Origin of the sequence: Corynebacterium tuberculostearicum, from assembly GCF_016894265.1 — a bacterium.
Classification (GTDB): domain Bacteria; phylum Actinomycetota; class Actinomycetes; order Mycobacteriales; family Mycobacteriaceae; genus Corynebacterium; species Corynebacterium tuberculostearicum_D.
Genome location: NZ_CP069791.1, coordinates 503272 through 559402, shown reverse-complemented (window position 1 = coordinate 559402; position 56131 = coordinate 503272). Strand labels below are relative to the sequence as shown.

Here is a 56131-nt window from a genome sequence, read left to right as displayed (position 1 = left end):
GATTGTCGATGGCGTGATCTTCACCCAGCCCAAGGAAGGCGAGTTTAAGGCCTACTCCCAAACGTGCCCTCACCAGGGCAATCCAATCACCGAGATCGATGGCATGACGGCAACCTGCACGGCACACAACACCTCCTACAATCTCAGCGATGGAAGCGTAATCTCCGGCCCGGGGCGCGATCCATTGGAGGAATACGAAGTTAAACAAGACGGCTCTAACGTCACCACGGCCTAGAATGCATTTCCCGTGTGGTTTCACGTGAAACTACACGGGTTGTGATTTCTTGGCCCGAGTATCTGCAGCATGTGAAGACGAATCGGGTTTAAACTCTTAACATGCTGCAGCGTTTGAAGAAGCCCGACCCGCTTATTGTCCTCATTATCCTGGCGGTCATCATTGCGATAATCGCACCAGCCCGCGGGAACTTTGCCGACATATTCGGCCAATTAACAAACGCAGCCATCGCGCTACTCTTCTTTTTGTATGGCGCGAGGCTTTCCACTCAAGAAGCCCTCAACGGACTAAAACACTGGCGGCTACACCTCACAATTCTCGCTTTTACCTTTGTGGTTTACCCGCTAATAGGCATAGCACTGCGGTCGCTCACCGCTGTCATATCGAATGACATGTACTTAGGAATCCTATTCCTCACGCTGGTTCCATCCACGGTGCAGTCTTCGGTTGCCTTCACCTCAATCGCGAAAGGAAACGTGCCGGGCGCAATCGTATCGGCTTCTGCCTCAAACTTGGTGGGAGTAATCATCACTCCATTGCTCGTCATGTTCCTCATGGGAACTGGGGGAGGAGTTCACATCGATACGCCAGTATTCGGCGAAATTGCACTTCTATTGTTGGCGCCATTTGTTCTAGGTCAGCTTACTCGGCGCTGGGTAGGCAAGGTTGCACAAAGCAAGGCCACTAAGGTCGTGGACCGCGGCTCAATCGCGATGGTGGTATATTCCGCTTTTTCTAAGGGTGTGGTGGACGGAATTTGGTCCTCTATTTCCCTGTGGGATCTGGCTTTCCTAGTTGTGTTCGCTGCTGCCTTCGTCGCCTTCATGCTGTGGCTCACCAGAACGGTAAGCCAAAAGATGGGATTCAATCGCGCCGACACCATTGCAATCGAGTTCTGTGGCTCGAAAAAGTCTTTAGCCACGGGACTGCCAATGGCGTCGGTAATCTTCGCTTCTGGCGGCGCATCCCTTGGCCTACTAATCCTCCCGTTGATGATTTATCACCAGGTTCAGCTAATGATGTGCTCGTGGCTAGCGGCCCGTTACGCGCAGTGTCCTAGCACGTAGCTACACTTAAATGCCATGACGAATTACCTATACGTACGAACCGAACTGAACGTGCCTGACGTGGGCTCAGCGATCCACATGGCGGAAATGGAAGAGCGCGATGCAAGCAGCTGCTGCATGGTGCGCATGATTGCACTGGATCCCTCGGATGCCATCGTCGGGGTAGCAACACCGAATAGTTCCACGGGAAACGTAGATCAGCCGCAAGAGGTTGTCCCGCACCCGGATACCTATGATGATTTTCCGGACATTAGCGCGCAGTACGTGGACCAGTCTCGGTTCGACGCCCTGTGGTCCGAAGCCACCGCCAAGTTCGGCCTATAAGAGTTGCAAGGGCTAAAAGACTACGTTGACGAGGAGCATATAGAAGGCGGTTCCTCCGAAAATGGACAGCGCTGAGTCCCGCTTCCACAGATGCAGCAGGAAAGTGACCACCACTCCGAGGAGAGCCGCCCAGATGCCACCGGGGGCGCTGGACTGCCCGTGGACGGTATAGACGACCAAGATGGTCATCACACCCACAGGCATCATCATGCCGAGCACGGAAAAGAACTGACTATCCTTCATCCATTTCACAAAGGAGAAAGGAAGTTGGCGTAGTACAACGGTAACGAGGCCGACGGGAACTAGGACGGCCGCGATGGAAGCAAGGGTGACTCCAGCGGGCATTAGTACTCCTCACGGAATCTCTTAACGTCGCCTCGTCTACGCAAGGTAAAAGCCGCATCGACGCGTGGGGATAGATACCGGATAATCAGCAGGATGAAGTAGGCGCTCAGGGCCACCATGAGGAGTTGACCTGGGGCGAAGGCGGCCGCGAGGATCCCCACCATCGCCGCGCTTAGTGGTAAAGAGAAGTCCTGGTTATTGCGGAAGGAATCCATCGCCAGCACGACGAAGAGCGCCACTAGGGCGAATTCCATGCCCTGCACGGTAGAGGGAATCACCTGGCCGGCGAGAGCACCGACAATGCCACCGCCTACCCACAGAGCCTGACAAAAAATTTGGATGGTGAGGATCCGAGTCCCTGTGGGACGGTCATCGGTGGGGAGGGAGGAGACGATGGCATAGGTTTCGTCGGTAAGCGCATAGGTGGAATAAGCTCTGCCCAGGCGCGAGTGAAGGCGGTGGCGAGGAAAAGTGAGACCATAGAAAATATGCCGGAAGTTCACCATGAACCCGGTGACCAGGGAAGCCAAGGCTGTGGCGCCGCCGGTGACCATGGAAATGGCCAGGAACTCCATCGAGCCGGCGTAGATGACGATGGAGAAAATAGGCGTCCACCACAAACTGAAGCCGGATTGGACCATGAGCAGGCCGAAGGCTAGGCCGAGGGGAATGAGGCCGATGGCGGCGGCCCAGGTATCCCGCAAACCTTGTGAAATATCCTCACGCATGCGGGCTAGTTTAGCCCACTGCCTGCAGCGCGATAGGAATTAATTGTCTTCCACGTTGACGGGGTAGGTGGAGTACAGCGGCAATGGCATGGGCTGGCGCTTCATCACATCGGACCAGAGGTCGGCCGGACCCGGCGTAATAACGTCTTGGGCCAGGGCAGGGGAGACGAACCATTCGCCGGCCTCGATTTCCTCTTCTAGCTGGCCCGGGCCCCACTCGGCGTAGCCGGCAAACATGCGCATACCCGAGACCAAGGGCTCTATCTCTTCCGGCTCCGCGCGCAGATCCACATGCGCGAGGCGCGGGGCGAGGCGGGTGAGTCGGTCGTGCTTGTCCGGATCGACGCCCTGGTTGGTCTGCGCGAGTCCTACGACGGATTGCTGATTGAGCGGGCCGCCGATGTACAGCGCCTGCGGCTTGGCCACAACGGGAAGCCATTCCGGCAGCACATTGAAAATCGCCACCTCGGAGCGCTTGGTCAGATCCACGCCGAAGGTCATCATGTCATTGTGCTCAATGACGAGAATGACGGAACGGGCGAATTCCGGCGAAAGCATACCCGGAGCGGCGATGAGCAGCTGGCCGGGGGCGGGGTCATTGCGCTCGAGGGCGTTGAATAATCTATCGGCAAACATCACTGTTTAGAATCCCACCACTCGCGCAACTTCGCAATCGCTTCCTCGCGCTCGAGGGGACCATGCTCGAGGCGCAGCTCCTTGAGATAGGACCACGCCTGGCCCACCTCAGGGCCGGGCTGGAGGCCTAAGATCTCCATGATCTCGTTGCCGTCGAGGTCTGGACGCACGCGGGCCAGGTCCTCCTTGCGGCCGATCTCTTCGATACGCTCCTCGAGCTGATCGTAGGTGCGCTGGAGGCGGCGGGCCTTCTTGGCATTGCGGGTGGTGCAATCGGCGCGCACCAGCTTGTGCAGGCGAGGGAGAAGATCGCCGGCGTCGGTGACATAGCGGCGCACGGCGGAATCAGTCCATTGATTTTCCCCAAACCCGTGGAAGCGCATGTGTAGGTACACCAACTGGCCGATGGACTCCGTAGTGGCCTTGGGATACTTCAACTTGCGCAGGCGCTTACGGGCGAGTTTGGCGCCCACCACCTCGTGGTGGTGGAAGGAGACCTTGCCATCGGTGTTATCAAAGGTATCCGGCTTGCCAATATCGTGGAGCAGCGCCGCCCAGCGCAGGACAAGATCAGGACCATCCTCCTCTTGATCCATGGCCTGGCTCAGCACCTTGAGCGAGTGCGCATAGACGTCTTTGTGCTGCGCGTGTTCGTCCGCGGTCATGCGTAGCGCGGGGATCTCCGGGAAGATATAGTCCGCGATTCCCGTAGATACCAGTAGATCAATGCCATCCCACGGGGCCGTGCCGCAGATGAGCTTATCTAGCTCCACCTGCACGCGCTCCACGGTGATGCGCTGGATCTCGCCGGCCATATCCCGCATGGCATCTACCACGCGATCGGCCACGCGAAACTCCAGCTGGGAGGCAAAACGGGCCGCACGTAGCATGCGCAGCGGGTCATCGTGGAAGGAGATCTCCGGCTTATCCGGGGTATCGAGCACCCGGTCAGCTATGTCTTGGAGGCCATGGAGGGGATCGTGGAACTTAAAGGAGGCGTCGGCAAGCAGCTCAATGGCCATCGCATTGGCCTTGAAGTCGCGCCGGACAAGATCGCCTTCCAAGGTGTCACCGTAAACCACCTCAGGATTGCGGGACTGGCCGTCATAAGAATCGGAGCGGAAGGTGGTGATCTCAATCTGCTGGCCCTTGTAGGCCGCGGAGACGGTACCGAAGTCTATGCCGGTATCCCACACGGTTTCGGCCCACTCATCGAGAATCTCCTTGACCACCTCGGGGCGAGCCGGAGTAGTAAAGTCCAGGTCATTTCCCAAGCGGCCCAAAAGCGCATCGCGCACAGAGCCGCCCACGAGGTAGAGCGAGTAGCCGCGCGCGGCAAATTTCTCCACCAGTCCGCCCAGCAGGTTGCTGAGGGAGGAGACGGTGGATTCCGCGCGGGCAAGAACGCCGATTAGCTGAGTGTCCTGAAAATTCACGGGTGAGAGTCTACTACGATTGGCAGGGATGACTAACCAAGAACAGGGCCCCTCCAAGGGAGGCGGCCGCAACCGCAACCGGTCCCGGCGCAGGCGGCGCCGCCGGCCGGATAATCGCGCGCGCCGCACCACCCAGCAGCGCAAGCCCTACCGCGGTGGCAATGGCCAATCCACGGCCATGGAAACCCGCGATGAAACCTCCGCGGGTGGCCTCGTTGTCTCCGGCTTGGCGGAGTGCGTCGATGCCAATGGCAACGTCGACCTTTCCCGGCTCTATGTGGCGCTCATCGGCCGCCTCGACCGCCGCGGGCGCCTGCTGTGGTCCATGCCCAAGGGCCACGTGGAAAATGGCGAGGCCAAGGAGGTCACCGCTGAACGCGAGGTATGGGAAGAAACCGGCATTTCTGGTGAGGTTTTTGCGGACCTCGGCATGATTGATTACTGGTTCGTCTCTGATGGGGTGCGCATCCATAAGACCGTGCACCACCACCTGCTGCGTTTTGTAGACGGCATTATGAACGATGAGGATCCTGAGGTCACTGAGGTCTCGTGGATCCCCGTCTCCGAACTCATCGAGCACTTGGCCTACGCCGATGAGCGCAAGCTAGCGCGCATCGCGCATGATCTCCTTCCCGATCTCGCACGAAAGGAAGCCGCGGCGGGGAAAGTGACGCCACGGTAATGCGCCAGCGCCTGAAGTCTTGGGCCGCCGTGGGCGGCTGCATGGCGGTAGCGGGGTGGGGCTTGTGCATGCCGCTACCAGAAGCCGCCGCGCAGATGGACGCGGCCGCCGAAAAGCAGCAGGATATCCAGGCATGGTTGGGTGCGCGCGGGCCGGAGCGGGCCAACCTTGATCTCCTTGCGGCCGAGCCCTTTACCGTGGGCAAAGACCTCAAACTGACCTTCCGGCTGCACAATCCTACCGATGAAACCATGGAGGATCTCCAGCTCACGAGCCGCCGCGGCGATGCCGTGGAGGATACCGCGCAGGCCCGCACGCAGTTGGCCACCGGCGAATTCCCGTATTACGGTCCCAGCACTACCACCGCGCCCCTGCAGCCGGGCGAATCCCGGGAGGTCACCTTCCAGGTTCCTACCTCCCTGCACGGCGAGCAGACCCTGGCCATCGAAGAGCCTGGCTCCTATCCGCTGCTGTTTACCCTCACCGGCACCGTAGGCGGCGAGGCGGTCAGCTTTGCGGAGGAACGCCTTGTTGGCCAGATAAAGAGGAAGGAGCAGGCGCTTGGCGATGCCCCCTCGGATCCCACACCCCACGATCTCACCGTGATCTATCCCATCAGCGCCGATATTGACTCGGTACCAGGCGGCGCTGGGGGAGAGGACCTTATCCTCTCCTCTGATGAGCTGGCCGGTGAGCTGGCGGAGGGTGGCCGGCTCGATCGATTGGTCAGCACGTATGCCAGCCACGATCTGCGCGGGGCAGGCTGCGTAGCCATCGATCCCGCCCTCTTGGATACGGTCAACCGCATGGCGGAGGGCTATAAGGTAGGTTCGGCCCGCCCACCTCAAGCCGAACGCCCTAAGCGCCTGCGCGATTCGTGGTTCACCAACGAGGACGATGTGCACCTCGAACCCGGCACTGGCAAAGAGGATGCTGCCCGCTGGCTCAAGCGCCTGCGCGAGCTCGATTGCTTTATGTCTATGCCGTGGGCGAACGCCAATGCTTCCTCCGTGGCCAAAGCGAATAATCCCTTCCTTACCTACGAGGGGCTACAACGCGGCAATCACACCATCGAGCGAATCCTCGGTGCCAAGCCGGCCACCACCGTGCTCGCGGTCGGCTCCGGCTATGTGGATCAGCAGCTGCCCCTGCCCGCGTTGGTGGCGGATAATACTTCGTGGCCCGGCCGCGCCGTGACTTTCGACGCCTCCCTGGGCGCCCTCCTCGCCCAAACCGGCTCCAAGCCACAGACGGTGGGCTATTCCAACCCGGAGCTGCGCTACGATTACTCGCTCGATTCCGATCTTTCTCGTGCCATCACCGGCGGCGCCGCATTGAGCTTGGCCGCCAGCGATGACACCGTGGCGCGCTTGCCCAATTACTTGGATCCCAGCGCGGCCGAGTACGCACTCGACTCTGCCGAGGCACTCATCGCTTCCGGTAAGTCCCATCCGCGCACCGTCGGCAGCCTAAAGCAGGAGACCGCAGAGCCTGGTTCACTGCCCGGCAGCCCCTTTAGCGATCCCGCCGCCTTCGCCGAATCCGATATCGTCCGCGTGGAGCAGCAGGCCCGCTATACCGATGAGCTGATGAATATCATGGTCGATGATCCAGATATCGCGCTCACTCGCTATGAATTCGTCCTGCCTTTGCGCCGGGATCTGCTCGCCGCCCTCTCGCTGACCAACCGCGATAGCTTGGGAAGCAATGCAGAGGCACGGCGCCGGTTCACTCACACGATGGATGTGCATTCCGATACGCTGCGGGACCTGCGTTCTTCTGTGGCTCTTATCCCACCGGGCAATGTCTATACCCGCGTATCCGAGTCATCGCCGCTGCTCATCGTGGCAGAAAATGGCCTGCCACTACCGGTGGAGGCCAAGCTGCAATACGATGCCCCCGATGGCGCGCGCCTCAACACGCCCAAGAGCGTCCGTATTCCGGCCAAGGGCTCTATTACTGTATCCATGACCGCCGATATGCCTAAGGACGTCGATCGCACGGACATTGGCTTGTGGCTTGCTACCCCAGAAAAGCAAACCATCTCTGAGCCCATCAATATCGCTGTGCAAACGCGTGCCGGTATCGTAATCGTGTATGGCGTCGGCCTAGCCGGCGCCCTTGCGCTGGTCTTAGCCACGCTCTTCCGGCTAGGCCGCCATCGGCGCAAAGAATCACAAAGGCTTAAAAAGTAAGTTGAAGTTGTATCCTCTATGACTGATAAGACTGGCCGCGAGGCCGAACACGTGGAGAAGTCACCTGCGGGTGTAGTTGACCCGAAGGATGCCGCCGTGCCGGCAGAGCACCCCGCCCCAGCGGGTGCCCGCGGCCGCATCGTCCAGGCCTCTCCTCCCGCTCCGGTACCAGAAAAGCGCCCCACCCCAGCGGTGAAGGACACCACCGTTCCTCCTGAGGAGGATAAGTCCGCGCTCACTGGACGCAACGCGGACAATGAATCATCCAATCAGGATGTCATTCGCGCAACGGGCACGATGGCCATCGCGACGCTACTATCCCGCATCACTGGCTTCTTGCGCCAGATGCTCATCGGCGCCACGCTCGGCGCCACGGTGGGAACTGCGTTTAGTAGCGCCAACCAGATCCCCAACCTCGTCACCGAGATCGTTTTGGGTGCAGTGCTGACCTCTCTGGTTGTGCCCGTCCTCGTGCGCGCCGAAAAGGAAGACACGGACCGCGGCGAGACCTTTGTCCGGCGGCTATTTACCCTGGCCTTTTCCATCCTGGGCATAGTCACCATCGCCTCCGTGGTCCTCGCACCCTTCTTAACCAGGATGATGCTGCCGGAAGATTCCAAGGCCAATGCCGTGCAGGCAACTTCCTTGGCCTTCTTGCTGCTGCCGCAGATTCTTTTCTACGGCCTCTTCGCCCTTTTCCAGGCCGTCCTCAATACCAAGAATGTCTTTGGTCCGGGCGCCTGGGCACCGGTGATCAATAACTTCATCTCCATTGGCGTGCTGCTGGCTTATCGCTTCCTGCCCGGCCAACTAGACCCGCATGAGCCCACGCCGGTGGCCGATCCCCACGTCATGCTCTTGGGCTTGGGCACCACCACAGCGGTGATGGTGCAGTGCCTCATCCTATTGCCGTATCTCAAGAAGGCCGGCATTAATCTGCGCCCCAAATGGGGCCTGGATGCGCGCATCAAGCAATTCGGCGGCATGGCTTTGGCCATTATTACTTATGTGGCCATCTCCCAGCTGGGCTACGTGGTCACCTCCCGCGTGGCCGCCTATGCGGATGCCGGCGCACCGCTGGTCTATCAGAATGCCTGGCTCATGCTGCAGGTGCCTTATGGCGTTATCGGCGTGACGCTCCTGACGGCAATTATGCCTCGCCTGTCCCGCAACGCCGCCGACGGCGATGTAGATGCCGTGGTCCGCGATCTCACCCTGGGCTCCAAGCTGACTTTCATCGCGCTTATCCCCATCGTCATCTTCATGACCGGCTTCGGCGTTCCTATCGCCCGCGCCCTCTTCCAATACGGTGCCTACGGCGCCGAGAGCGCCGAGCAGCTCGGCCTGACCATCAGCTTCTCCGCTTTCACGCTTATCCCGTATGCCTTGGTGCTGCTGCACCTGCGCGTGTTCTATGCCCGCGAGGAAGCCTGGACGCCTACCTTCATCATCGCCGGCATCACGCTGACCAAGATCGTCCTCACGCTCTTGGCACCATTGATGACATCCAACCCGGACCGCGTGGTGATTCTGCTCGGTACGGCCAATGGCTTTGGCTTCGTCTCCGGCGCGGTCATTGGCGGCTTCCTGCTCAAGCGCAAGCTCGGCAGCCTCGGCGGCAAGGCCGTCACGCAGACCGTGCTGTGGGCTTCCGGTGCCGGCCTAGTGGGCTTGGTCGTCTCCTGGGTGCTGTACTGGGGCGTGAATTTCCTCCTCCCGGAGAATCTGCCGTCCATCGTCTCGCTGATCAAGGTCGCGGTGCTCGGCGTCATCTTCCTCATCGCCACCGGCCTGGTGCTGTCCAAATCCTCCTTGCCGGAGGTGCAGAACTTGGCCCGCGCCCTGCAGCGCATCCCGGGCATGTCCCGCTTCATCAAGGTCGATTCCTCGAAGGCCATCGAGCTGGAGGAGCCCGACGTGCCGGAAATCCGGCCGGTATTTACCCAGGACGCCTTCAATGCCACCCTGGTGCCGCCGCCGATGTCCGCCGGAATCGTCCGCGGACCACGCCTCGTGCCGGGTGCCCCGGTATCGGATGGTCGCTTCCGCCTGCTCCAAGATCACGGTGCGGTCACTGGTGCGCAGTTCTGGCAGGCACGCGAACAGTCCACCGGCCGACTGGTCGCCTTGACGTTCGTCGATACCAATAGCCTGGCGCCAATTGCGCCGGCGACGCCGGGAGTTGCAGCCCGTCGCTCCGCAGAGATTTCGCGCAATACCCGCCGCCTTGCCGAGCTGGAGCTCGATACCGTGGCGGATAATATCCAAGTTCTGTCTTATCGCACTGGCTGCCTGGTAGTGGCGGATTGGTTTGAGGGCACCTCCCTTAAGCAGGTGGCTGAGGCCGATAACCTCGATCCCCATTCCGTGGCTCGTGCTACTGCACCGCTATTTGCTGACGCCGCCGCTGCCCACGATGCCGGCCTCATCCTCGGCGTGGAGCACCGCGATCGTTTCCGCGTTTCTACCGATGGCGTGGTCAAGGTTGCCTTCCCCGCCGTGCTGGATGGCACCTCCGCCGCTACCGACCGCGAGGCTCTAAGCTCCGCCCTGGAACTGCTCGTAGAGTCCACGGAGCCTTCGCCGAAGAAGCTGCGCGATATTTCTGAGGACGCCAACCTTCCCGCGGACGAGGCCGCCCAGCGCGTCGAAGATGCGCACTACGCGCTCGATAGTGCCGACGAAGACAGCCGCGAGGAAAAGATGGAGGAGCTACAAGAGGCACAGGCGCTCACCTTGGCCGGCATCGCCCAGCGCCTGCGCGACTTCGCTCCGGAAGAGCCAGAAGAAGCACCTGAAGCCCTGCCGGTGAAGGCACAGGTAGAACCGGATCAAGAGGATGACCCGGCGCAAGAACCCGGCTTTGGCGGCCGCGGTTATTCCGGTTCCGGCGTCATCATCATCGGCATCTTCGCCACGATCTTCGTCGTAGCAATGGCCGCGCTCACCACCTGGATCATGTCCTTGCTCAGCAATGTGGAGGCATCCAACCCGGTCAGCGAGACCATCCACGGCAGCACGGATATTCCGGATACCCCGCCGGTGCGTCTCCAGCCTTCCTCTGCGGTTACCGTCCCTGATAACAAGGACTATGCAGCGCTTATCGACGGCAAAACGGCCACCACTTGGTCCACCGAAAAGGAGGACACCGGCGTCCTCGTCACCTTGGATACGCCAACGCACCTTGCGGTCCTGCCGGTGGTGCAGTCCAACTCCACTGGGGCGAAGTACGCCGTCTATGGCGTAAATCAGGACAGCTTCAATCCGGAGAACCCACAAGCTGGCTCCCTGCACCAACTGGCCAGGGGCAAGTTCGAAAGCGGCAAGGAAGATATCGAGCTGGAGGAAACGACCGAGCAATTCGACGGCCTCCTCCTCATGATCACCGAGCTGCCCAAGTCCAATAAGGCAACCATCGCAGACATTGGTCTCGTCGGGCAGCCCTAGGCACAGCCCACACGGCCGAATCGAGGACACGCCCCTCGATTCGGCCTTCTTTCTTAAGATTTTCCGCATTCACACCTCTTTGAACTGCACGTTCAAAAATCATTTACTTCACGTGTTGACTATTTAGAAGTGGTACTTACACTGTGGGGCGTAACGCACACAACAGCCTTAGGAGTATTCATGGTGCTGTTGCAAAGTTGGGGCAGTAGAAAGACCGGCGTGAAATAATCAGAGCCATGGGCATCTTCTCCGGTCGTCATTTCCCCCGTGACATCATCCTGTGGGCGGTGCGGTGGTACTGCCGCTACGGGGTGAGCTACCGCGATTTGGAGGAAATGATGACCGAGCGGGGTGCGCCAGTCGATCACACCACGATCTACCGCTGGGTGCAGAAATACGCCCCTGAGCTGGATAAGCACACTCGCTGGTACCGGCAGGTACCCGACTGGCAGGCCCGGTCCTGGCGGGTGGATGAGACCTATATCCGGGTCGGCGGCACGTGGTGCTATCTCTACCGGGCTATTACCGCCGGTGGGCAGACCTTAGACTTCTACCTCTCACCAAAACGGAATGTGGCTGCGGCCAAGCGTTTCCTGGCCAAGACGCTGCGATCGAATACGACAGCCGGGTCCCCGCGGGTCATCAACACCGACAAGGCACCAGCTCTGGCCAAGGCAATATCCGAGCTGAAGGCGGAGGGAATCTGCCCTCAGACGGTGGAGCACCGGCAGGTGAAATACCTGAACAACGTTCTCGAGGGAGATCATGGCCGACTTAAAAGAATCCTGGGACCGAAGGGGGCGTTCAAAAACCGAATTTCCGCCTACCGGACGTTGAAAGGGATGGAAGCGATGCATTCATTACGGAAAGGTCAGGGCACGATGTTTGCTTATGGGCACCCCAATCCGGACGCGGTGATCGTCAACCGGGTCTTCGAGACGGCCTGAGAACGCCGGCACGCAGCGGCCATCAGGAAATGAGAAACTGGGTCGTCTCGGCTCTCCGCCCAACTTTGCAACAGCACCCTCCACGGCACGGAAGACCTCCGTGCCCGCGGCGTCCAGGATTACAGCGGTGCTTACCTGGTTTATCCGGTAGGCGGTGATGAGCCGCGTATCGGTATCAGAGGCAAAGGCCAGGGATGACGCCCCATTTCCGGCCAGGAATTCCCTGATTTCATCGGCCGTCTCGTAGGACGCGATGTCCACCGCGACATAGTTCACGGCAGCAGGAGAGCTTCGCTGGACCTTGGCAAGCACCCGGGCTCCCGGCTCGAAGGTCAAGCCCCATGGTGATGCCGTGGCCCGGCGAGTGAGCGAGGTCAGGCCGGTTGGCGGCGGCTTTCGGTGGGAATGATCTGGGGTAGGAACCGGACGTAGAGGATCGTGCTCTGATTCTTATCCTCTCCGAGACAGATAACACTTGTAAAAGTTGATTACACCCTATTGTTACGCCGCTTTGGAGCAGAATGTTTCCTGTAAATAGGGCCGTTCCTAGCATTGTTTTACACGCGTCTAGTGGGGTCTAGGCCTTATGTTTACAGAAAGTGGTGAGTGTGGTGTTATCGTCTGACGGTTTCCATAGGTTGCATCCCTCAGTGTGGTGTGACGCTTGCTGATGGTCACTGACATCTTGCGCCACTTGAAGAGTGTGAGACGGCAAAAACTAATCCAACAGGTTCAGAGTGAGGCTCCAATAGAGAGTGTCTGATGGTTTGTGTGTGGGTTCCCAACCTGCATGAGGAGATGGACCAGAATGACTACTGTGGCACGACGAGATCCGGCCGATAAGGCCAAGATTGATGCGATTGAAAAGAAGCTGCTTGCTAACCCTGAAATCGCGAAACTGATTGACGACCTAGGCACGTCCACAACGGATGCCAATGACCTGGTTCGCGGCATGCTGCAAGCCTCGATTACTAGGGGTTTGAATGCCGAGATGGATGCCCACCTCGGCTACGAGTCTGGTGATAGGAGCGGCAAAGCTGCAGCTGGGACAGACAATCACCGCAACGGGTCGTACACAAAGACCGTGGATTCTAACTACGGGCCGGTCACCGTGGATATCCCCAGAGACAGGACTGGGACGTTTATCCCAACTATGGTCCCTAAAGGCTCGAGACGTTTAACTGATGTCGATGACATGATTGTCAGCTTGTACGCCGGTGGGATGACAATCAGGGATATCCAGCATCATATGGCAACGGCGATGCGTGTTGACGTTTCCCATGAGACGATTTCTGCGGTTACTGACGCCGTCTTGGATGAAGTCATGGTCTGGCAAAACCGCCAGCTAGACGAGTTCTACCCGGTCATTTTCCTGGACGCGCTGCGCATTAAAGTCCGCGACGGTGGCCGAGTAGTCAACAAGTCCGCGTACATGGCAATCGGCGTGGATCTCGACGGTATCAAGCACATTTTAGGATTGTGGATCGCCAAAGAAGAAGGCGCTTCATTTTGGGCGCAAGTATGCGCCAATCTTTCTAACCGTGGTGTCAAGGACGTCTTTATCGTCTGCTGTGACGGGCTGAAAGGCCTACCAGAAGCAGTTGAGGCAACCTGGCCGAACTCTATGGTGCAAACCTGTATCGTGCACCTGATTCGCGCAGCGAACCGGTGGGTAGCCTATGGGGATCGCCGGGGTGTATCGGCCGCGTTGAAAAAGATTTACACCGCCACGGACGAGTCCACAGCTAAGGCGGCCTTAGACGAATTTGAAGCCTCTGAATTGGGAGAAAAGTATCCACGCTCAGTCAAGGTCTGGCGAGGTGCATGGCAGCGTTTCGTACCGTTTTTGCAGTTCCCACCAGCAGCCAGAAAGGTTATCTATACGACGAACTCCATTGAATCATTCAACAATGAACTGCGTAAAGCTACCCGTAACAGGGTGCAGTTCACCAACGATGAATCAGCGCTGAAGACGCTGTGGCTGATGATCTGCAACATTGAAGACAAACGCGCTGCCAAGAGGGCGAAGCAGGGCAAACGAGTCTCAGCGACAGCCGGCAGACTCATGGAAGGAGCCAGAGTTTCCGGCTGGAAACAAGCCATTAACCAAATGGCCGTGGCCTACCCCGACCGCTTCGACAAATACCTATAAACCTAGCCCCACACACAAACAACTTGACACGCTCCTCCAATACCCGCTGGGTAATTTGCTGCTAAAAGGCAGCGGAACTTAGAACCCCAACCCCGCACCTTACGTGACGGCGGTAACTATAGTTCGTAGACATGACCGCACCACAAACTAAGACGCAGCACGAGTTGCTCCAAGAACGCGCAGCGACGGTGGACCTGCGCGCTTATCACCTCCACCTTGACCTCTCGGAGGTACTCGATAGCCCCACCTACCGCGTGACTACCCGCCTCGAACTCAACAGCAGTGAGCCCGAGCTTTTCCTGGATTACCTAGGCGAATCCGTCGCGGAGGTCAAGGTCAATGGCACCCCGCAGGAGGTGGACTTTGATGGCAGCATCATCCGGCTGCACGGCCTGCCGGTAGGGGAGGAGCTCGCCATCGAAGTCACCGGCCACTCGCGCTATTCGCGCACCGGCCAGGGTCTGCATCGGATGCACGATCAGGCCGATGACGCGACCTACCTGTATTCACACCTCGAGCCTTCTGATGCCCGCCGCATCTTCCCCTGCCTAGAGCAGCCGGATCTCAAGGCCGTCTTCCACGTGCGCATGACCGCACCGAAAAAGTGGCAGATCCTTTCCAACCAACCGGAAGTCGAACGTCACGAGGAGGGGGGGCTCGCCACCGTTACCTTCGCGCCGACCCCGCCGCTGTCGACGTACCTGACTTCTTTTGCGGCAGGCCCTTACCAGTACCAAGAGCGCACCTGGACCGCCCCGGATGGCAGCCACTCGGCACAGCTGCGCGCCTTTGCGCGCGCGTCCATGTTTGAGCACCTGGACGAGGAAATCCTAGAACTTACCGCCCAAGGCATGGACTTTTTCCATCAGAACTTTGGCTATCCCTATCCGTGGGGCAAGTACGATTCCATCTTTGTACCCGAATACAACCTCGGCGCGATGGAAAATCCCGGCCTGGTGACGTTTACGGAGAACTACATCTTCCGCTCCCGCGCTACCCGCGCGCAGCACGCCGGCCGTGCAAACACCATCCTGCACGAGATGTCCCATATGTGGTTCGGTGATCTGGTCACTCCGCAGTGGTGGGATGACCTGTGGCTCAAAGAGTCCTTCGCGGAATTTATGGGCGCGGATTCTTCCGTCCACGGCACCGACTACACCGAGGCCTGGGCAAACTTTGCCGGCGCCCGCAAGAACTGGGCCTACCTGCAGGATCAGCTGCCCACCACGCACCCCATCAAGGCGGAGATCCCGGACGTGGATGCCGCGCGCCAAAACTTCGATGGCATCACCTATGCCAAAGGAGCGGCGGTTCTCAAGCAGCTGGTGCATTACGTCGGCCGCGATAATTTCTACGCCGGTGCGCGCGACTACTTCCAGGAGCACGCCTTCGCCGCCGCCACCTTTGATGACCTCCTGCAGGCGCTCAAGAAGCACACGGACCGCGATCTTGATGCCTGGTCGCAGGCCTGGCTGCGCACGTGGGGCCCGGATACCCTCACCCCGGAGTTGCACACCGAAGGCGAGAAAATTGCGGAGCTGGCCATCAGTGCAGACGCCGAGGACGTCACCCGACCGCACCGCCTGACCGCTTCGCTCTTTGATGCGTCCCTGCACAAGTACCGCGAGATCGACATCGATCTTCCCGCCGGTGATGGCACCACCCGCACCATCATCGATGAAGCGGCAGGCCTCCCGGCCCCTGCATTGCTGTTGCTTAACGACGCCGACCATACCTACGCCAAGATCCGCTTCGACGAGACCTCCCTAGACACAGCGAGTGAGCGCCTGACCGACATCGAAGATGAATTGACCCGCGCGGTAATCTGGACCGCCCTGTGGAACCTCACCCGCGATGGGGAAATGTCGGCGATTGACTATGTGGGGGTCGTCGTCAAGCACGAAGCCCGCGAACCCAATACCACGCTGCTGGCTGCTGCCTGCGCCAATGCCAACTTTGACAGTGCGCATTATGTTGCAGACGCCGACCGCGAGCAGGTCCGCACCGACTATGCCGAGGCAATCTGGGGCCATCTGAACGAGGCCGAACCAGCCTCGGACGCCCAGCTTGTGCTCGCTCGCGCCGCCATCCGCGCACTCGCCGCAACGCCGGAGGAATCAGGCACCGCACGCCTTAAGGCCCTGCTCTCCGGTGACATTGTCGGCCTTCGCTTGGACCCCGAAATCCGCTGGTCGATCTTACGCGCCCTCGCCGCCCGCAATGCCGTAACCCCGGCCGAGCTCGAAGAGGAAAAGCAGCGCGATAATACGCTGACCGGCGCTACCGAATTCCTCGGCGCCAGCCACGCCTTCCCCACGCCGGAGACCAAGCGCTCCGCGTTCGATAAGGCACTCACGCCCGGCGCATATTCCAATGCCGAAGTCGACGCACTGGTCACCGGTTTCAATGCCCCGCGCTCAGCTAGCCTGCAGGAGGCCTTCGCGGAGGAGTTCTTCTCCCGCGTGGAAGACATCTGGGCCGCGCACCCGATTGAGATTGCTAACCGCCTCATCCGCGGCTTCTACCCAGAGCTGCCGATGGCCGATGCCGCCACCACGCGCCTGCTGCACCGGGAGCTGCCAGGAGCGCTGCGCCGCATCCTGCTGGAATGCCGCGATAACCTGCGGCGCACCCTCCGCGTGCGGGCTGGTCAATAAACTGTACAGCCTAGCGCTCGCGCCCTAATTCCCCTCGGGTCACACTGTGTATAACAGTTGTTGATCCGGGGGGAATCTACATATGACGCTCAGTCATGACCGCAGTGACGAAGAACTAGTTGATGCTTTTATTGAGGGGGACAATAAGGCCTTTTCCACCATCGTGGAACGCCACCGCACGCGGCTGACGACGGTAGCGCGGCGCTACACCAGAAACGATCATGATGCCCAAGATGTGGTCCAGGAAGCCTTCCTGCGCGCCAGCTGCAACCTGCACTCCTATCGCCGCGAGTCTGCGCTATCGACCTGGCTGCACCGGCTGGTGAAAAACTCTGGCTATGACTACTTGAACCACCGTTCTAACAGGGAAAATGCTTCATTAGATGCGGAGGACTTTGACTACGATCGCAACCCGCTGCTCGCGCATAACCCTTCCGAAAACCTAGCGGAGCAGCTAGTGGTGCGAGAAGCAATGCAGCTGCTGCGGGAGGATCAGCGCGAAGCACTGGTGCTTACCGACGTCGCCGGGTTCCGCGTCGGCGAAGTTGCCACCGCCCAAGGGGTAAAGCCCGGCACCATCAAATCCCGCCGCGCCCGAGCGAGGGAAGTCCTACGCGCCGCCATGGGGTGAGTTTGCTAATACCGACGTTTGTCAACGTGGCGGGTAGACTCAGGGCGTTACGCGAAACCACACTCTGATTTAAGGGAGTTAGCAATGACCGTCCACGATGTTGCCATCGTAGGTTCCGGCCCTGCCGGTTACACCGCCGCGCTGTACGCGGCACGCGCCGAGCTCAACCCGATTGTATTCGAGGGCTTCGAGTACGGCGGCGAGCTTATGAATACCACCGAGGTAGAAAACTACCCCGGCTTCCAAAAGGGCATCATGGGCCCAGAGCTCATGGAAGAAATGCGCGCCCAGGCCATCCGCTTTGGTGCGGATCTCCGCATGGAGGTCGTTGACTCCGTTGAGCTGGAAGGCGATATTAAAAAGCTGCACGTGGGTGACGAGCTCTTTGAGGCCCGCGCCGTCATCCTCGCCACCGGTGCCGCCCCGCGCCACCTCGGCGTACCAGGTGAGGAAGAACTTACCGGCCGCGGCGTTTCTACCTGCGCTACGTGCGATGGCTTCTTCTTCAAGGACCACAATATTGCCGTTATCGGCGGCGGCGACTCTGCCATGGAGGAGGCTACCTTCCTCACCAAGTTCGCGGACTCTGTCACCATTGTGAACCGCTCCGAGAACTTCCGCGCCTCCAAGATCATGCTGGAGCGCGCCCAGGCCAACGAAAAGATCAAGTGGGAGACCAATAAGGTCGTCGAAGAAGTTATTGAAGCCGATGGCAAGGTCGGCGGACTCAAACTCAAGGACGTCACCAACGGCGAGACTTCCACCTTGGACGTCACTGCCATGTTCGTAGCAATTGGCCATGATCCGCGCTCTTCCTTCCTCAATGATCAGGTCAAACTCAATGACAACGGCTATGTTGTAGTTGAACAACCCACCACCAAGACCTCCCTGCCAGGCGTTTTCGCCTGCGGTGACTTGGTGGATGACCACTACCAGCAGGCAATTACCGCGGCCGGCTCCGGTTGCCGTGCGGCAATTGATGCGGAACATTTCCTCGCAGAAAACCGTTAATTCAGTATGAGCAATGTCAAGAAAGTAACCACCGATACGTTCCGTAAGGACGTCATCGAGTCCGATAAGCCCGTCGTCGTCGACTTCTGGGCCGAATGGTGCGGCCCGTGCAAGAAGCTTTCCCCCATCCTGGAAGAGGTAGCGGAGGAGTTGGACGGCCAAGTCACCGTCGCCAAGGTTAACGTCGATGAAGAGCGCAATCTGGGCGCCATGTTCCAGATCATGTCCATCCCAAATGTGCTGATTTTCAACCACGGCGAGAAGGTAGATGAATTTGTTGGTCTGCGTTCTAAAGATGACATCGTGGCGCAAGTGAAAAAGCAGCTTTAACTGTTAATCTAATTTCTATTAGATTAAGCGTGTAGAAATTCTGGAATGCGGCCCAAACTAAAGCGGGCTGCGAAAGGGGTAAAAGGCGTGAATCGCGTTCTTCGAGTCGGCGATACAAGCGTGCGTGTAGCTGAGGCTCGCGCCACCTTGGCCCGTCTCGGCCTCTTGTCAGATTTCAAGGGGGAGCTTTCTGCATGGAAGAAGCAGAAGTACTCCGAGAGCGACAAGAGCTTTGATGCCAATTTGTCTGAGGTCCTCAAGGCCTTTCAGCAATCGCGCGGCATCGTGCCCACGAGTGAGATCGATGACCTCACCCTGCGCGAACTGCGCCAAGCCTCGTACACGCTCGGCAGCCGCGTGCTCAGCTACGAGCCCGCAAATACACTGGTGGGTGACGATATCTCCCAGCTGCAGCAGCAACTGCAGGAACTTGGTTTCTACCAGCAGCGTGTAGATGGCCACTTCGGCCCTAAAACCCACGCCGCGCTGAAGGAATACCAACACAACTGCGGCCTGCAAGAAGACGGTGTGTGCGGCCCCGCCACCATCCGCGCCCTTGGACTGCTCGGCCGTCGTATTACCGGTGGTTCCGCGCACAATATCCAAGAGCGTGAGCGCGTTCGCAACGCCGGCCCAAAGCTCGCGGGCAAGCGCGTCGTCATCGATCCCGCCCTAAGCGGCGGCGACGCCGGCCAGCTGGTCAAGGGTCGCTTCGGCGATATTTCAGAGCAAGAAATCCTGTGGGATCTTACCCAGCGAATCGAAGGGCGCATGATTGCAGCGGGAATGGAGACCATCATCTCCCGGCCTCGGACCTCCGATGCGGACGTCAAGTCCCGCGCCGAACTGGCTAACGCTTTCGATGCGGACATGGTCATTTCCCTAGCCTGCGATTCCTACCCCAATGAGAAGGCAAATGGTGTTGCCACCTTCTACTTTGGTTCTGAGTTGGGCAATTCCTCGCTCATTGGTGAGACCCTCTCCGGGTTCATCCAGCGCGAAATCGTCGCCCGCACCGAGCTGCTAGACTGCGGCAACCACGGCCGCACCTGGGATCTGCTGCGCCTGACCCAGATGCCGGTCATCCAGATCGTGCTAGGATATCTGACCAACCCAGAAGACGTAAAGATTCTCACCAATCCGTCCCGCCGCGATGACATTGCCGAAGCCATCGTCATTGCAGTAAAGCGCATGTACCTCATGGAGCAGGACACCGCCGTGACAGGCGCATATAAGTTCTCCGAGCTTCTGCAAGCCGAGCAGGCCTAGACCTAGTCACCTAAGCCAAAGCGCGAGCAAGCAAATCTTCAACAGCCGCCGCACTGAGCACATCGTGCTCCGGTGGAAGCTCCAAGCGCAGGCGGGGGAGTACTGGGTGATCGGCGGCCACCTCGAAGCCCGCTGAGCGCAGGGTGTCATAAGCCATTAGCCCCATATAGGCTGGCTTATGGCCCAAAAATTCTGCCGCAGTGACGGGGTCACCGTAATAGCCAAAAGCCTCTACTGCGCAGCTGCCGCGGTTAGTTAGGTGCATAATGGCGGCGTCGACAAGCACTGCCTCAATGCCACGCCCCGCTAGATGCGCCTTGACGAAGAGCGAGGTAATAACCTCCGCATCCTCAGAAATGGGTGCTGTGGGAAGTTTGGCGGTGCCGGCGGCATCCTCGCGGGAGCAAAACAAAATGGTGGCGTCCTCGCCCACGGTAAAGCCGCACTGCCCAAAAGACAGCAGGGTGGTAGCCAGCCATGCTTCCTTTTCAAAAACGGGATCGCTGACCGCAGCCTCAAGCTCCCAAAAGGTACTACGCGCAGCCTGGCGGTGGATGCGCGTGCCTTCGATCACCGGCTCGAGGATCATCGCCTCGGACTACTGCTGGCCCTCAATAAGCGACATGATGCGCTCGAAATCTTCTTGGTCACCAAATTCCACGACCATCTTGCCCTTGCGCTTGCCCATGGTCACGGTGACCTTGGTATCGAAGCGGTCGGACAGGCGCTCAGCGGAATCGGTAAAGTACTGCGGCTGCGGTGCCGGCTGCTTCTTCTTGGCTTCGGCCGGCTTACCATCGCGCTTGTAGAGGGTCACGGCCTCCTCAGTAGCGCGCACGGAAAGGCCCTCCGCGATAATGCGGTTGGCAATGTACTCCATGGCCTCGGTGTCCTCCAAGGACAAAAGCGCGCGGGCATGGCCGGCAGATAAGGTCCCGGCGGCAACGCGCTTTTGTACCTCTACTGGCAGCTTGAGCAGGCGCAGCATATTGGTTACTTGCGGGCGCGAACGGCCAATGCGGTCCGCCAGCTCGTTTTGTGTAACACCGAATTCTTCCAGCAGCTGCTGGTAGGCGTGCGCTTCTTCCAAGGGGTTGAGCTGCACGCGGTGAATATTCTCCAGCAGAGCATCGCGCAGCAAGTTGTCATCCTTGGTATCGCGCACGATGGCCGGAATCGTGGCCAGGCCCGCCTTGGAGGAAGCGCGCCAACGGCGCTCACCCATAATGAGCTCAAAGCCGCCTTCTTCGGAAGGACGCACAACAACAGGCTGCAAAAGGCCGAACTCGCGAATGGAGTGTACGAGCTCGGCAAGCTCATCTTCATCGAAGACGGTGCGTGGCTGTTTGGGGTTGGGGATAATATCCCCAATAGAAATCTCGCGATAGGTCGCGCCAATGGGGGCCGGAGTGGACTGGCGCTTCTTGGAAGACTTAGAACCCGAATCCTGTTGAATGGTCGGGGCACCTTTAACGCGCTTGCCCTCGCCACCCTTACGGCCCGACTGCGGAGTGGAATTGCCTAAGATGATATCCGCAGCGGAATCGCCCAGGCGCGGCTTGCGGGTAGGTGCATCAGGACCGGACGGGATGAGTGCGGCTAGGCCTTTGCCAAGGCCGCCTTGCTTCTGTTCTGCCATGAGTTCCTATCCTTCCAATTCCGCGTAAATCTCTGGGCTTACGCCAATCGCACCGGTTGTCGGATGCGGGCGATAATCGCCGCGCCGGTTGAGCTCGCGAGCCGCCGCAAGGTAGGCCCGCGCACCAGTAGATGAGGGCGCGTAATCAATAACCGTAGTACCGTACCCCGGCGCCTCGGAAACACGCACGGAGCGCGGGATAACATTGCCCAGCACCACGGCACCGAACTGCTCGCGAACGTTATCAGCCACATCTTCCGCCAGACGGGTGCGAGCATCATACATAGTAAGCAGCACGGCGGAAATGTGTAAGTCCTCGTTGAGGTGTTCACGAATCATGGAGATATTACCCAAAAGCTGGCCCACGCCCTCTAGGGCGTAGTACTCACATTGAATCGGGATGATGACCTCTTCAGCGCACGTCATCGCATTGATGGTAAGCAGGCCAAGCGATGGCGGGCAGTCAATGAAGACATATTCGAAGCCATGCTCTTCCAGGAAGCCGTTATGTAGGGCGTCATAGAGCCGAAATTCGCGGCGTACCATAGACACCATTTCAATCTCCGCGCCAGCCAAGTCGATGGTGGCGGGGATGCAAAAGAGATTCTCATTGTGGGAAGAAGGCTGCATAGCCTTTTCCGCATTGCAGTCACCTAGGAGGACCTCATAGCTGGAATCGGTGCCGGAGTTATGTTCCGCGCCCATGGCCGTGGAGGCGTTTCCCTGCGGGTCGAGGTCGATCACCAGCACTTTCTTGCCCTCTGTAGCTAGCGCTGCGGCCAAGTTAGCGGCGGAGGTGGTTTTACCTACGCCGCCTTTCTGGTTAGCAATGGTGATAAGGCGCGGATTAGTCATGCCGTCTACTTTAGTTCACGCGCGAGACACGAATGATCGTGGTTCCCTCGATGGTGCTGACCTCGGCCTTTCCTCCGCCGGCCTTCTTAATGTCGCCGGCATCGCGTTCCAGTTCCTCGTGCACCGAAGAACCCTTCAGCGCGATCATTTCACCACCCTTGCGTACGAGTGGCAGCGACCATTTCGCCAGCTTGCCCAGGGGCGCGACGGCGCGGGACGTGACCACGTCTGCTCCCGCCACGGCCTTTTTAATGGGGCCCTCCTCGGCACGGCCACGCAGGACCGTCACGTTGTCTAGGCCAAGCTCCTCAACGACCTCGTTGAGGTAGTTATAGCGCTTGAGCAACGGCTCAATCAGCGTGATTTGCAGGTCCGGGCGCGCAATGGCCAGCGGAATACCGGGCAACCCAGCACCCGAGCCGACGTCGATAACCGTGGCATCTTCTGGGATAGCCTGCTTGACGACGGCGCAATTAATAATGTGCCTATCCCACAAGCGTGGCACCTCGCGGGGGCCTATAAAACCACGAATGGACCCGTCCGTAGCGAGCGAATCATGGTAAGCCTGCGCGAGGGGCAAGCGGGAGCCGAATACTACTGACGGGTCCATCTCGGACACGATGGGGTTCTCCTCCGTGTTTATTTGTTTTTGCGCTGTTTCTTTGTGCGGTTGTCCTTCTTACGGGCACCCGGCTTAGGAGCGGAGGTGCGCTTGGCCTCAGCCTTAGCGGCTTCCTCCTCTTCTTCCTCGCGGTCCATCTTGGCATAGACAATGCGGGTTTGGAAGAAGGTCCAAACGGTATTGGCCATCATGTAAAACAGCAGACCAATTGGCCAGATGAAGCCGGAGAAAATCAGCATGGCCGGCATGACCCACAGCATCATCTTGGACATCATGGCCATTTGCTGTTGCATCATTTCCGCATTCTGGCCCTGCGGAGCTTGGGTTTTGCCAGCAGCACGACGCTTTTCTTGACGGTTCAAGCTCATGCGGGCATTGAAGTGGGTCATGACTGCAATGATGGCAATCATCGGAACGATGATTACTGCCGCCTGGCTAGTGGTCACGCCTTCTACAATCGGCGAATTCAAACGCAGATTGGTCACCAGTGGTACATCAAAGATCTTGGCATCTAGGAATTGTTGAACCAGATCCGGCTTGAAGATGTAGTTCGCGGTATTGGCGTTTTCTTCAATAGACATCGGATCGCCACTGGGGTGGCCAATACCACCGGCCACAGCGACGGTGCGGTCGAAAGAGCGCAGCACGTGGAACAAACCAACGAACATCGGAATCTGCGCAAAGACTGGTAGGCAACCAGCCACCGGACGGACTCCGGATTCCTTGTAGACCTTCTGCATTTCCTGCGCGGCCTTGGTTTGGTCGTTGCCATACTTCGCCCGAATTTCCTGCACCTTAGGCTGGATTTCCTGCATTTTGCGCGAAGAGCGAATCTGGCTGATGGTCGGCTTGACCATTAGCGCCTTAAGCGTCCAGGTCAGCAGCACAATGGCCAGGATCCACGTAATGCCCCAGGATGGGTCCATTACGAGGGATAGCAGCCAGTGCCAGAACCATAAAACGGCCGAGATTGGCCAGTAAATGAAATTAAGCACGAGTGTTTAATCCTCAGTTGTTGTTGGTATCCCGGACTGGGTCAAACCCACCCGGATGCCAGGGACCACATTTGCAGACCCTAGCTATTGCCATCGCCGTACCCTTAAATGCGCCGTGTTTGGATAATGCTTCAAGGGCATAAGCACTGCATGTCGGTTCGAACCGACAGGTCGATACCATCTTAAGGCCAGAGACATGTTTTTGGTAGAAACGAACCACTTTTACCATTGGTTCGGCTAATCCTCTGGCCGGTGGAATTTCCTCCCCGCGGGAATTTAGATATCCCATTGTTTGCGCAGCGCTTTGGCAAGATCTTTTTCTAGTTGCTCACTGCTGGCAGTAGCGCTGGCGGGAAGGGCACGGATGACGACGTCCACGCTGGCAGGCAGCTTAGGGACAAATGTCATGCACACATGGCGAAGCCGCCGGGAGGTGCGGTGGCGAACCACTGCATTCCCGACGGCTTTGGAAACAATCAGCCCGAATCGCGGCCCAGAGGCCGCGATACCGGCTGCCTTGTCCGTACCTGCGTTATCGCGCGCATGCACGACGACCGTACGAGTGCCCGCCCGGCGGCTGCCCTTCATCGTGCGCCGAAATTGCACCGGCGACGTGAGCTTATGCTGGGCTGGAAGCATAACTTATGCAGTCAGCTTTGCGCGGCCCTTCTTGCGACGAGCTGCAACGATTGCGCGACCTGCACGGGTGCTCATGCGGGTGCGGAAGCCGTGCTTACGAGCACGACGACGGTTGTTCGGCTGGAACGTGCGCTTACCCTTTGCCACGTTAATTCTCCTTGAAGTTGTGCGTAGGCACACCACCGCGATGCAGCGGCACGCCCACTGATGAATAGATTCCATGAACCTGACGCATCACAGTCTCTCCGGTGCACGGCGAGCCGACGGGCCCAGCCGGTGCGAGGTGACGCTGTCACTTTCACGCGCAACTCTTTGTTGCAATAGACCATGCCAGATTACGTGATTTCTGCCGCTGGGAACAAATCGACACCCGGGTACACCCGAAATTACATAAATGTTTTTTCCTGCAGCTAGACGGCCAGATTCTACGCTCTTACTGCACCTAATCCATCACGCAGTAAGACCCACCCCAACCCACACCCGGGTGGTGAATTTTTCTCGCTAGACACACCCGCCGTTTCGGCGGTAGAACAGAAGAATCAAATTCCACAGCCCAACCGGTCATGTGGATAACTCTAAATCAACGCTTGAGACTTTTGTAGTTTCCGCAGCATACGGCCATAAACTGACCAATGAAGAGTTATCCACAGTCATGAACTAAGCTGTGAATAACTATTTCATCCACACCTGTGGATAACTCTGTGGAGATCGAGGTGACTCGATAAAAACCGGTGTGAAAACCACGGTGGAATCCGCAGTGAAAATTGTTATTCAATGTCCACCCGTCCCCGACTAAATTCCACAAAGGTAGCCTGTTGTGACTGACCCACAAGCGAACCTGCATGCCGTTTGGCGCGCGGTCGTTGATGACCTGCTCGCACAATCCGAGCAACCCAATTCCGAGGTCCCCAGTTTTTCGCACTCACAGCGCCTTTATCTCCAACTGGTTCGCCCCATCATGATGGTCGAGGGCTACACCCTCGTTGCCGCCGAAAACCTGGATGCCAAAAATGTGGTCGAAAATGAGTTGGGCGAGCACATTGCCAAGGCATTAACCCGTCACCTAGGCCGGCCGTGTTCCTTTGCGGTTACCCTTGCCACCCCGCAAGAGCCACAGCCGCCGGCCGCGGACCCTGCACCACAGCCAACACCCCCTCAACAACAGCAATCGCCTCAAGCGAAACCGCCGCAGAACACGGAATCTACCCAGAACTACATTCCGCGCCCGCAGCAAACGGATGCCGCTGCACAGCAGGCCCCTTCCCAGAACAATTGGCAGTCGAGTCACGCCCCTGCAAGCCTGGATGAGCTGGCCCAGCACTATACCCAACAGCAGGCAGAATCTGCGGGAAATTTCTCCGGTTCTGACACCAATTCCGCCCGCATCCCGCGCGAGGCCCCGGCGCACGATCCCAACCGTGAAACTTCCCTCAATCCGAAGCACACCTTTGATAGCTTCGTGATCGGTTCTTCGAATCGTTTTGCCAATGGTGCCGCCGTGGCTGTAGCCGAGAATCCCGCCCGTGCGTACAACCCACTATTTATCTGGGGTGGCTCTGGTCTAGGTAAAACGCACCTTTTGCATGCCGCTGGCAATTACGCCCAAGTACTGCATCCGGGTCTGCGCGTGAAGTATGTGTCTTCGGAAGAATTCACGAATGACTATATTAATTCCCTGCGCGATGACCGTCAGGAATCATTCAAGCGGCGCTACCGCAATCTCGACATTTTGATGGTCGATGACATCCAGTTCTTGGAAGGCAAAGAATCCACCCAGGAAGAGTTCTTCCATACTTTCAATGCGCTGCACCAAGCCAATAAGCAGATCATTTTGTCTTCGGACCGCCCACCGAAGCAGCTAACCACGCTGGAAGATCGCCTCCGCACCCGCTTTGAAGGCGGTCTTATCACCGATATTCAGCCGCCAGATCTAGAAACGCGTATCGCGATTTTGATGAAGAAGGCGGCCAATGACGGCACCGAAGTGGATCGCTCCGTGCTTGAGCTCATTGCCTCTCGTTTTGAGTCATCTATTCGTGAGCTCGAGGGCGCGTTGATCCGCGTTTCGGCCTATTCCTCCTTGGTGAATGAGCCGATCAACGTAGAGATGGCGGAAATCGCACTGCGTGATTTGGCCCCAGATTCCGCCGATAGGCAAATCACCGCCACCTCGATCATGGAGGTCACGGCAGAATTCTTCGATATTGATGTAGAAACTCTGCGCGGTGCTGGCAAGAAGCGTGCGGTGGCGCATGCACGCCAGTTGGCTATGTATCTGTGCCGCGAACTGACCGAACTATCCCTTCCCAAGATCGGTGAACAGTTCGGCGGCAAGGACCACACCACCGTCATTTATGCAGATCGCAAGATCCGCAAAGAGATGACTGAAAAGCGCAATACCTACGACGAGATCCAGGCGCTTACCCAGCGCATCAAGAATCGCGGTCGCGCGTAGTTCTCCCCACCACTGCCGCAGCGCCTTCCTTATATAAAGGAGGGCGCTTTTGTTTTCCCTCTGGCAGTTCGCGGATTCTGATCGCGCTACTTAAAGGTGAAACCAGAACTACAAGATCCGAGCTCCTTAGCCGAGACACCGAAACTAGGAACAGAACCGTCCGTCAGCCGCCCACACACTCGTGTAATTCCACAAAGAACCCGGAAGATCCACTAAAAGTAATCAATTAGCTGGGAAAAGAGTTATCCACAGCGTTATTCACACTTGTGTAATTTCATTTTTGTAATTCATAGATCTTACTCACAGTTTTAAATTCCACAGGCCCTATGCTGGGAGAACTGCCCTGTGATCAGCGCTGTGTGTAGATCGGTGATCAAATGACAAAACCTGTGGATAAAACGGTGATCCCGTTAGTTGTCCACAATTCGCCCCGATTGATCACAGCAAGATCACAAGAATTGGCACACCCCGGATCTGCGTCTTGAACTTGTCATTTACCTAGTTACCCACAGATCTCACAGCGCTTATTACTACTACTAAATTATTTCTCTGATCTGTATAGAAGAAAGAGGGTGTGTGGAATTCGGCCCGGCCTACCTTCGGCCAGGCGCCGATCGGGCGGGCAAAGATGGAATTACACGTTGTGGCGCACCGCGCCCGATGCGGTAAGTTGGAAGCCAGTCTTTTGTAAGTAACAAATTTCCTACTTGCCTCAGAGGAGCTCTTCGCACCATGGATGAAGCCGTGTCATTTCGCGTTGCCAAAGATGACCTTGCCAACGCCGTAGCGTGGGTTGCTCGCAGCCTGCCGTCCAAGGTCACCCAGCCCGTGCTCCGCGCGATGCTGATCACCGCGGATGACAATGGTCTTGAGTTCACTGGCTTCGATTACGAGGTTTCCACCCGCGTCCGCATCGCCGGCATGGTGGATGAACCCGGACAGATCGCGGTAGCCGGCAAGCTCCTCTCTGACATCGTCGCTTCCCTTCCCAATAAGGAAGTGGAGATCTCCCAGGTAGATTCCAAGGCCCTGGTTACCTGTGGTTCTTCCCGCTTTGAGCTGCCACTGATCCCTCTGGATGATTACCCGCAGCTTCCGGTCCTGCCGGAGGTTACCGGCACCATTCAGCCGCAGTTGTTCGTCGAGGCCATCCACCAGGTCGCTGCCGCGGCCGGCAAGGATGACACCCTGCCCATGCTCACCGGTGTGCACATGGATATCCGTGGCAAGGACATTGAGATGACGGCGACGGACCGCTTCCGCCTGGCCATGCGTACCTTGGAATGGGAGCCGAAATCGCCGGATGTAGAAGCCAAGCTCTTGGTGCCTGCGAAGACCCTGCAGGAAACCGGTCGTTCTTTGGATCCGCACCTGAATATCCCAGTGGAAATCGCTGTGGGCACCGATGACAATATTGGTGCCGATGGCCTCTTTGGCCTGCACGCGGATAATCGCGAGACCACCACGCGCATGCTGGATGCGGACTTCCCTAATGTGCAGCCGCTGCTGCCGAAGAATCACACCAATATTGCCTCCATTGAGGTCGCCCCTCTGCAGGAAGCAATCCGCCGCGTGTCTTTGCTGACGGATCGCAACGCGCAGATTCGGATGGAATTCGCCGATGGCCAGGTAACCCTTTCCGCCGGTGCGGATGCTGGTAACGCGACCGAGACCCTGCCGTGCGCATTCCATGGCCGCGATGAATTCCTCATCGCCTTCAATCCGGGCTACCTCAAGGATGGCTTGGGCGTTATCAACACCGACCGCGTGGTCTTCGGCTTTACCGAGCCTTCGCGCCCAGCCATCATGATCCCAGAACCGGAAGAGCTGCCTGAGGCCGATGAAGATGGCAACTTCCCCACGCCGGAGACCAACTTCACCTACTTGCTCATGCCGGTTCGCCTGCCGGGCTAATGTACGTCAGGGATCTCGATGTTCGGGATTTTCGCTCGTGGCCCGAACTTAATGTGCAGCTAGGGCCGGGGATCACCCTTTTTGTCGGGCGCAACGGCTTTGGCAAGACCAATATCGTCGAGGCCATTGGCTATACCGCCCACCTTTCTTCCCACCGCGTTTCCCACGATGCACCGCTGGTGCGTCAGGGCGCGGACAGCGCGCGGGTATCCATTACCGCGGTGAACCAGGGCCGCGAGCTTACTACCCATTTGCTGATTAAGCCCCACGCGGCCAACCAGGCGCAGATTAATCGCACCCGCCTACGCAGCCCCCGTGAGCTGCTGGGCGTGGTGAAGACAGTGCTCTTTTCCCCGGAGGACTTGGCCCTGGTGCGCGGGGAGCCGGCTGGGCGCCGCGCCTACCTCGATAGCATCATTGCCTCGCGGACTCCGCGCTTAGCGGGTGTGAAGGCCGACTACGACAAGGTACTCAAGCAACGCAATGCCCTGCTGAAATCGGCCTCCGGCAGCCTGCGCCGCGGCTATTCCGATAGCGATGGCGCCGCTGCGTTGGCCACCTTGGATACCTGGGATGCACAGCTTGCCCGGCTTGGCGCCCAGGTGATCGCCGCGCGCCTTGCGCTTGTCGACGCCCTCTTGGACCACATCCCCGCCGCCTATTCCGGCCTGGCGCCAGAATCGCGACCGGCGCACGTTGAGTATAAGTCCACGATCGATACCTCCGATCGCGAGGTACTAGAGGCCGTGCTGCTCACCGAGTTGGCCGCCGCCCGGCAGCGCGAGATTGAACGCGGCATTTCCCTGGTAGGTCCGCACCGCGATGATCTGGTGCTCAACCTGGGTGATCAGCCGGCCAAGGGCTTTGCTAGCCACGGCGAGACGTGGTCTTATGCCATCGCGCTGCGCCTGGCGGAATTCAACCTCCTGCGCCAGGAGGGAGGATCCGATCCGGTGCTCATCTTGGATGATGTCTTTGCCGAGCTCGATGCCAAGCGCCGCAAGCAGCTGGTCCACTTGGCCGCCGAGGCCGAGCAGGTGCTCATCACCGCGGCCGTGGATGAGGATCTGCCCGGAAACTTGGAACCCATCGTGCGCTACCGTGTGAGCGTAGAAGATACCGAGACCGGTCGCATTTCCAAGCTCAGCGCCGAGGAAGGTGAGGGGAATGAGTGAGGATCAAGGGGGCGTCGGCAAGCAGCGCATCGATCCCGTCACCCAGTACTTCAAGCTGGTTCGGTCCACCTCCAAAAACCCGCCGAAGCTGACCCGCCCGGTGCCGAAGATGCCGGTACCCTCGCTGGAGAAGGCGCAAAAGCAGGGGTATATGGGCTATCAACGGGGCTTACCCACGGGCCCAGATGGCAGGAAGAAGCGGCGCACCCTGGCCGTGCCGAGCCTGGGATCCCAAATTAACCGCGAGGTGGTCAATCGTGGGTGGGAGCATGATCTGGCTAATGGCTGGGTGATGGGCAATTGGGAGCATTTGGTGGGCGAGCGCATCGCCGCGCATACGCAGCCGCAGCGGATTAAGGACAAGATTGTCTATGTATCCTGCGATAACTCCACGTGGGCAACGGAGCTGCGCTACCTGCAGCGCCAAATCCTGCGCAAAATCTCTGACCGCCTAGGCCCCGATGTCATCGTGGAACTGCGGATTCACGGGCCGAAGCAAAGGCGCAATTACGAGGGGCGGCAGTGGGTCAAACCGCAAGGATCACAAGATACCTACGGCTAATAGGCTGAGGTTTACTCAGACCTGCACAATGTAAATAACCTCAGAGCGCGCCAGATTCCTATCTCTCACGGGTGTGGGGTGTCTTTCAGTAGGGGGTATCCGTGTAGAATAGTCAAGGTCTTAGAATTAGCTATAGCCAAAAGGAGAGCACGAATCCGTGGCTGAAGAACACGCATATGATGCCGGGTCAATTACGATCCTGGAGGGCCTCGAGGCCGTCCGTAAGCGCCCCGGCATGTACATTGGTTCGACCGGTTCGCGCGGCCTGCACCACCTCATTTGGGAGATCGTCGATAACTCCGTCGATGAGGCCATGGCCGGCTACGCCGACAAAGTTACCGTCAAGCTGCTGGAAGATGGCGGCGTCGAGGTCATCGATAATGGCCGCGGCATCCCGGTAGAAATGCACGCCTCTGGTGCACCTACCGTCCAGGTGGTCATGACCCAGCTGCACGCCGGCGGTAAATTCGACTCCGACTCCTACGCCGTTTCCGGCGGCCTGCACGGCGTCGGCATTTCCGTGGTGAACGCGCTTTCTACCCGCGTGGAGGCGGAGATCAAGCGCGACGGCAAGCACTGGTACCAAAACTTCCAGAACGCCATCCCGGATGATCTGGTTGAGGGCGGCAATGCCCGCGGCACGGGTACCAAGATCCGCTTCTGGGCGGACCCGGAAGTTTTTGAAACTACCGAGTACGATTACGACACCATTTCGCGCCGCCTGCAGGAAATGGCCTTCCTGAATAAGGGCCTGAGCATTGAGCTCATTGATGAGCGCGTCACCGAAGAACAGATCGAGCTGGAAGAGATCGCCGATGCAGAATCCGGCGAGACCAGCGCGGATGAAACCTCCTTCGATGATGCCCCGGACGCCGGAGATACCTTCAACGAAGAATCCGGCGAGGCGAAGGACGCTGCGGCGGATAAGAAGCGCCGCAAGAAGGTAACCTTCCACTACCCGGATGGCTTGACCGACTACGTCAAGTACCTCAATAAGTCCAAGACCGCGATCCACCCGACCATCGTTTCCTTCGATGCGAAGGGCGAGGATCACGAGGTCGAGGTAGCGCTGCAGTGGAACCAGGGCTATAAGCAGTCCGTTCACACCTTTGCCAATACCATCAACACCCACGAGGGCGGCACGCACGAAGAGGGCTTCCGTGCGGCCCTGACCTCCCTGATGAACCGCTACGCCAAGGAGCATAAGCTCCTCAAGGAAAAGGACGGCAACCTTTCCGGCGATGACTGCCGCGAAGGCTTGGCGGCAGTCATTTCCGTCAAGGTGGGCGATCCGCAGTTCGAGGGCCAGACCAAGACCAAGCTGGGCAATTCCGAGATCAAGGGCTTTGTCCAGCGCGCGGTCAACGAGCACGTCAATGACTGGTTCGATGCCAACCCGGCAGAGGCCAAGGCCATTATCAATAAGGCTGTGTCCTCCGCGCATGCTCGCATGGCTGCCCGCAAGGCTCGCGAGATGGTGCGCCGCAAGTCCGCCACCGACCTTGGTGGCCTGCCGGGCAAGCTTGCAGATTGCCGCTCGAAGGATCCGAAGATTTCCGAGCTCTACATCGTGGAGGGTGACTCCGCAGGTGGCTCCGCTAAGGGCGGCCGCGATTCCATGTTCCAGGCCATCCTGCCGCTGCGCGGCAAGATCCTGAACGTGGAGAAGGCCCGCATGGATAAGGTCCTCAAGAATGCCGAGGTCCAGGCGATTATTACCGCGCTGGGTACCGGCATTCACGAGGAATTCGATATCAAGAAGCTGCGCTACGACAAGATCGTGCTCATGGCCGATGCTGACGTCGACGGCCAGCACATTGCTACGCTGCTATTGACCCTGCTTTTCCGCTTCATGCCCCAGTTGGTTGAGGACGGGCACGTGTACCTGGCTAACCCGCCGCTGTACAAGCTCAAGTGGTCCAAGGGTACTCCGGGCTATGCCTTTTCCGACGACGAGCGCGATAAGCTGCTGGCCGAGGGCCTGGAGCAAAACCGCAAGATCAATAAGGATGACGGCATCCAGCGCTACAAGGGTCTGGGCGAGATGAACGCCGCCGAGCTGTGGGAGACCACGCTTGACCCGAGCACCCGCATCCTGCGCCGTGTGGACTTGGAAGACGCACAGCGCGCCGATGAGCTCTTCTCCATCCTCATGGGTGATGATGTCTCGGCCCGCCGCTCCTTCATTACCCGCCGCGCGAAGGATGTTCGCTTCCTGGATATCTAAATCGCAGCACAAAGCCCACCGCGGAACTTCCGCGGTGGGCTTTAATTGTGCGGCGTCGTGAAGCGCCGAGCCTAGGCTTGGGAGCTGCGCTGGTCCGCTATGGCGAATCCTAAGGATGCAAGACACATGGCGAGGATGACGCCGAAGCCGGCGATGATGGAAAGCGGCCAGTCCGCACTGGTGCCGTGCAAGGTAGCAAACACAATAGCCGTGATAACAGCAAGCCCAACGGCAGTGCCAATGCGCTGGCCGGTCTGGAGCACAGCGCCGGAAGAGCCGGCATAGGCTTGAGGAACGTGCGCCAAGGTAAGCGTTTGATTGGGGGAAATTACCGAGCCTTGGCCGCCCCCAACAAAGGAGAGCGAAAGAACCATCCACCATTCACTAGCTCCCCACTGCTCAGTGGCCCAGATAAGCGCAATTGTGGCCACTAGACCGAAGATGGTCACCAGCATGCCAAGTACCACGACCTTGCGCCCATAAACGGAAACGGATCGGCCGGCCAGAGTAGCGGAAATGGAGCTCAATAAGGCGGCGGGGATACCTACGGATCCGGCCGCGAGGGCGGAGTGTCCGAGTCCGCTTTGGAAGTAGAGTGCCACGAGCACCCAAATGCTGGTAATGCCCATAAACCACAAGGTGGCGATGATGGTGCCATTGCGAAAGCTTGGGGTGGAAAAGATATTGAGGTCCACCATCGGCGGATGACCAGTGGATTTGTGGTGGCGCTCCCACTGTACCCACGCTACGAGCAGAACGGCCCCTAGCAGTAGAAGCCACCACACGGCCGGTGATCCAGAGGATTCCATGAAGGGGAAGAGGATAGCCCACACGGCGGTACCCAGGATCAGCGCGCCGATGGGATCAAGGGTAGCCAAGGTCTTGAAAACACCCAGCTTATTTCCTGCTTCATCGCGCACCCGGGAAAACAGTGGCCGTGGAAACCAGGTCAGTCCCAAAACGATAGCGACTAGGCCGACGGGGAAATTGACCAGCATGGTCAATCGCCAACCCAGATCCGGTCCGCCGAGGCGAATGAGCAGGCCGCCGAGCACTGGCCCGATGGCTACGGCTATCCCCACCGTGGAGCCAAAATATCCAAAGGCGCGGGCCCGTTCGGCACCGCGGAAGTACTGCTGGATCATGCCCACGCCTTGTGGGTTGAGTAGGCCGGCACCTACGCCTTGGATAAAGCGGGCGGCGTTGAGTGCCTCCGCGTTGGGGGCAAAGCCGGCGACGGCGGCGCTGAGGGAATAGATAGCAATGCCTGCTAGAAAGATTCCGCCGCGGCCGACGAGATCTCCGGCGCGACCGGCCGCCACGAGGATAACGCCGAAGGTGAGTGCATAGCCGGAGAGTACCCATTGCACATCCGAATTAGAGGCTCCGAGGCCAGATTGAATAGACGGCAGGGCCACGTTGACGATGGATACGCTCAGCAGCGACATAAAGAGTGCCGTGAGCAAAACGATAAGTACCCGCCAGCGGGCAGGATCCTGGCCGGCGGGGTACTCAGTTTGGTTAGCTTCGGAAGTAGTCACTTCCACACTTATACCTGGCGTTTGGAATGCGATTCAACCGCAAGGAAACTACATATGCTGTTGCAGTACGCGGCCGAAATCTGGGACCGCGGGGGTGAGGAATTTCGAGGCCTTGCCGCGCAGGGAGTTATAAGGCTTGGACAGCGCGGGGGAATTGATTTGCTCTGCGTGCTTATCGGCTACCGACATGATGGAATCGCTCACCTGGGCGCTGCGCGGCTCCACGAAGGAACCGAAATCCTGCTCGGAACTTTCCGAAAATTCTTGCCAGTGCGGATCCAGAGCATCCAGGACATCCGGCAACACGCGGCCTAGGGCCTTGGTAATGATGGCGGAATCGACCTTCTTTGCGGCGGCGACGGCGCCTTTCAGCGCCATACCGGTAATGCCCGATTGCTTGGCGACGACCCCCTCAACCAACTCGCCACAATCGCTTACTACCGCAGTGCGCTGCGGACCCCACATAAGTTCAGAAAGATGTGTCATGCTGCACCACCTTACGCGAGTTAGGCGGGCTGTCCCGGCAAGCCGGGAAGGTTGGCCTGAATCGCGGCGATCTGATCGGCGATCTGGCTCAAGCCGGCATCGCGCGCGGCTTTTTCCAGATCCACGTTAGGGGAGTAAAGAGCCACGGCACCAGCCAGCGCGGTGACGCCAGCAGCCGCTGCGGTGATGATCAAAGTGAGGTCCAGCTGGGAAGAGCCAGTAGAGGAGCCACCAGGCTGGCCTTGTTCAAAGTCTGGATTCATGTTGTCTTTCCAGGAATCAGCATCAGCTGCAGTGGCGGTAGGAGCAGTGACGGCGGTGGCGGCTAGGGCCACGGCCGTGAGGCTCGAGGCGGCGATCTTCTTGAAGCGGGACATGGTGGTGGTTCCTTCCTAGGGTCACTATCCCCAATAACTTAGGCAACTTCTTTAACACTAAGGTAGACGCGCACGCTGAACTTTGCGAACTCTGCGTTATGCCCGCTTAGCGCCGGCACGCGAGCTAAGACCTCCGCCATGGAACCGGCGGCATCGCGGTGGCTGTCGTGGATGGCTATTCCTTCTAACTTGGCGGTGCTGGCGGCTGCGGCGGCCGCAAGAGCGGCGAAGTTGGTGATGCGAACGTTAAAGCGTGCGCAAAACTCCTGCGCTAAGAGGCAGAGCTGCTCAGTGCTCATGACTACCTAAGGCCGCGCGGGCCGAGCCCGGCGGATTTCCGTCTCTAGTTCAGCGCGGCCGGGGAGGAGGGCGCGGGCGGTGGATTGCACGTGGGCGTCGGCAAGCGTGCGGGCTGCCGCTGAAACAACGGCGCGCACCACCGCCTCGTGCTTGGAGGTGCCCTGCGCGGAAGCCAACAAGGTAAGGGCGTGATCCTGCTCGTCTGTGAGCCGCAATGTCATTGCCATACTTCAGTGATACCACGGTGATACCACCCGTGCGGCAATTCGAGCCCTGAAAGGCGCTAGAGGGTAGAATTTGGCGTTATGAGTGACAATAACGACGATCTTTTTGATCGCATATTTCCCATTGACATTAATGAGGAGATGGAGTCGAGTTACATCGACTATGCCATGTCCGTCATCGTCGGCCGCGCCCTGCCGGAGGTGCGCGATGGCCTGAAGCCGGTGCACCGCCGCATCCTCTACGCGATGTTCGATTCCGGTTACCGCCCGGAGCGTGGCTACGTGAAGTCCGCCCGCCCGGTTTCGGACACCATGGGTCAGTTCCACCCGCACGGTGACTCCGCCATCTATGACACCTTGGTGCGTCTGGCCCAGTCCTGGAACATGCGCTATCCGCTGGTGGATGGCCAGGGTAACTTCGGTTCCCGCGGTAACGATGGCCCGGCAGCAATGCGTTATACGGAGTGTAAGCTCACCCCGTTGGCCATGGAGATGGTGCGCGATATCCGCGAAAACACCGTAGATTTCTCGCCCAACTACGATGGCAAAACCAGCGAGCCAGACGTCTTGCCGTCCCGTGTTCCGAACCTGCTCATGAACGGTTCTGGCGGTATTGCCGTGGGCATGGCCACCAATATTCCGCCACATAACCTCAACGAGCTGGCCGAGGCCATCTACTGGATGCTGGATCACCCGGATGCAGACGAAGAGACTGCGCTGGAAGCCTGCATGGAACGCGTCAAGGGCCCGGATTTCCCCACCGCCGGTCTAATCGTGGGCGATCAAGGCATCAAGGATGCCTACACCACCGGTCGTGGTTCCATCCGGATGCGCGGTGTGACCTCCATCGAGGAGTCTGGATCTCGCCAGACCATCGTAATTACCGAGCTGCCATTCCAGGTCAACCCGGATAACCTCATTTCCAATATCGCGGAATCCGTGGCCAACGGAAAGATTGCGGGCATCTCCAAGATTGAGGATGAGTCCTCCGACCGCGTTGGCATGCGCATCGTAGTCACCCTGAAGCGCGATGCCGTGGCCCGCGTGGTGCTCAATAACCTCTACAAGCACTCCCAGCTGCAGACGTCCTTCGGCGCGAATATGCTCTCCATCGTCGATGGCGTGCCGCGCACCCTCCGCTTGGATCAGATGCTGCGCTACTACGTGGAACATCAGATTGAGGTCATCGTTCGCCGTACCCAGTACCGCCTGAATGAGGCCGAAAAGCGCGCCCACATCTTGCGCGGTATGGTAAAAGCCCTGGATATGCTGGATGAGGTTATTGCCCTCATCCGCCGTTCGCCCACCGTGGACGAGGCGCGCGAAGGCTTGAAGGAGCTTCTCGACGTCGACGATATCCAGGCCGATGCCATCCTGGCCATGCAGCTGCGTAAGCTGGCCGCCTTGGAGCGCCAAAAGATCATCGATGAGCTGGCGGAAATCGAGCGCGAAATCGCGGATCTGAAGGACATCCTTGCCCGCGAGGAGCGCCAGCGCCAGATTGTCCACGATGAGCTGGCAGAGATCGTCGATAAGTATGGCGATGAACGCCGCACTGAAATCATCCCGGCGACCGGCGATGTCACTGATGAGGACCTCATTGTCCGCGAGAACGTCGTGGTTACCATCACCTCTACTGGTTACGCCAAGCGCACCAAGGTGGATTCCTATAAGGCGCAAAAGCGCGGTGGCAAGGGCGTGCGTGGCGCCGAGCTGAAGCAGGACGATATTGTGAAGAACTTCTTCGTCTGTTCCACGCACGACTGGATTTTGTTCTTTACCAACTTCGGCCGTGTTTACCGCCTCAAGGCTTACGAGTTGCCAGAGGGCGGTCGCGCTGCTCGCGGCCAGCATGTGGCTAACCTGCTGGAATTCCAACCAGAAGAAAAGATTGCTCAGGTCATCCAGATCCAATCTTATGAGGATGCTCCTTACCTGGTTCTCGCCACCCAGCAGGGCCGTGTGAAGAAGTCCCGCCTGACCGATTACGAGTCCGCGCGTTCCGCTGGCCTTATCGCCATCAACCTCAATGAGGGCGATGCGCTCATTGGTGCACAGCTCGTCTCCGAAGGCGATGACATCTTGCTTACCTCCGAGCAGGGCCAGGCTATCCGCTTTACTGCCGACGACGACCAGCTGCGCCCCATGGGCCGCGCCACCGCCGGTGTGAAGGGCATGCGCTTCCGCGGTGATGATCAGCTGCTGTCCATGTCCGTGGTCCACGATGGCGAGTTCCTCTTGGTAGCCACCTCTGGCGGCTACGGCAAGCGCACTGCCATCGAGGAATATACCCCGCAGGGGCGCGGCGGCTTGGGCGTTATGACCTTTAAGTACACCCCGAAGCGCGGCAAGCTCATTGGCGCTATTTCTGTGGACGAAGATGATGAGATCTTCGCTATCACCTCTGCCGGTGGGGTCATCCGCACCGAGGTGGAGCAGATTCGTCCATCCTCCCGTGCAACCATGGGCGTGCGCTTGGTGAACTTGGGTGACGAAGTCGAACTGCTTGCCATCGACCGGAACGTGGAAGAAGATGGTGAGGAAGACGCTCAGGCTGTGGCCAAGGGCGAAAAGACCGTGGATGAGGTCCAGCAGGAGCACAAGGCTGGCGATGCTTCCAAGGATGAGGAGTAATTAATGGCACGACGAGACGTAACTATTACGCGAATCTCGCCTACCTCGGCCTTCCGTGTTGGTCTGGCTTTGTCACTCGTCGGACTCATCGCCTGGATGCTGGCCGTATGCCTGCTCTACATCGGCTTGAACCAGGTGGGCATTTGGGAATCGCTCAATAGCCTCGTCGGCGGCGTGGGCGGCGGATTTGAGGTAACCTTCGGTGTCATCATTTCCGCCTCCGCACTCATCGGCGTTATTTTCGCCGTTCTCTTTACGTTGCTGGCACCACTGATGGCGGTCATCTATAACGCCATTGTGGATGTCTTTGGCGGCCTACGGGTCGACCTAGACAACCGCTAGCGCCTCTCTTGCGTTTGAAGATGCCGGTACCTTCGGGTGCCGGCATTTTTCTTTCTTCCGTGCGAATCTTTCCCTGCTTTTGAGTTGCAAGAAATATCTGTTGAGCAGGCGATTTGTGTAAATCCGGGGATAGTATGTAGAGTTAATTCTCGTTCCGCACAAGGGCCTATAGCTCAGTCGGTTAGAGCGCATCGCTGATAACGATGAGGTCGCTGGTTCGATTCCAGCTAGGCCCACCACGGAACAATGGGGCATTAGCTCAATTGGTAGAGCATCTGCTTTGCAAGCAGAAGGTCAGGAGTTCGATTCTCCTATGCTCCACAGCATGAAGTCCGGCTTCCTCTTCGGAGGGGCCGGACATTTTTTATTTCCGCGGTACCCAGGAGCTCTGAGAAGTGGCACAATGGCGAGCGCTCCACTCGGATCACCATTTTCGTCCATATAAACCGGCAAAACCGTCGACGAAAACCGAGGTTTGGATGGACGAAATCGTTGAAGACAACACTAAGCCAGTCTCGAAGAGGGAGCCGATGATGGACGGAAGTCGATGATGGACGGAAGTGGTATCTACGCAGTTGCTCGCCAACGCGCCGGAGAGATGCTCGGTTCACAGGCGCAGCGTCCTTTCGGGCCCGATTGGGAAGTATTCAAAGTGCGCGGCAAGGTTTTCTTGTTGTTGACCGCGGTGACGGGCCAAGAGCAAATGATTGTTAAGGCCGACCCAGAAGACGGACAGGCTCTACGGCAGCAATACCCGTTCATTACGCCGGGGTATCACATGAATAAGAAGCATTGGGTTTCTGTCTACCCACACGCAGAGCTGCACCAACAGCTGATAGAGGAGTTAGTCACGGATTCCTATCGTTTGGTGGTGGAGAAGTTGCCGAGAGGGCAGCGGCCGATCGATCCGTCCTCTGGGCACTAAGACCTTGGAGTTTAGGACAGTGGCGAGTCACTTTAGAATTAAAGCCAAATTGATACAATAAATCCCATGACCGAGCGCGATGACTACTGGCTAAATGATGAAGAACTGGCATCATTTATGTCGCTAATGAGCGTAAATATTCGCTTAACCAATATTTTGGATGCTCAGCTGCGTGATGATGCAGGTCTGAGCTTTTTTGAGTACACAGTGCTCTCGCGGCTTTCTGAAGCGGAGAATCGCGAAATGCGTATGCGTGAGCTAGCGATTACTGCCAATGGTTCTTTGTCGCGTTTGAGCCAGGTTGTGACGCGCCTAGAAAAGCAGGGGTGGGTTGTGCGCCAGCCGTGCCCGACTGATGGACGCACCACCATGGCGCAGTTGACGGATAGCGGCTGGGACAAGGTGGTAGATACGGCACCTGGGCACGCTAAGCAGGCGCGGAAATCCGTAGTGGACAAGCTAACCCGCACGCAGATTCGCCAGATGCTGCAGATTAACCAGCGGATCATTAAGGCCATCGAGAACGATGAGCGCTACGGCGGGCGCTATTAGCTAGCGGAACTAGCAGGGCTAATTCTTGGGATAGCCGCGGCGGCCCGAGACGGTTTTATCGAAGGGGATCCAAAACCGTAGGGCTGCTTCTTGGTTTTTCGAGATTCCAATGCGTGGGCCGCGTACCCATTCTGGTTCGGAAGACCGCTCGGCAAGTTGTATCGGTTGGTGGTTGTCTTCCAGCGTGAAACCGAGGGCTTTGCCGAGGTTCCCTGGTCCGCGGGCGAGATTATGGAAATCGCTGGTGCCGCGGCGGGCGAAAGCGATATCAGCGCCATCGATGATTTCACCGCCGCGCAGCAGGCAGCCCTGGCCAGTGCCTTCAGGGGCGCAGACGATATTGACGTTGCGATGGATGCCGTAAGAAATATAAACGTAGAACCTACCCGGCGGGCCGAACATGGCCGCATTGCGGGGGGTTTTGCCGTTAAATGTGTGTGCCGCGGAATCCTCGGCACCGAGATAGGCCTCTACCTCAGTAAGTCGGATGCTAACCCCGGCATGGGTGAGGGTGCAGCCGAGGAGTTGGGGAGCGACGGCGTCGGCAGTCAGGGAAAAATCAATCATTAACCACGAGCATAGTAGCGCTTACCTGGCACAGGGGTGCGCAGAAGGCGATCCAAGCTCACAGGTTCGAGGCCCTTGGCGCGTAGGCCATCGATAACGCAATCGGCGGCATCCACGGTGGTGGGGTGGATATCGTGCATCAAGACGATGGAACCAGCGTGGGCGCCCTGCACGGCTGAGGAGCAGACGTGGTCAGAGTTGCGATCCTTCCAATCCACGGTGTCGACATCCCAGAGCGCTTGGGAGACGCCCTTATCGCGGGTTGCCTGATCCACGGTGGCATTGGTGGCGCCGTAGGGCGGGCGTACCCAGCGCGTACCCTGGCCGGTGGCCTTGCTAATGGCGGCATTTCCGGCATCGATTTCTTGGGATACCTGCTCATAGGACAGGGTATTGAGCTGGCGGTGGCTCTTAGTGTGGTTGCCGATGGTATGTCCCTCGGCCTTCATGCGCTTGAGCAGCTCGGGGTGCTGCTCAGCACTGGGGGCGATCACCATGAAGCTTGCGTGCGCGTTCTTGGCCTTGAGTTTATCCAGCAGGCGGTTGGTCTCGGCACCTGGGCCGTCGTCGTAGGTGATAGCTACGCAATTGGCACAGTCGACGCCACCACTGTTGCGAGGCTCTGTCTTCTTCGCTGGGGTAGGTGCCTTTTGCTTAGGAGCTTTCTGCGGGAAGGCCTTGGAGGTGATGTCCTCGACCTGTGCGCGGGCGTCATCGATGCGATGGTTGATTTCGTCTTGGAAATTCGAGCTGGAGGACGCAGGCAGCTGCGGGATTTGCGGCAACTGTGCGTTAGCGGCCGCTGGAACGGCAGCGGCGACGAGCACGGTGAGGGCGGAGGTGAGAATGCGACGCATGGTTTTCCTAAGGATGAGGGAAAGTGGACACGATGTGCCCATGACCCTAGCGCCTGCGTGTTACGGAAGTGATAGGACATGCCTAAAGTGGCGAAAGTGATTTGAGCGGTTCAGGTTGGGAGCGGTTTGTAGTTACTTCGGCTGCGGTAGTAAAGTAACTAGGCACTGGGGCATTAGCTCAATTGGTAGAGCATCTGCTTTGCAAGCAGAAGGTCAGGAGTTCGATTCTCCTATGCTCCACAGCATGTAGTCCGGCTTCCTCTTCGGAGGGGCCGGACTTTTTCTACGTGGTGGGGTTCAGGGGTCGAATTGGCTGCGATCGCAACTTTCGTCCATACAAACCGTGGTTTCCGTCGACGGTTGTGCCGATTTATATGGACGAAAATCGTGAACAGCGAAAGAAGCGGGCGGAATTGTGCAAGGTCGCGGGCGAGAAACTTTCAGTACAGTGAATGGGGAATCATTACTGTCCCGCGATACCACCAGGAGACCAACCATGACCGCCAACGCTCGCTACAGTGATCCCTTTACCTCCGCAGACAAAGAAGTTGCGGCGCCGGAGGGCGCGGAATTCGTGGTAGTGCGCAAGCGCGGCGAGTCCGCGGTGGATGGCGAGGTTGTGAGCTTTCACAGCACCCGCGAAGAGGCGCGCGAGGCGGTTATGGCAGGACTGACCGAGGAGTTTAAGACGGCCGTGGATAACGAGCCCATTTATGTTACTCACGCCCGCCTGCGTTCGCTTTAGAAGCGCTTGACCATCACAAAGTGATCCTCGTGGCTGCCCACGTGCTCGAAGCCGAGGTGCTCATAGAGACCCTTGGCGCGGGGATTATCGGGGTGGACGGCTAGAGAGATGCCGGGGGCGCGCAGGGTCTGGGCGAGGGAAGTGGCGGCGTCGATAAGCGCGGTGGCAATGCCTTGGCCCTTATAGCGGGTCTCGACCGCGATGGCGAGCTCCGGAATGGCGGGCTTAACAAAGCCAAAGCCGTGATTGTCCTCCGTGCCCCAATTGAGCCACACGCCGCCGGCTGGGACGAGCTCCTCCCATGCGATGAAGCCGCCCTGATTGGGCTCCCAATTTTCCACGTAGAAGGCAAAATCATCGGCAAAATCGGGGGAAAGCTCGCCGTGCTCGTCACCGAAAGTATCAGTAAGAAAGTTGAGGCGGGCGAGGTAGGTGCGGTCAGATTCCTGCGTTGCGCGAAGTTCCATAAGATCCACGATAGACGGCGGGCCGTAGCGTGGGGTGGGCACGCGAAAAATCCCTTCCGTACAAGCCGGTGACCTGCGAGGAAGGGATTGTGCTAACGCTTAGGCTAGGTGGTAATTGCGGACGTCGTGACCGTTGAATTCGCGCTCGATGCCGGCCTCATCCACGGAGTGGAAAGTGGTTCCGTTATCGATGGCGAAGCGCAGGTTATCCACGCGAGAGGAAGGGTCTTTGGACACCGCACCCGCCGGGAAGTAGTACGTTGAGCCGTCTTTGAGCTTGACGGTGAGGGACTCAAAGCTCATTGTTCATCTCCTTGTAGAAAGATCCCTAATGTGGGAATTCAATCAAGAGATTTTTGTTTAGGCAAAGCAATGAGATCTAGACAACGCTACGCATACCCCCACGGCGGGGTGGTAAGCGTATTTATTCCTCGGTTTACAGGCGGTGCTTGCCCTCGTTTTGGTGGTCATCGGTAACGCGGGTGGTATCGGCCGGCTGAGCTGCTTCTTCCTCGCGGTGCTTGGCCAGCTGCTCATCGATGGAACCGAGGAGCTCCTCATCGCGTACGGCACCTTCTTCAACGAGGTCAGACTGGGTGTCATTCTCGCTGGCGGAAGTGTAGACCAAGGTGGACTCCGGAGCGGTGTGGGATCCGGGCTGGAAGTCATCCACGCGCGGCGGGGTCTGGGAAGGCTTGTCGTTGGAGCGCAGCCAGTAATAGGCGGCACCGGCCGCAGCGGACAATAGGGCGATGATGCCGGCGAAGATCCAGCCCTTAGAGGACTTCTTATTCTTCTTCTGCTTTTTGGCTACCTTGGCGGATTTCTTCTTGAGGTTCTTCTGGGCCTTCTGGGAATCCTTTTTTGCCTGCTTGCGGGCTTTCTTTGCCTTCTTGGTTGCCTCTTCCTTGGCATCGTTCAGGCGCTCGGTAGCGTCCTCGCGGTAATCGTTGAATTCCCCTAGGGCGCGCTCGAGGCGGGAGTGTGCGGCGCGGGTGACGGCGCCTGCCTGGCGGCGGGGTTCAGCGAAGTTGCTGTTATCGCGCTCGTCCATCTTCTGCGCAGCTTCTTCTAGGGCGGTATAGGCTTCGCGCGACTTTTCCTCGCGGTAGTTATTGAACTGGCTCCACAGGTTCGATGCAGTCTTAAAGGCCACGTTCAGTGTGGTGGGGTTCATGGGGTGGAATACTCCTTAACTCTGATTTATCAATTCGCTTTCACCCAGCATAGTGACGTGTTGGGTGGTGTACCACCGTGAGCGCGGTAGCGTACTGGGGGAACGGGGTAGAAATAGACCGCTTGGTTCAGAACCTGTGATTATTATTCAGCCGATTTTTCGCCAACCTCGCAGTTTGCGGGCTTGCAATGGTATCACCATTGAACAATCGCTATCGCACAAACTGAACAGCTTGGTACGTTTTTTCCCAACGCACCAACGACGACCAGCAAAGGAGGTGACCATGAGTCCGCGACTTTCGGCTTCCGCGCCCTTGGATTATGAAAGCGAAGAGGAAGCAGATGCGCCCGAGCGCCTTGCCCTTTCCTTCGAGGTAATCCCACCGCGCCACGACGCCGATGCCGCCAAGATCGACCGCCTGCTAGAAGTCTTAGAAAGCTACCATCCCGATTACATCGCGGTGACTAGCTCCCAACGCTCCGGCTGGCTAGAGGGGACCGCGGCCTTTATTGAGAAGATCTCGCAGAACACCTCCATGCGTCCGCTGGCGCACTTAGCCTGCACGGCCGGCTCGCGCGAAGAGCTCATCGAGTGGATCAATCGCTTGGTAGACGCCGGTGTTCGTGGCCTACTGGCCTTGCGCGGCGATCTCCCAGAAGGGGGCATGCCAGAACACTACCTGCAGCATGCTGATGAGCTGATTCGACTCATCCGCGAGCTAGAAAGCCACCAAGCGGCACGCTTTGCCGCCGGCCGGCTAGCGGTGAGCGTGGCCTGTTACCCCAGCGGCCACGCAGAATCCAAGAATGAAGACGAGGACTTCGACGTGCTGCTCAATAAGCAGCGTCTCGGCGCGGACTTCGCCATCACCCAGCTCTTCTTTGACGCCGAGGATTTCCTCCGCTTCGCCCAAAGGGCGAAATTGGCCGGGGTAAAAATCCCCCTCATTCCCGGGATTATGCCCATGACCAGCCTGCGCCGGTTGGAACGAATGGGGCAGCTGTCCGGGCTGACCGTACCCGAAAGGGTGCGCACTCAGCTCGCGGCAGCGACAACCCCAGAAGAGGAATACGAAATCGGCATGGAGCTTACTGCCCAATTGGCCCGCACCATTGTGGCCGGCGGCGCGGAAGGCCTCCATATCTATACCCACAACAATCCGGACATTACACAAGACCTGTTATCTCGAATCGGAGTAGACAATGACTAACACTAACTTCCCCAAGGCGACGATTGAGGGCTACCCCCGCGTCGGCGCTAACCGTGAGCTAAAGCGCGCGCTGGAATCCTACTGGGCCGGCCGCATCGATGCGGAAACCTTCGAGTCCGCCGCACATTCCCTCCGCCTGGATACTTATAACCGCCTGCGCGATCTGGGACTTACTGAGGACTACGCCATTCCTGCCGACGTCGCCTACTACGACCAGGTGCTCGAGAGCGCACTGACCGTTGGCGCCGTGGCCGGCGAGACCCTGGATGATGAGTTCACCTTGGCGCGCGGCAATAAGGACACCGCGCCGCTGGAGATGACCAAGTGGTTTGATACCAATTACCACTACATCGTCCCGGAAATCGCCGATAACCAGGACTTCAAGGCGCACCCGCAGCGCGTTACCAAGCTGGTAGAAGAGGCCCGCGCGGCAGGCCACACCGTGCGCCCGTACCTCGTCGGCCCAGTCACCTTGCTGGCCCTGTCTAAGCAGGCAGAGGGTGCTACCAAGTCTCCGCTCGACCGCTTGGATGATGCCGTCAAGGCATACCAGGAGGTACTGGCCGAGCTGGATAAGTCCGGCGTGAAGTGGGTACAGCTGGCCGAGCCTGCCCTGGTAGCGGACCTGACCATCGCCAACGATGAGGAACTGGCCGCCCACACCAAGCGCGCCTACGAGGCTATTTTGGGCGCGGACAACCGCCCGCAGGTATACCTCACCACCCCGTACGGTTCTGCCCGCAAGGGCCTCGACGTTCTGGCGGAGCTCAAGCCAGAGGCCGTCCAGGTGGACCTTTCCGTAGGAACCTTGGCACTCGATGAGGGCTACCTCGATCGCGTGAAGAACCTGAAGTCCCACCTGGTTGCCGGCCTTATCGACGGCCGCAATGTCTGGGCCGCCAACCTACGCGACCTGCGCTCCAAGTACGACGACCTAGAGGGCAGCCTCGATTCCCTTTCCGTGTCTACCTCCGTATCCCTGCAGCACGTGCCACACACCGTGGAGGCGGAAACCAAGCTGCCGGCCGACGTCGCCACCTGGTTCTCCTTCGCCAACGAGAAGGTCAAGGAAGTCGTCGCCCTCTCCCAGGGCCCGCTGGAGGCACCGGAGGCTTATAGCATCAGCGACCGCGCAGTGCGCACCCGTGCCGAATCCGAGCGCATCCACAACGCGGCGGTGAAGGCGCGCATCGAAAAGCTGCCGGCCGGCGAGGTCAAGCGCGAGCCTGCCTTTGCTGAGCGCAACGAGGCGCAGAAGGAACTTGGCCTGCCGCAGCTGCCAACCACCACTATCGGCTCCTTCCCCCAGACCAAGGAGATCCGCCAGGCGCGTGCGGCGCACCGCAAGGGCGAGCTTTCCGACGCCGACTACAACGCCGCCCTCAAGGACGAGGTCAAGTCCGTCATTGAGCTGCAGGAGCGCCTCGGCCTCGATATCCTCGTTCACGGCGAGCCGGAGCGCAATGACATGGTCCAGTACTTTGCCGAGCTGCTCGATGGCTTCGTCACCACCGAAAACGGCTGGGTCCAGTCATATGGCTCCCGTTGCACTCGTCCGCCAATCGTGGTTGGTGACATCTCCCGCCCGGCTGCGATGACCACCGAGTGGTCCAAGTACGCCCAGTCGCTCTCGGAGCACCACGTCAAGGGCATGCTCACCGGTCCGGTGACCATCTTGGCCTGGTCCTTCGTCCGTGATGACGTACACCAGTCCGTCTCCGCGGACCAGCTCGGCGTCGCGCTGGCGGATGAGGTGCATGACCTGGAAGAGGCAGGCATCGACATCATCCAGATCGACGAGCCCGCCCTGCGCGAGCTCCTGCCGCTGCGCGAGGAAGACCGCAAGGCCTACCTGGACTGGGCCGTGCGTTCCTTCCGCCTGGTAGCCCTCGAGGCCAAGCCGACCACCCAGATCCACACCCACCTGTGCTACTCCGAGTTCGGCCAGATCATCGATGCCGTTGCCGGCCTGGATGCCGATGTCACCTCCATCGAGGCGGCGCGCTCCCGCATGGAGCTGCTGGAGGATATCGACGAGACCTTCCACTCCGAGATCGGCCCGGGCATCTACGATATTCACTCCCCGCGCGTGCCTTCCGTAGCGGAGATGGCAGAGCTCATCCGCGCCGCGCTCAAGCACGTGCCGGTCGAGCGCCTGTGGGTCAACCCGGACTGCGGCCTGAAGACCCGCGGCTACGAGGAGACCGAGGCCTCCCTGCGCAATATGGTGCTGGCTCGCGATGAGGTGCGCGAGTCCCTCTAAATCCTCCCTAATCGCACCGCAATCCCGGCCGGGTAAAGAACAAAAGTTCTTATTTGGCCGGGATTTCGCGCTGTGCCTTGCGGCGCTTATTGATCCAGCCGATGATCATCGGCAGCACGGAAATTGCCACCACGATCAGCATGATGATGTCGATGGAGTGGGCAATGCCCGGGATACCGCCCAGCAGTACGCCGACGAGCAGCATGGAACCTACCCAGCCTATGCCGCCAAGGATATTCCAGCGCAGGAACGAGGAGTAGCCCATTTCTGCGGTACCCGCGGCGAAGGGGACGAAGGTGCGCACAATCGGCACGAAGCGTCCCAATACCAAGGCCACCGGGCCGTGACGCTGGAAGAAGTCTTCCGCGCTATCGAGGTGTTCGGTGCGCAGAACGCGGGCGTCATCCTTGAAAAGCTTGCGGCCAAAGCGGCGGCCTAAGTAGAAGCCCACCTGGTCGCCGGCAAAGGCGGCCACCGCGGCCACGACAAAGAGCAGCCAGGCATTGATGTCGAGTTCGTGGCGCAGGATGGCCGCGGTAACGAGCAGTGAATCACCCGGCAGGAATGGGAAGAGCACGCCGGACTCGATGAAGATGACGACGGCGACGCCGAGCAGGATATAAGGTCCAAAGCTTTGGAGCAGCGAGCCTGCGTCCATGAGGTTGTGGAGGGAGGACAAGAAATCCATGAGTGGATCCTTTCATTGTGGTTCTTTTAGTATCCTCCGCAAACTGCAAAGTAGCTGCGAATCCGCTGGGTGTCTGAATGGAACCGGTATGTTTCTTTTCTCGTTCTAACCTTTGGGTTAAAAACATCACTAGCGAGAAAGATCCGCAAACTGGGTGCGCAAGTCTCGGTACCAGCGTAGTCAGCTGGCTATCTGGGAAAGAACCTCTTTCAACGCGCTAAGCAAGCGCAGATCCCCATTCCCCGCACGGTCGAGGTGGAGCGCGTGCAGCCCCGCCGTGCGCGCGCCCTGCACATCGTTGGCTAGGGAATCGCCCACCATGAGCGTGTCTGCGGGGGCCGCACCCAGCTGATCGCAGGCGGCGAGGTAGGCCGCGCGCTGCGGTTTGGGGCAGCCGAGGTCGACGGTGGGGATGAGGAGGACGTCGGCAAGCGCAAGGCCCGTGGCTTCCAGCTTGGCCTGCTGCATCTCGCGCTCGCCATTGGTGAGCACGCCCACCTGGAAGCCGGACTCGAGGGCCCAGGTGAGGGTGGGCAGGGCGTCGGCAAAAGCGCGCCACTGCTCCCGGTAGGCGGAAAGATAGCCGTCATAAGCGGTCAGCGCCTCGGCATCGCTCATCTCCCGGCCGAGGAATTCGCGGCAGCGGGCCGCCCGCTGGCCTTGGTGGGTGACCTCGCCGCGCTCGTAGGCGTTGAACCAGGTGCGCTCGATGGCCGCAAAGCGCGCATGCTGGCCCTCGGGCAGTCCTAGCTCGCGGCACCATTGATCCACCGCGTCCCGGGCCGCGCCGGTGTGGTCGAGCAGGGTGTCATCCAGATCAAAAAGTAGCGCGCGAATCATGCCTTCAGGCTAGCGCGATCGCTGACAGCGTTATGTCATGCGCGGCAGGCGCGCGTTAAATTCTTTACAATGGCTGGCATGACTCAGAAGACCGCAACTGCAACGATGCATACCAACTACGGTGACATTGTTATCGATCTCTTCGGTAACCACGCACCGGTAACCGTTGAAAACTTCATCGGCCTGGCCAAGGGCGAGAAGGACTACTCCACCCAGAACGCAAAGGGTGAGCAGTCCGGCCCGTTCTATGACGGCGCAATCTTCCACCGCATCATCGATAACTTCATGATCCAGGGCGGCGACCCTACCGGCACCGGCCGCGGTGGCCCGGGCTACCAGTTCCAGGACGAGTTCCACCCGGAGCTGCAGTTCGACCGCCCATTCCTGCTGGCCATGGCCAATGCCGGCCCAGGCACCAACGGCTCCCAGTTCTTCATCACCGTGGCGCCGACCCCGCACCTGAACAACCACCACACCATCTTTGGTGAGGTTACCGATGCTGCCTCCCAGGAGGTTGTGTCCAAGATCGCCAAGGTTGATACCGACCGCATGGACCGTCCGCACGAGGACGTTGTTATCGAGTCCATCGATATCGCGTAATCACCTTTTCCCTCGGGCCCGTCACCGCATTATCCATGCGGCGGCGGGCTCGTTGCAGTTTTACCCCGAGCCACCCACCACTAGACCCGCCCCAAGGACTGACAACTTCATGACCATGGTGAGAAACTATGTCCGCACTACCCCGGCGACCGCGCTCATCGCCGCCGTCTGCATCATTGCCTGGCTTATTACCGCGGTGCAGGCCCGGACGCTGGGCGCTACCTTCTATGAATCCGACCTCGCGGTGGATTGGGGCCTGTGGGGCCCGCAATATCCGATTGCGCCGCAGACGGCGCTGTCCTCCGCGTTTATGCACCTGGATGCGGGCCATTTGGCGGTGAACATGATCATGCTCCTTCTCATAGGCAAGGAGGTGGAGCGGGCCCTTGGCACCGGGTTGTACCTCGCTGCCTATCTCATTTCTTGTCTTGGCGCGTCCGCCATGATCCTGACATTCGACTTTGAGACCCCCACCGTCGGCGCCTCGGGCGCGCTCTTCGCGCTCATGGCCATGCTGGTGGGTGCTTACCGCCAGCGCGGGCTCGATCTCCGCGCACCCATCGCCCTCGTTCTGGCGAACGTGGCCTATACCTTTCTAGCCGATGGCGTATCCCTGTGGGGACACCTTGGCGGGTTGTGCACAGGCATCGTGTTGAGCCTTTTCCTCTATCGAAAAAGCCCCACCCTCCGCTGGGGCGGCGTTGCTGCGGTGGCCGCGGTAGTCCTCGCACTATTAGCCCACCAAGCTGGGGTTTGGGGATAACTGTGGAATTTGATCACCGGAAAGCGTGTGCGAAAGAATTCCACAATGGTTATCCACATTGTGGATAACTACATTTTTGTAATTTACCGAACGCTTTTCCGGAGTTTTCCCTGATCACGCTGGTCTAGCCCGTGCGAAAGTGTGAAAATCAGCTTGTGGAAGCCCGTGAAAACAGTTATCCACAGGGTGTTAATAATTGTGTGAAATTCACATTTCACAGGTTTTCTCCACAGCCTGTGGATAACTTTCTACCCATTGTGTTAACAAGACTGATAAATTTGGGCATTGACCTGCATAAGGAGCATTGTGGATTATCAACCTCGCGCTGTGATCGTCGGCGCAGGCCCGAATGGCCTCACGGCCGCGGCCCGCTTGGCCATGGCCGGGTGGCGTGTGGATATCTACGAGCGCGCCGGCCGGCCCGGTGGTGCAGCGGCATCCTCCGCGGAGATTTTCCCGGGCACGATCGTGGATCTCGGCGCGGCTGGGCACCCCTTTGGCGTAGCGAGCCCGGCCTTTCGCGCCCTCGACTTGGAAGCCCACGGTGTGCGGTGGCGCAATGCTCCTTATCCCATGGCCCATCCGCTCGAAGGCGCGCCGGCTGGGGTCCTGCACGGTTCCTTGGCGGATACGGCGGCGGAGTTGGGGCCCGATGCCCAGGCGTGGAGGCGGCTGCACGGGCACATTGTCCGCCACATCGATGAGCATGTGGACAACGCGCTTACCCCGCTGGTGCGCTGGCCAGATCGCCCTGTGCGCTTGGCGCAGTTTGGCGCGGCCGGGGTGTTGCCCGCCAGCAGCTTGGCGCGCGCGGCCTTCCGCACGCCCCAGGCTCGCGCCCTCTTTGCAGGTAGCGCGGTACACGCGATCACCTCACCGACTACGCCTTTTACCTCGGCGTTCGGCCTGCTCTTTGGCGGGCTTGGCATGACCCGCGGCTGGCCTGTGGTGGAGGGTGGCACCGGCGCTCTTATCGACGCCCTCCTTAACCTCCTCCGCTCCCACCATGCCCGCCTCCACACCGGATGCGAGGTCACCGACCTGCGGGAGCTGCCTCCGGCCGATGCGATCATTGTGAACCTCACCCCGCGCCAGATTCTGCGGCTGGGTGGGCTGGAACTGCGGGACGGCACTCGGCGGAGCCTGGCACGCTGGCGCTATGGCAGCGCCGTATTCAAAGTGGACTTTCACCTCAGCGAACCCGTGCCATGGGCCGATCCGCGCGTGGGTCAGGCCGGCACCGTGCATGTGGGTGGCAGCTTGGAGGAAATATGTGGGGCTGAGGGGGACGTCGGCAAGCGGCGCATGCCTAAGCGCCCCTTGGTATTGGCATGCCAGCAATACGTGGCAGACCCATCTCGAGGGCAAACGCTGTGGACCTATGCGCATGTCCCGCGCGGCTATGTGGAGCGCTATCCGGGTGAGGTCACCGAGCTGATTGCTGCCCAGATTGAGCGCTTTGCCCCCGGATTTCGCGATACCATCCTGGCCACCCGTGCTACGAGCCCGGCCGATCTGGAGCGATGGAATCCTAATTTGGTGGGCGGCGATATCGCCGGCGGTTCCATGACCGGGCTGCAAACCCTCCTGCGACCACGCTTCTCGGCCCATCCGCACCGACTCGCCCCGGGAGTATTAATGGCCTCTAGCTCGGCCGCTCCTGGCGCTGGCGTGCACGGCATGCCGGGGTGGTGGGCCGCCGAAGAAGCGCTTAGCGCGTGGAACGACGCTGCCAAATAAAGAAGCCCGCGCCGATGAGCCACAAACTCGCGGCGGCGAAGTACCCAGGGATGGTCGTGGTGCGGGGCAGGTAGGAATTGCCTGGGACGAGTCCGGCAACCACGGGCTCGAGGAGGAAACCAAGTACGGCGAGGTAATCGAACCAGCAGAACCGTGCCGAGGCCGCGCCGGCCAGCCCCAGTACCGGTCCAGAGAGGAGCGCCAGGAAGAACCACTGGGCGTTGTACTCGAATGCCTCGCGCCAGTTATATACACCGAAAACCACGAGCAAGGCATAGTGCACCGCCAGCATCATAACGATGATTCCCGTACCGGCCAGGAGTGCCTTGAGCCACCGGCCCGGAAACTCCTTACCCATGAGGTAGCTAAAGATTCCCCACACCATGCCCGAGCCTAGGACGTTGCCTAGGTAGTTGCGCACGGAAAGGCGGAAGGGAGCGGCGCCGGTGAGTAGGGTGGCGTCGGCAAACGCGATGTGCACGGCCGCGTAGGCCACCGAAATGATGAGGCCAGCAGCAAGAATATGGCGAGACATGTGGCTCCTAGATATGAAAAACCCTCGCCGCCTACAAAAAGTAGGGAGCGAGGGAATAGGTTGTGGAGTTTAGCTTAGCGCCAACCCATGGTCATTAGCAGGCCGATGATGGCCAGTCCGAAGCCGATGCCGTAATTCCATGCGCCGAGATCCGCCATGAACGGGATGTCCTGGCCAGCGAGGTAATTGACCACCAGCCACAGCAGGCCGATGACCATCAGTCCCAGCATGATGGCGACGTACCACTTCGGGGTGCCCTCAGAATTGATCTTGACGGGCGTGCGGTTGGTAGCAGAGCTCGAGGTAGGGACGGAGGAGTTCTGGGAAATCTTTGACTTCGGCATAAGATACCTTTTCTAGATTTAAAGTCTTATCTAAGTTCGTACTGAGGCCTTAGGATACCAGCAGTTATGGCTGCGGCAGAAGTGCAGCGGGGTCGAAGCTCCACAGGCGGATATCAATATTTTGATCCTTGCGCATGGTATCGCCCGGGTTCACAGACGCCCAGCCAATCTTATTGGCATCCACCAAGGCACCGGTAGGAGCCGGCTCGCCCACGACGAACTGGCCGGTCCAGCCAGCCTCCCGCAGCGCGGCCTCGGCCTGGCCCTCATTCTTGCGTACCAGGTCAGGGGCCTTAAAGAGCATGCCATTGGATACCTCAACGGTAACCGGCTTGCCTTTTTCCAGCTCCGCGCCCTGGTTGGAGACGCTGAGCACCGTGCCCTTCGGCTCCAAGGAATCCACCTCGCGGACGTCTACATCAAAGTCATTCGACTCGAGGCGGCTCTGGGCATCATCGACGTCCATGCCGGCGACATCGGGAACGCGCTTCTTTTCGACGCCCTTAGATACCGTCACCCGCACCTTCGACCCCTTGGACAGCTGCGTGCCGCCGGCCGGGTCCTGCTTGATGATTTGGCCGGCTGGTGCTTCATCGTTTTCCTCCGAGACATCGGAGTTGAGCGCCAAGCCTGCCTCTTCGAGGGCCCGAGCAGCCTTATCCAAGGTCATGCCGGTGATATCCGGAACGTCCGTAATCTCCTTGCCGGAGGAAATAGTCAGCGTGACCGAGGCGTTCTTCTGCAGCTCGGAGCCTGGGGCCGGATTAATGCGGATGGCATTATTGCGTGGAATATCCGGGTTGGCCTCCTCATTGACGGTGACCTGCAAACCCATGTCTTCTAGTTCCTTAACCACCTCGTTGCGCGGGCGGTTTTCCACCTCTGGCACGGTGATTTTGTCCTCGCGGGCCGATTGGGTCTGGCGTGGCTTATCTTCAGAGTCTTTATCGTTGGAGAAGAAATCCCAGGCGAAGTAGCCCACGATGGCCACCAAGAGTGCGGCCAGGAAGGCTGCCAGCCACTTCATCCAGCCGCCACCCTGATTGTCATCGTCCTCGGTGGGGCGGGTGGACTGGATTGGCGCGCGGTGCGCGGCCGCAGCTGGTGCGGCGGCGCCGACCATTTCGGTAGGCTGCTCGTCTTCTTCCTCGTTGACGTGCATGCGCGCCGCCGCGGTGACCTGCCCATTGCGTAGGCGCTCCAAATCGCCGGCCATCTCCCAAGCGGACTGATAACGATCCGCCGGGTGCTTGGCCATAGCGGTAAGTACTACCGCATCGATATTGACGCGCTGGGTAGGAGTCAGTGAGGGCTCCGCGATGAGCTCCGACGGCGGCGTCGGCTCTTCCTGCACATGCTGATACGCAACCGCAAAGGGGGTTTCGCCCTCAAAAGGCGTATGGCCAGTAAGCGCCTCATAGAGAACGCAGCCCAGCGCATAGACATCCGAGCGGGCATCCGCGTTCTTACCGCGAGCCTGCTCCGGGGAAAGGTACTGGGCGGTGCCGATAACGGCGGAAGTTTGCGTCATCGCCGAGGTGGAATCATCCAAGGCACGGGCGATGCCGAAATCCATCACCTTCACCTGGCCGGTGTTGGTGAGCATAATATTTGCCGGCTTGATATCGCGGTGGATAATCCCGGCCTCGTGCGAGGCTTGCAGTGCATCCGCTACCGGTTTGAGGATATCCGCCGCTTCCTGGGCGGACAGGGCTCCGTCCTCGCGAATGATATCGCGCAGGGTGCGGCCGTTGACCCGCTCCATGACGATATATGGGATGGTCATACCATCCAGTTCGGTTTCGCCGGTGTCATAAACCGCCACGATATTGGGGTGATTCAGCTTGCCCGAGTTCTGGGCCTCGCGGTAAAAACGCTCGCGGAAGTTGACGTCGCGCGCCATTTCCGGGCGGAGCATCTTTACCGCTACTTGGCGGCCTAGGACGGTGTCTTCGGCAGCATAGACCTCAGACATGCCGCCGGCGCCGATGATCTCGCCTCTCCGATAGCGGTCATTGACCATCGCTTAGTCACCCTCCTGTGTAATTAGATCGGCTAAGTCTCCGGGGAGCTCATTAGCCTGCGAGTTTACTGGAGTATCCAGCTCAGGTGTAGTTTCAACGTGCGTATCCTGCGGATTCTGTTGCGTTGGTACGGCCGGGGGCTGTTCCTGGTGGGTAGGCGAGTGGCGCGTGGGTGTCTCGCGGTGAGTAGTGGTACGCGGGGCTTCTTCCTGATCGGATTCCTGCGGCTCGGTCTCTGTCACCGTCACCGGTGCCGGGGCCTCTTCCGTCTCTTCCTCCGGAGTGTTCTGCGGGGTGGTGGTGGGATCGCGGTACTCCGTAACCACCGAGGTCTCCGGGGTACTGGAGGGTTCGCTTTCTCCCTCGTTATCGCTCAAGTTGTGGTAGGCGGCGTAACCACCACCGGCCACGGCTGCGAGGAGCAGGGTGATACCCAGGCCCTTCAGGAAGGAGGATCCGCCCTTGGACTCCTTGTGCGGAGCGGTGCCCGCAGCCGGATGGATCGTGGTGGGCTGGGCAACGTTGCCCAACATCTCCGTTGATGCGGACGGCGAGGGCTCCGGTGCGCGTTGCGTTAGTGGTGCGGACTTAGGCTGCGGCGGGCGCTTGCCCAAGCGAACTGCGGAGATGGCCAGAGTGAACTCATTGCCATCGGCGTAACGGGTAGAGGGGTCCTTGCGCAATGCGATGCGAATGAGCTCGCGGGCTGGAGCGCTGATATTCGTCGAGAGCGGCTCTGGCTCCTGGTTGATGTG

55 protein-coding genes, 3 tRNA genes and 1 pseudogene (2 of these 59 running past the window's edge) are annotated in these 56131 nt (G+C 59.1%); 31 read left to right on the top strand and 28 right to left on the bottom strand.

The genetic code is table 11. From position 1 onward, the window contains the following. From I6J28_RS02880 to I6J28_RS02870, 3 genes are all read left to right on the top strand, one after another. Positions 1-235 carry the 3' portion of a Rieske (2Fe-2S) protein gene (locus I6J28_RS02880; RefSeq protein ID WP_204610676.1) on the top strand. The gene continues 131 nt to the left of window position 1, outside the view, so 235 of the gene's 366 nt are visible here — the last part of the coding sequence; the start codon falls outside the window, past its left edge; it ends in the stop codon at positions 233-235. Positions 236-336: 101 nt separating this feature from the next. Continuing rightward, positions 337-1302, top strand: a complete 966-nt coding sequence (locus tag I6J28_RS02875) for a bile acid:sodium symporter family protein (protein ID WP_204610674.1) — start codon at positions 337-339, stop codon at positions 1300-1302. Positions 1303-1317: 15 nt separating this feature from the next. Continuing rightward, a complete protein-coding gene (locus I6J28_RS02870; RefSeq protein ID WP_204610672.1) occupies positions 1318-1626 on the top strand; it encodes a hypothetical protein in 309 nt (102 codons plus the stop codon). 12 nt (positions 1627-1638) lie between these two features. Here the strand turns inward: I6J28_RS02870 and I6J28_RS02865 are convergent, their stop codons facing one another. From I6J28_RS02865 to I6J28_RS02850, 4 genes are read right to left on the bottom strand one after another with little or no spacing between them, the layout of a single operon-like run. Continuing rightward, positions 1639-1971, bottom strand: coding sequence for a branched-chain amino acid transporter permease (locus I6J28_RS02865; protein ID WP_204610670.1), 333 nt, complete (start codon positions 1969-1971; stop codon positions 1639-1641). Further along, positions 1971-2699, bottom strand: a complete 729-nt coding sequence (locus I6J28_RS02860) for an AzlC family ABC transporter permease (RefSeq protein WP_204610668.1) — start codon at positions 2697-2699, stop codon at positions 1971-1973. Before I6J28_RS02860 ends, I6J28_RS02865 begins: the two co-directional genes overlap by 1 nt. Positions 2700-2738: 39 nt before the next feature. Continuing rightward, positions 2739-3335, bottom strand: coding sequence for a YqgE/AlgH family protein (locus I6J28_RS02855; RefSeq protein ID WP_005325866.1), 597 nt, complete (start codon positions 3333-3335; stop codon positions 2739-2741). Continuing rightward, on the bottom strand, positions 3335-4771 hold the full coding sequence (locus tag I6J28_RS02850; protein WP_204610666.1) for a CCA tRNA nucleotidyltransferase: 1437 nt from the start codon (positions 4769-4771) through the stop codon (positions 3335-3337). The genes I6J28_RS02855 and I6J28_RS02850 overlap by 1 nt, the downstream gene beginning before the upstream one ends. Before the next feature lie 178 nt (positions 4772-4949). Here I6J28_RS02850 and I6J28_RS02845 point away from each other — a divergent pair. The 10 genes and pseudogenes from I6J28_RS02845 to I6J28_RS02800 form a co-directional block, all read left to right on the top strand. Next, positions 4950-5453: pseudogene (locus I6J28_RS02845) on the top strand (NUDIX hydrolase); the annotation flags it as partial. Then, on the top strand, positions 5453-7648 hold the full coding sequence (locus I6J28_RS02840) for a DUF6049 family protein (protein WP_204610664.1): 2196 nt from the start codon (positions 5453-5455) through the stop codon (positions 7646-7648). The pseudogene I6J28_RS02845 and the gene I6J28_RS02840, both read left to right, overlap by 1 nt. 18 nt (positions 7649-7666) lie before the next feature. Next, on the top strand, positions 7667-11095 hold the full coding sequence (gene murJ / locus I6J28_RS02835; protein ID WP_204610662.1) for a murein biosynthesis integral membrane protein MurJ: 3429 nt from the start codon (positions 7667-7669) through the stop codon (positions 11093-11095). Positions 11096-11331: 236 nt separating this feature from the next. After that, positions 11332-12042: an IS6 family transposase gene (locus I6J28_RS02830; RefSeq protein WP_049361038.1), complete on the top strand. Its 711-nt coding sequence runs from the start codon at positions 11332-11334 to the stop codon at positions 12040-12042. 808 nt (positions 12043-12850) lie between these two features. Continuing rightward, entirely contained in the window at positions 12851-14194 is a 1344-nt protein-coding gene (locus I6J28_RS02825; protein WP_204610660.1) for an IS256 family transposase, read from the top strand. Positions 14195-14325: 131 nt separating this feature from the next. Then, positions 14326-16851 carry an aminopeptidase N gene (pepN, locus tag I6J28_RS02820; RefSeq protein ID WP_204610658.1) on the top strand — a complete coding sequence of 842 codons (2526 nt, stop codon included), beginning with the start codon at positions 14326-14328 and terminating at the stop codon, positions 16849-16851. A gap of 82 nt (positions 16852-16933) precedes the next feature. Then, on the top strand, positions 16934-17482 hold the full coding sequence (locus tag I6J28_RS02815) for an RNA polymerase sigma factor (protein WP_204610656.1): 549 nt from the start codon (positions 16934-16936) through the stop codon (positions 17480-17482). Positions 17483-17566: 84 nt separating this feature from the next. After that, positions 17567-18493 carry a thioredoxin-disulfide reductase gene (gene trxB, locus I6J28_RS02810; RefSeq protein ID WP_005326022.1) on the top strand — a complete coding sequence of 309 codons (927 nt, stop codon included), beginning with the start codon at positions 17567-17569 and terminating at the stop codon, positions 18491-18493. A gap of 6 nt (positions 18494-18499) precedes the next feature. Then, positions 18500-18823 (top strand): thioredoxin, encoded by a 324-nt coding sequence (gene trxA / locus I6J28_RS02805; protein WP_049378064.1) that lies wholly within the window; start codon positions 18500-18502, stop codon positions 18821-18823. A gap of 87 nt (positions 18824-18910) precedes the next feature. Continuing rightward, on the top strand, positions 18911-20092 hold the full coding sequence (locus I6J28_RS02800; RefSeq protein WP_204610654.1) for an N-acetylmuramoyl-L-alanine amidase: 1182 nt from the start codon (positions 18911-18913) through the stop codon (positions 20090-20092). Positions 20093-20102: 10 nt separating this feature from the next. On the opposite strand, the gene I6J28_RS02795 is transcribed toward I6J28_RS02800, so the two are convergent. Genes I6J28_RS02795 through rpmH form a run of 8 tightly spaced genes read right to left on the bottom strand, consistent with a single transcriptional unit; the run spans position 20103 to position 24989 of the window. Continuing rightward, positions 20103-20681 (bottom strand): hypothetical protein, encoded by a 579-nt coding sequence (locus I6J28_RS02795; protein WP_204610652.1) that lies wholly within the window; start codon positions 20679-20681, stop codon positions 20103-20105. A 9-nt stretch (positions 20682-20690) separates the two neighbouring features. Then, a complete protein-coding gene (locus I6J28_RS02790) occupies positions 20691-21731 on the bottom strand; it encodes a ParB/RepB/Spo0J family partition protein (protein ID WP_204610650.1) in 1041 nt (346 codons plus the stop codon). A gap of 6 nt (positions 21732-21737) precedes the next feature. After that, positions 21738-22586 carry a ParA family protein gene (locus I6J28_RS02785; RefSeq protein WP_204610648.1) on the bottom strand — a complete coding sequence of 283 codons (849 nt, stop codon included), beginning with the start codon at positions 22584-22586 and terminating at the stop codon, positions 21738-21740. A gap of 10 nt (positions 22587-22596) precedes the next feature. Beyond that, complete coding sequence (gene rsmG, locus I6J28_RS02780) at positions 22597-23196, bottom strand: 16S rRNA (guanine(527)-N(7))-methyltransferase RsmG (protein WP_204611394.1); 600 nt, start codon at positions 23194-23196, stop codon at positions 22597-22599. Positions 23197-23225: 29 nt separating this feature from the next. Continuing rightward, on the bottom strand, positions 23226-24203 hold the full coding sequence (gene yidC, locus I6J28_RS02775) for a membrane protein insertase YidC (RefSeq protein ID WP_204610646.1): 978 nt from the start codon (positions 24201-24203) through the stop codon (positions 23226-23228). A 13-nt stretch (positions 24204-24216) separates the two neighbouring features. Continuing rightward, positions 24217-24432 (bottom strand): membrane protein insertion efficiency factor YidD, encoded by a 216-nt coding sequence (gene yidD, locus I6J28_RS02770; RefSeq protein ID WP_204610645.1) that lies wholly within the window; start codon positions 24430-24432, stop codon positions 24217-24219. A 47-nt stretch (positions 24433-24479) separates the two neighbouring features. Further along, a complete protein-coding gene (gene rnpA, locus I6J28_RS02765) occupies positions 24480-24842 on the bottom strand; it encodes a ribonuclease P protein component (RefSeq protein WP_204610644.1) in 363 nt (120 codons plus the stop codon). Positions 24843-24845: 3 nt separating this feature from the next. Then, positions 24846-24989, bottom strand: a complete 144-nt coding sequence (gene rpmH / locus I6J28_RS02760; protein ID WP_003847033.1) for a 50S ribosomal protein L34 — start codon at positions 24987-24989, stop codon at positions 24846-24848. 670 nt (positions 24990-25659) lie between these two features. On the opposite strand from rpmH, the gene dnaA reads away from it, so the two are divergent. The 5 genes from dnaA to gyrB all read left to right on the top strand — a co-directional run bounded on the left by dnaA (position 25660) and on the right by gyrB (position 33175). Continuing rightward, on the top strand, positions 25660-27297 hold the full coding sequence (dnaA, locus tag I6J28_RS02755) for a chromosomal replication initiator protein DnaA (RefSeq protein ID WP_204610643.1): 1638 nt from the start codon (positions 25660-25662) through the stop codon (positions 27295-27297). Positions 27298-28029: 732 nt separating this feature from the next. Further along, positions 28030-29211 carry a DNA polymerase III subunit beta gene (gene dnaN / locus I6J28_RS02750; protein ID WP_005325994.1) on the top strand — a complete coding sequence of 394 codons (1182 nt, stop codon included), beginning with the start codon at positions 28030-28032 and terminating at the stop codon, positions 29209-29211. After that, entirely contained in the window at positions 29211-30386 is a 1176-nt protein-coding gene (gene recF, locus I6J28_RS02745; protein WP_005325992.1) for a DNA replication/repair protein RecF, read from the top strand. Before dnaN ends, recF begins: the two co-directional genes overlap by 1 nt. Continuing rightward, positions 30379-30948, top strand: a complete 570-nt coding sequence (locus I6J28_RS02740; RefSeq protein WP_150850217.1) for a DciA family protein — start codon at positions 30379-30381, stop codon at positions 30946-30948. The genes recF and I6J28_RS02740 overlap by 8 nt, the downstream gene beginning before the upstream one ends. Before the next feature lie 157 nt (positions 30949-31105). Beyond that, positions 31106-33175: a DNA topoisomerase (ATP-hydrolyzing) subunit B gene (gene gyrB / locus I6J28_RS02735; RefSeq protein WP_204610642.1), complete on the top strand. Its 2070-nt coding sequence runs from the start codon at positions 31106-31108 to the stop codon at positions 33173-33175. 71 nt (positions 33176-33246) lie between these two features. Here gyrB and I6J28_RS02730 read toward each other — a convergent pair whose 3' ends face one another. From I6J28_RS02730 to I6J28_RS02710, 5 genes are read right to left on the bottom strand one after another with little or no spacing between them, the layout of a single operon-like run. Then, positions 33247-34722, bottom strand: a complete 1476-nt coding sequence (locus I6J28_RS02730) for an MFS transporter (protein WP_204610641.1) — start codon at positions 34720-34722, stop codon at positions 33247-33249. Positions 34723-34764: 42 nt separating this feature from the next. Continuing rightward, positions 34765-35202: a DUF6918 family protein gene (locus I6J28_RS02725; protein WP_204610640.1), complete on the bottom strand. Its 438-nt coding sequence runs from the start codon at positions 35200-35202 to the stop codon at positions 34765-34767. 20 nt (positions 35203-35222) lie between these two features. Continuing rightward, the gene (locus I6J28_RS02720; RefSeq protein ID WP_204610639.1) at positions 35223-35579 is read right to left on the bottom strand and encodes a hypothetical protein; all 357 of its coding nucleotides are present in this window, start codon (positions 35577-35579) and stop codon (positions 35223-35225) included. Between the two features lie 38 nt (positions 35580-35617). Continuing rightward, the gene (locus I6J28_RS02715; RefSeq protein ID WP_204610638.1) at positions 35618-35878 is read right to left on the bottom strand and encodes a cell filamentation protein Fic; all 261 of its coding nucleotides are present in this window, start codon (positions 35876-35878) and stop codon (positions 35618-35620) included. A gap of 6 nt (positions 35879-35884) precedes the next feature. After that, the gene (locus I6J28_RS02710) at positions 35885-36106 is read right to left on the bottom strand and encodes a CopG family transcriptional regulator (RefSeq protein ID WP_204610636.1); all 222 of its coding nucleotides are present in this window, start codon (positions 36104-36106) and stop codon (positions 35885-35887) included. A gap of 78 nt (positions 36107-36184) precedes the next feature. On the opposite strand from I6J28_RS02710, the gene gyrA reads away from it, so the two are divergent. The 6 genes from gyrA to I6J28_RS02680 all read left to right on the top strand — a co-directional run bounded on the left by gyrA (position 36185) and on the right by I6J28_RS02680 (position 40556). After that, complete coding sequence (gene gyrA, locus I6J28_RS02705; protein ID WP_204610634.1) at positions 36185-38737, top strand: DNA gyrase subunit A; 2553 nt, start codon at positions 36185-36187, stop codon at positions 38735-38737. Between the two features lie 3 nt (positions 38738-38740). Then, the gene (locus I6J28_RS02700; RefSeq protein WP_204610632.1) at positions 38741-39079 is read left to right on the top strand and encodes a DUF3566 domain-containing protein; all 339 of its coding nucleotides are present in this window, start codon (positions 38741-38743) and stop codon (positions 39077-39079) included. A gap of 162 nt (positions 39080-39241) precedes the next feature. Then, positions 39242-39318: transfer RNA gene (locus I6J28_RS02695), tRNA-Ile, on the top strand. Between the two features lie 9 nt (positions 39319-39327). Further along, positions 39328-39400, top strand: a tRNA-Ala gene (locus I6J28_RS02690). Positions 39401-39626: 226 nt separating this feature from the next. Beyond that, the gene (locus I6J28_RS02685; RefSeq protein ID WP_204610630.1) at positions 39627-40004 is read left to right on the top strand and encodes an MmcQ/YjbR family DNA-binding protein; all 378 of its coding nucleotides are present in this window, start codon (positions 39627-39629) and stop codon (positions 40002-40004) included. Positions 40005-40070: 66 nt separating this feature from the next. After that, entirely contained in the window at positions 40071-40556 is a 486-nt protein-coding gene (locus tag I6J28_RS02680) for a MarR family winged helix-turn-helix transcriptional regulator (protein WP_204610628.1), read from the top strand. Positions 40557-40574: 18 nt separating this feature from the next. On the opposite strand, the gene I6J28_RS02675 is transcribed toward I6J28_RS02680, so the two are convergent. Continuing rightward, complete coding sequence (locus I6J28_RS02675; protein WP_204610626.1) at positions 40575-41123, bottom strand: DNA-3-methyladenine glycosylase; 549 nt, start codon at positions 41121-41123, stop codon at positions 40575-40577. Next, the gene (locus tag I6J28_RS02670; protein WP_204610624.1) at positions 41123-41980 is read right to left on the bottom strand and encodes a polysaccharide deacetylase family protein; all 858 of its coding nucleotides are present in this window, start codon (positions 41978-41980) and stop codon (positions 41123-41125) included. Before I6J28_RS02670 ends, I6J28_RS02675 begins: the two co-directional genes overlap by 1 nt. Before the next feature lie 167 nt (positions 41981-42147). Here I6J28_RS02670 and I6J28_RS02665 point away from each other — a divergent pair. Continuing rightward, a tRNA-Ala gene (locus I6J28_RS02665) sits at positions 42148-42220 on the top strand. 256 nt (positions 42221-42476) lie between these two features. Beyond that, on the top strand, positions 42477-42725 hold the full coding sequence (locus I6J28_RS02660) for a hypothetical protein (protein ID WP_049378424.1): 249 nt from the start codon (positions 42477-42479) through the stop codon (positions 42723-42725). Here the strand turns inward: I6J28_RS02660 and I6J28_RS02655 are convergent. The 3 genes from I6J28_RS02655 to I6J28_RS02645 all read right to left on the bottom strand — a co-directional run bounded on the left by I6J28_RS02655 (position 42722) and on the right by I6J28_RS02645 (position 44369). After that, positions 42722-43192: a GNAT family N-acetyltransferase gene (locus I6J28_RS02655; protein ID WP_204611393.1), complete on the bottom strand. Its 471-nt coding sequence runs from the start codon at positions 43190-43192 to the stop codon at positions 42722-42724. The two genes, I6J28_RS02660 and I6J28_RS02655, sit on opposite strands and share 4 nt — an antisense overlap. 99 nt (positions 43193-43291) lie before the next feature. Beyond that, complete coding sequence (locus I6J28_RS02650) at positions 43292-43495, bottom strand: hypothetical protein (RefSeq protein ID WP_005326240.1); 204 nt, start codon at positions 43493-43495, stop codon at positions 43292-43294. Between the two features lie 133 nt (positions 43496-43628). After that, entirely contained in the window at positions 43629-44369 is a 741-nt protein-coding gene (locus I6J28_RS02645) for a hypothetical protein (protein WP_204610622.1), read from the bottom strand. A gap of 283 nt (positions 44370-44652) precedes the next feature. On the opposite strand from I6J28_RS02645, the gene I6J28_RS02640 reads away from it, so the two are divergent. Both I6J28_RS02640 and metE read left to right on the top strand, forming a co-directional pair. After that, positions 44653-45579: a methylenetetrahydrofolate reductase gene (locus tag I6J28_RS02640; protein ID WP_204610620.1), complete on the top strand. Its 927-nt coding sequence runs from the start codon at positions 44653-44655 to the stop codon at positions 45577-45579. Continuing rightward, on the top strand, positions 45572-47842 hold the full coding sequence (gene metE, locus I6J28_RS02635) for a 5-methyltetrahydropteroyltriglutamate--homocysteine S-methyltransferase (protein ID WP_204610618.1): 2271 nt from the start codon (positions 45572-45574) through the stop codon (positions 47840-47842). Before I6J28_RS02640 ends, metE begins: the two co-directional genes overlap by 8 nt. A gap of 49 nt (positions 47843-47891) precedes the next feature. Here the strand turns inward: metE and I6J28_RS02630 are convergent, their stop codons facing one another. Both I6J28_RS02630 and I6J28_RS02625 read right to left on the bottom strand, forming a co-directional pair. Beyond that, positions 47892-48530: a DedA family protein gene (locus I6J28_RS02630; RefSeq protein WP_150850937.1), complete on the bottom strand. Its 639-nt coding sequence runs from the start codon at positions 48528-48530 to the stop codon at positions 47892-47894. A 180-nt stretch (positions 48531-48710) separates the two neighbouring features. Beyond that, positions 48711-49370, bottom strand: a complete 660-nt coding sequence (locus I6J28_RS02625; protein WP_204610616.1) for an HAD family hydrolase — start codon at positions 49368-49370, stop codon at positions 48711-48713. A 69-nt stretch (positions 49371-49439) separates the two neighbouring features. On the opposite strand from I6J28_RS02625, the gene I6J28_RS02620 reads away from it, so the two are divergent. The 3 genes from I6J28_RS02620 (at position 49440) to I6J28_RS02610 (ending at position 52473) form a co-directional block, all read left to right on the top strand. After that, positions 49440-49970 carry a peptidylprolyl isomerase gene (locus I6J28_RS02620; RefSeq protein WP_005326254.1) on the top strand — a complete coding sequence of 177 codons (531 nt, stop codon included), beginning with the start codon at positions 49440-49442 and terminating at the stop codon, positions 49968-49970. A gap of 109 nt (positions 49971-50079) precedes the next feature. Beyond that, positions 50080-50733 carry a rhomboid family intramembrane serine protease gene (locus I6J28_RS02615; protein ID WP_204610614.1) on the top strand — a complete coding sequence of 218 codons (654 nt, stop codon included), beginning with the start codon at positions 50080-50082 and terminating at the stop codon, positions 50731-50733. Positions 50734-51039: 306 nt separating this feature from the next. Beyond that, on the top strand, positions 51040-52473 hold the full coding sequence (locus tag I6J28_RS02610) for a phytoene desaturase family protein (RefSeq protein ID WP_204610612.1): 1434 nt from the start codon (positions 51040-51042) through the stop codon (positions 52471-52473). Here I6J28_RS02610 and I6J28_RS02605 read toward each other — a convergent pair. From I6J28_RS02605 to I6J28_RS02590, 4 genes are all read right to left on the bottom strand, one after another. Next, positions 52445-53008: a hypothetical protein gene (locus I6J28_RS02605; RefSeq protein ID WP_204610610.1), complete on the bottom strand. Its 564-nt coding sequence runs from the start codon at positions 53006-53008 to the stop codon at positions 52445-52447. The genes I6J28_RS02610 and I6J28_RS02605 overlap by 29 nt on opposite strands. Positions 53009-53082: 74 nt before the next feature. Further along, complete coding sequence (gene crgA, locus I6J28_RS02600) at positions 53083-53352, bottom strand: cell division protein CrgA (RefSeq protein WP_204610608.1); 270 nt, start codon at positions 53350-53352, stop codon at positions 53083-53085. A 64-nt stretch (positions 53353-53416) separates the two neighbouring features. Then, complete coding sequence (gene pknB, locus I6J28_RS02595) at positions 53417-55375, bottom strand: Stk1 family PASTA domain-containing Ser/Thr kinase (RefSeq protein ID WP_204610605.1); 1959 nt, start codon at positions 55373-55375, stop codon at positions 53417-53419. A gap of 3 nt (positions 55376-55378) precedes the next feature. Beyond that, positions 55379-56131 carry the 3' portion of a serine/threonine-protein kinase gene (locus tag I6J28_RS02590; RefSeq protein ID WP_204610603.1) on the bottom strand. Its footprint extends 696 nt past the window's final position, so 753 of the gene's 1449 nt are visible here — the last part of the coding sequence; its start codon lies off the right edge, out of view — the gene reads right to left on this strand; it ends in the stop codon at positions 55379-55381.

What these genes read in the sequence shown, in the direction of transcription:
- I6J28_RS02875 (WP_204610674.1), top strand. Translation starts at nt 337, where the DNA reads ATGCTGCAGCGTTTGAAGAAGCCCGACCCGCTTATTGTCCTCATTATC.
- I6J28_RS02870 (WP_204610672.1), top strand. Translation starts at nt 1,318, where the DNA reads ATGACGAATTACCTATACGTACGAACCGAACTGAACGTGCCTGACGTG.
- I6J28_RS02865 (WP_204610670.1), bottom strand. Translation starts at nt 1,971, where the DNA reads ATGCCCGCTGGAGTCACCCTTGCTTCCATCGCGGCCGTCCTAGTTCCC.
- I6J28_RS02860 (WP_204610668.1), bottom strand. Translation starts at nt 2,699, where the DNA reads ATGCGTGAGGATATTTCACAAGGTTTGCGGGATACCTGGGCCGCCGCC.
- I6J28_RS02855 (WP_005325866.1), bottom strand. Translation starts at nt 3,335, where the DNA reads ATGTTTGCCGATAGATTATTCAACGCCCTCGAGCGCAATGACCCCGCC.
- I6J28_RS02840 (WP_204610664.1), top strand. Translation starts at nt 5,453, where the DNA reads ATGCGCCAGCGCCTGAAGTCTTGGGCCGCCGTGGGCGGCTGCATGGCG.
- murJ (WP_204610662.1), top strand. Translation starts at nt 7,667, where the DNA reads ATGACTGATAAGACTGGCCGCGAGGCCGAACACGTGGAGAAGTCACCT.
- I6J28_RS02830 (WP_049361038.1), top strand. Translation starts at nt 11,332, where the DNA reads ATGGGCATCTTCTCCGGTCGTCATTTCCCCCGTGACATCATCCTGTGG.
- I6J28_RS02825 (WP_204610660.1), top strand. Translation starts at nt 12,851, where the DNA reads ATGACTACTGTGGCACGACGAGATCCGGCCGATAAGGCCAAGATTGAT.
- pepN (WP_204610658.1), top strand. Translation starts at nt 14,326, where the DNA reads ATGACCGCACCACAAACTAAGACGCAGCACGAGTTGCTCCAAGAACGC.
- I6J28_RS02815 (WP_204610656.1), top strand. Translation starts at nt 16,934, where the DNA reads ATGACGCTCAGTCATGACCGCAGTGACGAAGAACTAGTTGATGCTTTT.
- trxB (WP_005326022.1), top strand. Translation starts at nt 17,567, where the DNA reads ATGACCGTCCACGATGTTGCCATCGTAGGTTCCGGCCCTGCCGGTTAC.
- trxA (WP_049378064.1), top strand. Translation starts at nt 18,500, where the DNA reads ATGAGCAATGTCAAGAAAGTAACCACCGATACGTTCCGTAAGGACGTC.
- I6J28_RS02795 (WP_204610652.1), bottom strand. Translation starts at nt 20,681, where the DNA reads ATGATCCTCGAGCCGGTGATCGAAGGCACGCGCATCCACCGCCAGGCT.
- I6J28_RS02790 (WP_204610650.1), bottom strand. Translation starts at nt 21,731, where the DNA reads ATGGCAGAACAGAAGCAAGGCGGCCTTGGCAAAGGCCTAGCCGCACTC.
- I6J28_RS02785 (WP_204610648.1), bottom strand. Translation starts at nt 22,586, where the DNA reads ATGACTAATCCGCGCCTTATCACCATTGCTAACCAGAAAGGCGGCGTA.
- rsmG (WP_204611394.1), bottom strand. Translation starts at nt 23,196, where the DNA reads ATGGACCCGTCAGTAGTATTCGGCTCCCGCTTGCCCCTCGCGCAGGCT.
- yidD (WP_204610645.1), bottom strand. Translation starts at nt 24,432, where the DNA reads ATGGTAAAAGTGGTTCGTTTCTACCAAAAACATGTCTCTGGCCTTAAG.
- rnpA (WP_204610644.1), bottom strand. Translation starts at nt 24,842, where the DNA reads ATGCTTCCAGCCCAGCATAAGCTCACGTCGCCGGTGCAATTTCGGCGC.
- dnaN (WP_005325994.1), top strand. Translation starts at nt 28,030, where the DNA reads ATGGATGAAGCCGTGTCATTTCGCGTTGCCAAAGATGACCTTGCCAAC.
- recF (WP_005325992.1), top strand. Translation starts at nt 29,211, where the DNA reads ATGTACGTCAGGGATCTCGATGTTCGGGATTTTCGCTCGTGGCCCGAA.
- I6J28_RS02740 (WP_150850217.1), top strand. Translation starts at nt 30,379, where the DNA reads ATGAGTGAGGATCAAGGGGGCGTCGGCAAGCAGCGCATCGATCCCGTC.
- I6J28_RS02725 (WP_204610640.1), bottom strand. Translation starts at nt 35,202, where the DNA reads ATGACACATCTTTCTGAACTTATGTGGGGTCCGCAGCGCACTGCGGTA.
- I6J28_RS02720 (WP_204610639.1), bottom strand. Translation starts at nt 35,579, where the DNA reads ATGTCCCGCTTCAAGAAGATCGCCGCCTCGAGCCTCACGGCCGTGGCC.
- I6J28_RS02715 (WP_204610638.1), bottom strand. Translation starts at nt 35,878, where the DNA reads ATGAGCACTGAGCAGCTCTGCCTCTTAGCGCAGGAGTTTTGCGCACGC.
- I6J28_RS02710 (WP_204610636.1), bottom strand. Translation starts at nt 36,106, where the DNA reads ATGGCAATGACATTGCGGCTCACAGACGAGCAGGATCACGCCCTTACC.
- gyrA (WP_204610634.1), top strand. Translation starts at nt 36,185, where the DNA reads ATGAGTGACAATAACGACGATCTTTTTGATCGCATATTTCCCATTGAC.
- I6J28_RS02700 (WP_204610632.1), top strand. Translation starts at nt 38,741, where the DNA reads ATGGCACGACGAGACGTAACTATTACGCGAATCTCGCCTACCTCGGCC.
- I6J28_RS02685 (WP_204610630.1), top strand. Translation starts at nt 39,627, where the DNA reads ATGATGGACGGAAGTGGTATCTACGCAGTTGCTCGCCAACGCGCCGGA.
- I6J28_RS02680 (WP_204610628.1), top strand. Translation starts at nt 40,071, where the DNA reads ATGACCGAGCGCGATGACTACTGGCTAAATGATGAAGAACTGGCATCA.
- I6J28_RS02675 (WP_204610626.1), bottom strand. Translation starts at nt 41,123, where the DNA reads ATGATTGATTTTTCCCTGACTGCCGACGCCGTCGCTCCCCAACTCCTC.
- I6J28_RS02670 (WP_204610624.1), bottom strand. Translation starts at nt 41,980, where the DNA reads ATGCGTCGCATTCTCACCTCCGCCCTCACCGTGCTCGTCGCCGCTGCC.
- I6J28_RS02660 (WP_049378424.1), top strand. Translation starts at nt 42,477, where the DNA reads ATGACCGCCAACGCTCGCTACAGTGATCCCTTTACCTCCGCAGACAAA.
- I6J28_RS02655 (WP_204611393.1), bottom strand. Translation starts at nt 43,192, where the DNA reads ATGGAACTTCGCGCAACGCAGGAATCTGACCGCACCTACCTCGCCCGC.
- I6J28_RS02650 (WP_005326240.1), bottom strand. Translation starts at nt 43,495, where the DNA reads ATGAGCTTTGAGTCCCTCACCGTCAAGCTCAAAGACGGCTCAACGTAC.
- I6J28_RS02645 (WP_204610622.1), bottom strand. Translation starts at nt 44,369, where the DNA reads ATGAACCCCACCACACTGAACGTGGCCTTTAAGACTGCATCGAACCTG.
- I6J28_RS02640 (WP_204610620.1), top strand. Translation starts at nt 44,653, where the DNA reads ATGAGTCCGCGACTTTCGGCTTCCGCGCCCTTGGATTATGAAAGCGAA.
- metE (WP_204610618.1), top strand. Translation starts at nt 45,572, where the DNA reads ATGACTAACACTAACTTCCCCAAGGCGACGATTGAGGGCTACCCCCGC.
- I6J28_RS02630 (WP_150850937.1), bottom strand. Translation starts at nt 48,530, where the DNA reads ATGGATTTCTTGTCCTCCCTCCACAACCTCATGGACGCAGGCTCGCTG.
- I6J28_RS02625 (WP_204610616.1), bottom strand. Translation starts at nt 49,370, where the DNA reads ATGATTCGCGCGCTACTTTTTGATCTGGATGACACCCTGCTCGACCAC.
- I6J28_RS02620 (WP_005326254.1), top strand. Translation starts at nt 49,440, where the DNA reads ATGGCTGGCATGACTCAGAAGACCGCAACTGCAACGATGCATACCAAC.
- I6J28_RS02615 (WP_204610614.1), top strand. Translation starts at nt 50,080, where the DNA reads ATGACCATGGTGAGAAACTATGTCCGCACTACCCCGGCGACCGCGCTC.
- I6J28_RS02605 (WP_204610610.1), bottom strand. Translation starts at nt 53,008, where the DNA reads ATGTCTCGCCATATTCTTGCTGCTGGCCTCATCATTTCGGTGGCCTAC.
- crgA (WP_204610608.1), bottom strand. Translation starts at nt 53,352, where the DNA reads ATGCCGAAGTCAAAGATTTCCCAGAACTCCTCCGTCCCTACCTCGAGC.
- pknB (WP_204610605.1), bottom strand. Translation starts at nt 55,375, where the DNA reads ATGGTCAATGACCGCTATCGGAGAGGCGAGATCATCGGCGCCGGCGGC.